The sequence below is a fragment of the Bacteroides timonensis genome, assembly GCF_000513195.1.
Taxonomy (GTDB): Bacteria; Bacteroidota; Bacteroidia; order Bacteroidales; family Bacteroidaceae; genus Bacteroides; species Bacteroides timonensis.
Genome location: NZ_CBVI010000101.1, coordinates 1 through 57,671 on the forward strand (window position 1 = coordinate 1; position 57,671 = coordinate 57,671).

The window sequence follows — 57,671 nt, forward strand, 5'->3', positions numbered from 1 at the left end:
ATGTATTTACCAAGTTCTCTTGGAACGGTAAATGAAAACAAATAGAGATACTATATAAGTTAAACCTATAAATTGAGAAAACGCCTATGGAACAGAAGCTTACCTAACAGAAGAAGTAGCCTTAGCTATTCCTAACTGACTATCCTTACCCTAAATTTTGAGAAAATTATTTTGATTAACAACAAAATCATCAATCTTTTATGAATGAAGATCGCAAAAAACGAGGATTAACGCATAGTAAACTCCTCATGGCAGTAGCTATTAGTACGCTGTTTTTAAACAGTGGAAATGTATTAGCTACTCAAGTTACCTCCGACAGCCCTTTGGAAGTGACAGAGCAACTACAAACTCAAACGATTAACGGCTTGGTTGTAGATGTTAACGGTGAACCTGTTATTGGAGCCAGTATTATAGAGAAAGGAACTACAAATGGCGGTATTACGGATATTAATGGTAAATTTACGCTGACTGTAAAACCGGGAGCTATTTTAAAGATTTCGTACATAGGCTACCAGACTCAGGAAGTGAAAGCTGCCCGGACTATGAAAATTATTCTGAAAGAGGATAGTGAATTACTGCAAGAAGTAGTAGTGGTAGGTTACGGTACGCAAAAGAAAGCTAACTTGACAGGAGCGGTAGCAACAGTTGATGTAAATAAGACATTAGACAGTCGTCCTATCGCCGATATTGGTCGTGGATTACAGGGTGCGGTAGCGGGAGTTAATATCACAATTCCAACTGGTGAAGTAGGATCAGACCCTTTGATTAAAATTCGTGGCCAGGTTGGTTCTATTTCAGGAAACAATACCCCACTCATCTTATTGGACAATGTGGAGATTCCAAGTATTCAGATGGTGAATCCTAATGATGTTCAATCCATTTCTGTTTTGAAAGATGCTGCTTCATCTTCTATTTACGGTTCAAAAGCTGCATTTGGCGTAATCCTAATAACCACAAAATCAGGAGCACAAAGCGATAAATTTGAAGTAAGCTACTCGAACAACTTCTCTTGGCAAGACCCTGCTAAGAAAATCGAGATTGGCGGTATAGAAGCCTTACAATATACACTGGATGCGCAAACAAACAGAAGAGAACCAATGCCGGCCGGTGGTTTCTGGCGTATTAGTCCTGAAAGTTTAGAAAAGGCTATTGAATGGCAAAACCTATACGGTGGAAAAGTAAAATGGAATGATCCGGTAGTATATGGCCGCGACTGGTTCTATGACGGAAAAGATAAATACGGATACAGACTTTATGACGGTGCTAAGGCCATGATTAAAAATTGGACACCGACAATGACCCATAACCTGTCTGTTAATGGCAAGAGTGGTAAGACCAGCTACAATATCGGGTTAGGCTATCTGGATCAGAGTGGTATGTCGAAAACGGCTAAGAAAGATGACTTTAAACGATACAATGCCTCAGTTAGTGTCACTTCAGAAATCAATAAGTATATTACTGTAAGAGCAAGCTCAATCTATTCAGATCGTAACAAACGCTATCCGGGAATTGGAAATACAACTGCCGACCCATGGTTATATCTTTATCGTTGGAGTCCGCTAATGCCTATGGGAGTGACTGAAAATGGCAATCCGTTGAAGGAACCAAGTTACGAAATGGCAGCTGCAAATACAGATAATCTACAAAATAAATACTACAACATTAATTTAGGTTTTACATTGAATTTAACCAAGAATTGGGATGTTAAGTTTGACTATACGTATGACAGGCAAACTACTGAAACTAATTCATCCGTCATGCAATATGAAGCCGGAGAAATGTGGTACGCTCCCACTGCCTGGATAGAGAATGGCAGTCAGGTGTATGTTAACGAACAAGGAGAAAGAGTAGATTCCGACGGTATGCCGGCATATCGCTTCCCTGTGAACAAATATTACAACAGTTCCGGTCCAAGCACCAGTCAGGTAGGCAATAACAGCAAATCTATTGACAACAATACTTTTAATATTTATACTACTTACAACTTGTTGTTGGGGCCGGAAAAGCAACATGCTTTCAAGGTTATGGCAGGTATGAACAGGGTTACCAATAAATGGAGTTCATATAAAGGATGGAAAACAAATCTAATTGATTTGACAAATCCACAATTTCCATTGGCATCCGGAGATCAGTTTATTGAAGGAAACCGCAACTGGGAAGCACAGTTAGGCTTTTTCGGTCGTCTCAATTATTCTTTTGAAGACAGATATTTCATTGAAGCTAATATACGCCGGGATGGTTCATCTAAGTTCCCCGAGCATCTGCGTTGGAAGTGGTTCCCCTCTTTCTCTGCAGGTTGGGTATTTACCAATGAAAAATTTATGGCACCTATTAATAATATCTTAAGTTTCGGTAAATTTAGAGCTTCGTGGGGTAGTATTGGTGACCAATCCGTTTCAAACACTCTGTATAAATCCATATTGTCAGATGGTCAATCATCATGGCTGGATGGAAGTGGAAATAAAATACCTATGTTCGGTACTCCCTCGTTGGTCGACAGCGATATCAGCTGGCAGCAAATCGAGACACTGGACTTCGGTATTGATCTCAGATTCTTCAATAACAAGTTCGGAGTAACTTTCGACTGGTATCAACGCGATACGAAAAATATGATTATCCCCGGTGAAAGTCTGCCGGTAACCCTTGGTGCCGCTGCTCCCAGTGGTAACTATGGTAGTTTGAGAACTAAAGGATGGGAATTGTCTGCTGACTTCAATCATCGTTTTGCCAACGGATTAGGCATTAATGTAACGGCTTCTATATCTGACGCTTCAACTTTTATTACAAGAGGAGCCGACTACTTGACTCCGTGGGAAGATCGAAGTTTAGGAACTACCTACTCAACCGGAAGACGTTATGGTGATATTTATGGTTTTGTAACCGACAGGTTATTCCAAAAAGAAGACTTTGTATATGGAGCAGACGGCCAGATTGAAAAGATTATCGTTATTTATAACGGAACAGCTCGTACCACCTATAAGCAATCTTCAGAGTATCCGGTTTATCAGGTGCATTATGAAGATGGAAATAAGCTGATATTCTCTCCTGGTGATACCAAATTTGTAGATCTTGACGGTGATGGTTACATCACTCCGGGAACCAGTACAAATGGCAATCCGGGTGACCAGACTGTTATCGGTAATACTACTCCTCGTTATGAATACAGTTTCAGATTGGGCGCCGACTATAAAGGTTTTGACTTCTCCATCTACTTCCAAGGGATTGGAAAACGTAAAATCTGGGGTAATGGCCAGTTGGCAATCCCGGGATATAACGCCAAGGAAGGCGCATTGCCTAAAACTTTTACAACAGACTATTGGACAGAAGAACGCACCAACGCTTTCTATCCCAGAGCATGGAACTTAGGTGGCAGCAATACTGGATTTGCCATGCAAAAACAATCCCGCTATTTACTGGATATGTCTTATTTAAGAATCAAGAATATTACATTGGGATACACCGTCCCGACAAATATCTTATCAAAGATATACATCAGCAAAGCAAGAGTCTATATGTCACTGGAGAACTTTTTTACATTTGACAACCTGAGAGGATTACCTATTGATCCGGAAGCCATATCAGGATATTCTATGTTCTCCACTAGCTATAACCTTGGACGTACAGGTACCGGTACACCGGTATTCAAAAGCTTGTCATGTGGTGTTCAATTAACCTTCTAAAATAGAATTATCATGAAATTAAAAATATTTATAATTTTGGCCGGTTTCGTTTTATTGTTTACGAACTGTAATGATGTGCTCGACCGCCCGTCATTGACTACGGCTGAGGATGATGCATATTGGACCAACGAAGATAGAGTACGTCTATATGCTAACGCTTTTTATACAAACTTCTTTGTAGGGTATGGATTAAAGTATACAACGACTTATGCTCCTAACGTCAATTATACGTTTAATGACGATGCAGTGAGGATGTCCACTCAAACACAATTCGGTCGTACGGTTCCTACATCTAAAGGAAGTACAAGTCTGGACATGATGTGGCAAAGTGAATTTACCGGTCCTACATGGAATTTTGCCTGGGTTAGAAAAGCAAATGTTATGATTGATCGCATCACTAATCTAATGCCGGAAATACTGACAAACGAACAATACAACCATTGGACGGGTGTCGGACGCTTCTTCAGAGCATTGGAATATGCTCGTCTGGTAAATGTTTTCGGTGATGTTCCTTATTACGATACAGAAGTGCAGAATACGGATAAGGATGGTTTATACAAAGATCGCACTCCGAGAAACGAAGTTATGGATGCAGTTTATAATGATTTTGAGTATGCATTACAGAATGTTCGTTTAAATGATGGAGGGCAATATGTTAATCGTTATGTTGTAGCTGCCATGGTTTCAAGATGGGCTTTATTTGAAGCAAGCTGGCAGAAATATTATTACAAGAATAACGAACGGGCTAAGAAGTTCTTCGACCAAGCTGTTGCTGCTGCGGAAATGGTTATGAATAGTGGTAAATATGGTATTGTTGAAGATTTCCGCAAATTATTCGGTTCCACAGACTTAACTAACAGTAAGGATTGTATCTTATATCGAAAATATGATGCAGGTCAAAACGTAACGCATTCCATCGCATCGACTTGTAATATGAATGACCCTACTGATGTTGGTCCGAACCTGGATTTGATTAAAGCGTTCATTTGCACAGATGGTAAAGATTGGCAGACTTCCTCTTTGGAAAATGTAGATGATTTCACTCTTAGCAATCTGATTAAAACAAGAGATTCTCGGTTTGAAGCCAGCTTCTATACCAAACCTACTCCAAGAGCCAAGAGTAGCTATTTATATGTAACGAAATTTATTCCACGAAGCGGACTGAGCTATATTGAAAGCGGTGGCTCTCCGGCTGCGGAATTCCAGAGTGAGAAAAATGTGACCGGTTATCCGGTGCTGCGCTATGCCGAAGTCCTGCTAAACTGGATTGAAGCAAAAGCTGAACTTGCAACATTGGGTGGTACAGAGGTTTCTCAATCTGATATAGATATATCTATCAATCAGATTCGCAAAAGACCAGTGGCAGAAGAAGCCAAAGCTTTAGGAGTAACTATGACAGCTGAAATGAAGCTGGATGCGCTCCCCCAAGATCCTCATAGAGATCCTACCGTACCGGCACTACTTTGGGAAATCAGACGGGAAAGAAGAATGGAATTTGCTTTTGAGTTCTCACGTATCATTGACCTGAGACGTTGGAAAAAACTGGAATACATGGACACCGACAAGAATGAAGATTTACTGATTGGTACTTGGGTTAATTTCAACAATGAGGTAAAAAGCGAGTTGAAGGATGAGAATAAAGGAAAACTCAGAGTAATGGCCAAGGACGGAAGCTTTACGACATACGATGGAACTAATGCTGCCAAGATGAATGGTTTTTTCTATCCTACACAGAATCAGGGTAGACTGCCGTTCCTGAGTGTTCCTAATGTTAATCCGTATCTTTCTCCTATTGGTACGAATCAAATTTCGGACTATAAGAATAAGGGATATACCTTGACTCAAACAGAAGGTTGGCCAACCGGCATCAACTGACAATATGGATCAGTGAAATCATGGAAATTATTTAAAACTAAAACATGAGATTATGCATAAATTAATAAGAAATATAGGATTTTTTGCTGTATTGCTGGGGCTTGGCTTGGTATCCTGCGATGAGGATTATCCGAAAAGCCATATAGCACCTTATGACACCGAACTTCTTTCCATTAAAATAACCAATGCAGGTGCAGATGGCAATACGGTTGTAGAAGGAACCATTGATGAAGACAACAAAATTATCAATTTCCCTCGTTTGGATATGACAACAAATTTCTCTGCTCTGAATTTAGATGCAAAACTTTCTGAAGGGGCAACTCTTCAAAACTCTGTATTGGACTTCTCTATGGATGAAGAAACAGCTTCTAAAACTTTGGTTCTTCGGATAGTAAATCAAAAGAGGTATAAAGAATATTTTATAAGAGTAAGGAAAAGAATTCCAGTATTCGGAGCTGATTTTGAAAAGCCGACTGTATATGACTTTTCCGGAGATAATATTTATCCTGATTATGGAAGCCAGTTAACAAGGTGCGCTTCTTATGATGGTGAACATGTATTGATTGTCAGTAGAAAAACTGCTCCTCATCTTCTTAAAGTATCTGACTTGAAGAAAGGAGAAACTAAACCGATGATGCTGGACCTTACAGGTGTAACAGGTGGTACTTTCTCTTATAATATGGGAGCATTGGCAAATGGACATGTATATATTGCATCCTTATCAGGTTCTCAAGCATCACCATTAAAGATTTATTATTGGGATACACCTACTTCTAAACCTGAAGTAATTGCTGATATCAAAGTATCGGATATTCCTGGAGCTGGTAACAGGCATGGAGATAATATATCAGTCAACATTGATAAAAATGGCAATGGATTTATCTTCTTTGGAGATAATGCATCTACTAAATTTTTGAGACTGACTGTAAGCAATCATAAAGCAATAGGCGAACCGAAAGTTCTGACTTCAAGTGCCGATGCTACTATGGTTACCAATGTATATAGGATAGAAGATACAGACCAGTATGTATGGGCAGGAGTAAGATTACCTGTTACATTGGTTGATGAATCTCTTGGAAGCAAATATGCTATGAACAAATCGAACTTAGAAACAGAAGCGGTTGCCCCCAGAATATTTACTTTTAATGAGGAACGTTATCTGATAGTTTGCAGTGCCGGACAAGGAAGTGCATCCAAAGCAACCCCTTCTTTAGTTGTTTACAATCTGACTAAGGGAAGTACAGTAGCTGAAGCAATGCAGAAGTTTGATGAAGGAGATAATCATAATCCTGATTATAAATTCATCTTGGGTGGAAGCGGCAACGGAGCTGCTCTTGCACAAACTGATTATCGTATAGAGAAAGATGAAAATGGAAAAGATGCTAAGCTCTGCATTTTCGGCTCGCGTACAGATTCAGGATTTGTAATCTGTGAATTCCCTATCAAACAGGAGGAAGAAGATTAATGATTGTCTTCGTTTTTTAATTAAATAAATTATAGTATTAACATAGGAGCCGTCTAATGAGTGAAAATTAGACGGCTTCATTATTCTGAATTTAAGAATGAAATATTTGAAATATCTAACCTTGATTATTTTCATCGTATTTGTCGCATCTTGTAGTAAAGAGAATGACGATGATATTATACCACCACCAGAAGAAAATACGCCTTCAATCTTACCTAAGAAGGAGTTGCGGGGAGTGTGGGTAACTACTGCCTGGGGTATCGACTGGCCGATGGAAGAGTACAATGCTGGTGCTCAAAAGCAGAAGTATATCAATTATCTGGATTTATTGGTTGAGAATAAAATGAATGCGATATTCTTCCAGATTCGGGGAATGGCAGATGCATTTTATGATTCGCAATACGAGTCTTGGAGTAAGTATATTACAGGAACTGCCGGGACAAAACCATCTTATGATGTCTTGGGATTTCTGGTTGAAGAAGCCCATAAACGAAATATCCAATTCCATGCTTGGCTAAATCCTTATCGTATTTCTACCCGAGCAAATAAAAATTCCTCATTCCCTCAGTTGGATCCTAAAATACCGGCAAAGCTGACTAAGGATTATGAGAAAATTCGGATTTACAATCCGGCTTTACCCGAAGTACAGACTCGTATCACACAGATCGTTAAGGAGATCATTACTAAGTATGATGTCGATGGTATCCATATGGATGATTATTTTTATCCATCGCTAGAAACATCAGAAAAGATGAATGATGATGCAGAATACGACCAATATGGAAAGAGCCAATTTAATAACATTGATGATTTCAGACGAAACAATGTGAATGTAGTGATACAGAATATTCAAAAGACTATTATTGAGACTCGCCCTGACGTTATCTTTTCAATCAGTCCTGCTGCCAATATGGATAGTAATTATAATACTCTATTTGCAGATGTAAAAAAGTGGTCAAAAGAAGGTTGGATAGATGTCATTATTCCGCAACTATATTTTGCTACGGGTACAGATGTGAATAGTTTTAATCAAAGATTAGATTTGTGGTCGCAATATATTTACGAGAATCATTTTTTAGTAGGCTATGGCATTTATAAATTCGGAGATCCAGCATACGGCAGTATATTCCAGTCATCTGATGATCTGAAAAAACAATTCGATTTTGCAAATACAAAATCTAAAGTTAAAGGAAGTGTATTGTACAGCGTTAAATATATGGTAGAGAACAAAGTCGGGATTATGAACGTAATCAGGAATGTATATAAAACTCCTGTTTTACTTCCCTATTTAGGTAGATCTGTGACAGAAAAGCCCAATACTCCTACCAATATCCAAATAAATGGGAGTAATATATCATGGAATGGAGTGCAGGATGCTTATTACGCAATATATAAAGACAATGGAATCAACCAAATTGCCAGTTTAGTGGGAATCACTAAAGAAACTACATTTAAGTTGAATGAAAGAGGAACTTATTTTGTTACAGCACTTAATAAGAAAAATGCAGAAAGTGATTTATCGGAATCAGTGACTTATTAAAATATGCTCATCCACAAAATGTTGAGTAAAAAAATATATAGTAGAAAGAGTAGGAGAAACAAAAGTAGTTTTCTCCTACTCGATTATTAATTTCAATAATATTACTTCGTCATATCTTCCAATGAGAATCCTTTTTGACTCAAATTGTATTTTGTAAATTCTTTAGGCAGACGAGCCACTTTTTCAGCTAAGAGTGTATAACTTATTTTATTCGGATTACGCTTTACCTCAGCAACAACACCCCTCTTCTCGAAATCATTCAGTGCAATCAGGTCAATCTCATTTTCTCCTTTAGTATCCCAATAATTACCCACTTGAGTGACATTCATAGTTTCTGCAACTCTTTCCCGGAAATACTTTTCCAACATCCATCCACTATATTGTACGTAATGGCTTTTGATATATTCGTTTAGCTGGCCGTACTTTTCCAGTTCGATGGCGGACTGATGAGGATAAATAAAGCGGAACCAGAAATTAAGAAAGTTATCGGACATAAACCAGCGAAGATTTCTGGTTCCCGGTTTAGCTAAAAGAGGAAGCTGTCTCTGAATGAGTGAATAATCTTCGCTGAGGTTTTTCAAATAAGGACCGCTATTCTTTCCAATGATACTGTCTATTTCACTTTGGCGTGTACACCCAGAGGCAACCAGTTGTAAAATAGAAAAATAAGTACTGTAGTCGCGTCCAAATTCTTGAATCAGCATATCCTTACCTTCTGTCAGAAGCGGAGAATCCGATTGCGTCACAAAATCTATCATTGAATCCTTGGTGAAAGCACCGGCATCTATTAGCAAGCTTACGTATTTAGCCACTCCACCGGTCAATGTGTATAGGCATAACAAGTCTTCCGGCGTAAATGCGGGATTGTACTCCTGCATAATTTCAATAAGCACGGAAGTTTTAAATGGCTTCAATATAAACTTAGAAGTTAAACGCCCGAACAATGGCTCTTTACGGTCTTCAAAGATGTGCTTCATTAAAGAATAAATAGAGCCACAGACTATAAAATTAATTTTAGCCTGAGGGGAATATTTGTCCCAAAGGTTTTGTATATCGCTGAAAATGGATGGATTGACACGCTCGAAATCTTGAAACTCATCGATGATAAGAGTGAAGTGTTCTCTGGCAGCATGTTGCATCAGCAATTCAAACAGTTCAATAAAACGGGTTGGAGTGCCATAAATAGGAACTGACAATTTATCCGTTATTTCTTTTTTAAAGGTATCACATAGTAAAGCTTCATTGGTGCGCGAGACAAACAAATAAATGTACCGCTTCCCTTCAAGAGCTTTACGCAACAAGGTGGTCTTTCCTACACGTCGACGGCCCATAATGACTGTAAAGCAGGCAGATGAAAGCGACTTTTCTTCTGTCCGCCGGATTAATCTTATCTCTTCTTCTCGATTGTAGAATCTCATAATCTATATTATAACATTGCCGATTAAATCTTACCTAATTAAATGGCTATTAATTTAATGGCTATTTAATTATGCAAAGATAAGGATTAAGGGATAATGAGCAAATGATTATGAGATGAAAGATATAATCTTTCTTGTCCAATCTGCTAAATATAAAGGGATATTAATCAGTGTCCCGTCTTGCTTCAGATTGTTTAATGAATAACGCAACTTGCATACCGGATGATAGGTTGCATCATAAACAGATAAGCTTTTACCTCCCAAACGGGTTTGAGCTTTTACTTCAACAGGGATAATGTCACTATCGGATTGAATGATAAAATCGACTTCCGCTTTTCCTAAAGAAGTCCAATAGCGTGGAAGGATGTCATATTGAGGCGCTAAACTTTGCAAAACGTAGTTTTCGGCAACAGCACCTTTAAATTCCGTATAAGTCTCATTTCCTAAAAAGATAGCCTCCGGCGGAAGACCGGACAATTCGCGTAATAATCCGATATCAGATAAATAAACTTTAAATGCCGACAAATCATCGTAAGCTTTTAAAGGAAGAAAGGGCTTGGTGGTACAAAACACCCGATAAATCAAACCTGCGCTCTCCAACCAGAGCAGAGCGTCTTCATAATCACGGGCACGAGCGCCGGGTTTGACCATTTTATAAACAAACTTCCGGTTCTCTTTGGCTAACTGGCTTGGGATAGAATTCCATATATGGATAATACGGGGAATATCCTTGTTTTCAGCATGCTTTGAAAAATCTAAAATATAGGCGTTAAGTATTGCCTGTTGCTCCTTTTTGACTTTTTCCATGCCTTTGTTTTCAAGGAAACTGTTGATGACGGCAGGCATGCCACCTATTACCAAATACTGCTGGTACAACTCACTAAGGCGGTCTGTAATAAATTGAGGTAAAGCTGATATCTCGGACAATTCTTCCACGTAATTATATAGTTTCTCATTGGCTGTTTTCAGAAACTCTTTGAATGTGAGGGGATATAGATCGAGAAAATCAACTTTGCCTACCGGAAATGATTCCCCTTTAGTCAAAGCTACGCCTAATAATGAACCGGCAGCTACTACAACATATTCGGGTGAATCTTCATAAAAGTACTTTAATGAGTTTAAGGCAGAATTACATTCTTGAATTTCATCGAAAATGAGCAATGTCTCATTGGGTAAGATAGGGTAATCGGTCAGTAAGGACAATTGCGAGATAATCCGCGAAGGCTCTTTGGTCATTTCAAAGATTTCATGGATAGAATGATCCTTATCAAAATTGAATTTGACGGTGTATTTGAATTCTGTTCGTCCAAAATATTCAAGAATCCATGTCTTGCCAGTTTGACGAGCCCCTTTTAAAATAAGAGGTTTTCTCCCTGGATTGCGTTTCCACGTTTTCAATTCTTCGATTATATTACGATATAATTCCATAATAACTACTTTTATGTTCTGATTATTGGCAAAATACCACAAAACAGGTTCCGTTTATTGGCAAATATACCACAAATCGGAATATGGGCAAATAATAAAGAGCTAAATAACATTTCTAATAAGAAAAACACAAAGAATAATTTGGCATTAGCTAATTAAATGGGCTTTAATTAAATGATCCTCTATTTAATACAAAAACAAGACATAAAAGATAAGTATATCGGACATGCAGCATCTATATATCGGACGTGTCGCATCTATATATCGGATGCGCAGTATCTATATATCCAACGTCACCGATACATAGATGCTAAAAGAACAGGATGAAAGAGGTCAAATCGGACTTGCCTGAAATTACATTGCTTGTTGTGAATGAGAACAAGTAATGTAATCATCCACAACATTACTTGTTCCAGACCACAACATTACTTGTTTTCAGCAGAAAGCAGTGAACTATTTCTTCTTGCAGGCTTTCAGTTCTCTTCAAACGCTCTGTTCATCGGCATTCCGGCTGAAAGATGCCTGAAACAGTCATAAGGCTGGAAATTTCAGCCGTAACGCCGATGAACAAGGAATTTGCTGAGACCTGAAAGAACTGAAAGAGTATTTTCAGATTAAATAGTGGGTATAGGATGATACTTCATTTAATTCATAACCCGAAAGAAAAAAATAATTCTACCAACAGGTGTTATTATATTCTTTTTACCATAAAAAACTCAGCAATGTTCTCTTGGAACTTAGCCAACATATAATTAAAATAAGAGAGATAAAATATAAGTTAAACCTAAAAACAAAAAAGAGCCTATGGAACAAGAACTCACCTGACAGCAGAAATAGCCTCAAAGCTATTCTCTATTACCTATTCTTACTCTTTCAGAGAAGACTATTTTAGTTAACAACAAAATCATCAACTTTTTATGAATGAAGATCGCAAAAGAAAAGGATTCGCAAACTGCAAACTCCTCTCAGTAGTAACTATAAGTGTACTGTTCGTAGATATTGGTAATGTGCAGCTGCCCAACAGCCTCTGGTAATTCTTTGAGTATAAAAGAATAACGACTTCAAATTCAAGTCAAGTTACAAATACTCAAAGAAGGCCAATCATATATGATGATATAATTCTGGACTATTAACCATTATTGCTTATTAAATCTATGTTAATGCAAAAACTTTTAATTCTATCAGTAACCGGTCTGATGCTTATGTGTAGCGGTTACATCCCTGGAATGAGTGTAAGTGCACAAAATACCACTTCGTCTAGTACACAGAACTCAAGAAAGATTTCCGGAGTAGTGACAGACACCCAAGGTGAACCGATTATCGGAGCGACTGTACTTGTAAAAGGAACAGGCATCGGTACAGCAACAGATATCGACGGCAAGTTCTCTCTGGATATTCCGTCGAATGGAAAAACCTTGGTAGTATCTTTCATTGGATTCGACGCACAGGAAATTCCTGTTACAAATAATGCTACGTACAAAATACAGTTAAGCGGAACAGACTATGCTCTGGACGAGGTAGTGGTGACGGCTTTAGGTATGAAGCGTGAAAAGAAGGCGCTCGGCTATTCAGTGCAAGACGTAAAAGGAGACGCTCTTATTGAAAACCGGACTGCAAACATTGCCACATCACTGAATGGTAAGATTGCCGGTATGAATATTTCTTCAACTTCTATTCCCGGTGGTTCAAACCGTATCGTCATCCGTGGTAACAACTCTATATCCGGTAATAATATGCCGTTGGTAGTAGTGGATGGAGTGCCGTTCGACAACTCTCAAGGCGTTGACGACGTAAATACAAACTCTTGGGGTGCAGGTTATTCGGATACCGGTGACGGACTATCTATGCTGAATCCTGATGACGTTGAATCAATTTCTGTACTGAAGGGTCCTTCGGCTACAGCCCTTTATGGTTCACGCGGTGGTAATGGTGTGATCCTGGTTACAACTAAACAAGGACAGGGCGGCAGAACTAAAGTGTCATACAACAGTAACTTTACTTTTGAAAATGTAATGATTCAACCGGAATTCCAGAATGAATACGGTCAGGGTACAGATGGAGCATTTGTGGCTACCTCACGTAACTCCTGGGGTCCCAAAATGGGTACGGTTGTTACAGACTGGACAGGACAGACCCGTCCTTTGGAAGCGAAAAACAACGATTTTTCCGACTTCATGGACACCGGTACATCGTGGACCAATTCTCTTGACATCACAAGTTCCGCTGGTAAGATGAACTATCGTGTAGGCATGTCAAATACAATGCGTAAGGGTGTTATCCCGAAGAATGAGTTAAACAAAACAAACTTTTCTATTCGCGCAGGCGGCGAAATCATCAAGAACCTAACTCTCGATGCTAAATTGAACTATACTTATCAGAAAGGTCAGGGACGTCCTGAATTCTCTGCTTCAGGTTTCAACCCGATATTCGCTCTTATTTATACTCCGCGCAGCATCAACCTGCACGAGATGAAAGATGTTTTTGATAAAGACGGAAAGATTATCGACTGGTATCCCAGTATGCTTACGGTGGTAAATAACCCGTATGCACTGACTTCTCTCAGCGGTAACAAGGACGTAACCAATCGTATCAATGGTTTCGCTTCATTGACATACGAGGTTAGCAGCTGGCTGAAAGCTATGGTTCGCTTCGGCGGTGACACTTATGGCAAGAAGACCGAAAAGTGGATACGCCATGACTTGATTTCAAGTGCAGGTTATAAGGATGGTCGTTTCTCAACCGGTCAATACAATATGGCTGAATACAATGCAGATTTCCTGGTTACAGCACAAAAGGATAAGATTGCAGACTCCAAAATCTCCGGAATGCTTTCTGTTGGTGGTAACCTGATGAACCGCCAGTACAATAGTTTCTATGCCACAGCCGAAGGTTTGAACATTCCTGAACTGTATACCATTCAGAATGGTCAATCCAAGACTACTTCGACTTCCAAATCAGAAAAAGAAGTTCAATCCCTCTATGCACTGGGACAATTGTCATGGGATAACTACCTGTTCCTCGATATAACTGTACGTAATGACTGGTCTTCCACATTACCGAAGGATAACCGCTCATTCTTCTATCCCTCATTCTCTCTGGGTTGGGTAGTGACGGATATGTTGACCAAGTTCAAAGTAGATGTTCCCAGCTGGCTTTCTTTCGCTAAAGTACGCGCATCTTATGCTGAAGCAGGAAATGACACCGATCCATATCAGCTGTTGTCTGTATTATCTACAGTTTCTAACATGGCAGGTGGTCAGATGGGCGTAGCAGAACCTTCTACGAAAGCAAACTCTAACCTTAAACCGGAGATTATCAAATCTACCGAGTTCGGTGCTGATATCCGCTTCTTCGATAACCGTTTAGGATTCGACGTTACATACTACAACAAACGTGCATATAACCAGATCATATCCATGCCTTCATCCATCACTTCGGGATATAGCGCCAAATATATCAATGCAGGACGTGTGGACAACTGGGGATGGGAACTTCAGATGAATGCCACGCCGATTCGCACACGCGACTGGAACTGGAATCTTTGGGTTAACTTCGCCAAAAATTCTTCTGAAGTCGTAGAACTTTACGAAGGAGTGGAATCCATTACATTAGCTCGCCCGATGGGACAAAACTGTTATGTCATGGCTAAAACAGGTGAACCTTACGGACAGATTTACACGAATGGTTTCAAATATGACGAAAAAGGAAACCGCCTTGTGGGTGATGACGGCAAATACATAGTAGATCCTACCCTCCGTGTTTCCGGTAATATGAACCCGGATTGGACAGCAGGCATCGGTTCTTCATTAAGATGGAAAAATTTCTCTTTCGGATTCCTGATTGATGTCCGCTATGGTGGCGATGTATATCTGCAATCTATGATGCGTCTGCAATCTAATGGCCAGACCAAAGAAACTGTTGCCGGACGCGAAGAATTCTATTCAACCGGTAAGGGATTGATTTCTCAGGGTGTTAATGTAAACACAGGAGCTCCCAATACCGTTGAACTGAATCCTACCGCTTATTGGGGACAGTTCTATGGCAACATCGGAAACTACGTTTATGATGCTACCAACGTACGCCTTCGCGAACTTAATTTCTCTTGGATATTGCCGGACAAATGGTTCAACAAGACAATCATCAGTGGTATTAAAGTCAGTGCTGTAGCCAACAACGTATGCTTCCTGTACAATAACCTTCCGGGATTCGACCCTGAATGTACATACTCTACTGGCAACGGACAGGGTGTAGAAACCGCTGCTCTACCGTCTACCCGTTCATTTGGTTTCAATCTTAATGTTACATTCTAAAAATGAAGATAAAATGAATAAGTTATTTAAATCCATTATAAGCATTATTGGTCTTTCAATGGCCTTCGCGGGCTGTGTAGGCGATTTTGACGATATGAATACCGATCCCAACAACCCGACACCAGGTTCAGTAGATCCTAAGTTCCAACTGATATTCATACAGGGACGTGGTATTCCGTATGCCAATCAGTGGCAACAGATAGACCAGCTGATGATCAGTACTTTCTGTGAATATTCGGCTAACGACGGACTCTCGGCTTCCGACTATAACATAGACGCACGCTATGTGGACAACATTTGGGAGTTGACTTACACCGTGCTTACCAATGCCAATTCATTAATCCGGGCCAATGAGAGCAACCCTGTTCACAATAATGTCGTTCAGATGGCACGTATCTGGAAAGCGTATGCTATGTTGCGTTTAACGAATTGTATGGGAGATGTACCTTACTCTGAAGCTGCCAACGACATTGATCAGCCTAAGTATGACACTCAGAAGGACATATATTATACCATATTCGAAGAATTGAAAGATGCCGTAAGTAAACTGGATGAGTCGGCTGCCAATAATGTCGGTTCTTATGACCTTATTTATGGTGGTGACGCCACCAAATGGAAGAAATTCGCCAACTCTATCCGCCTACGCATGGCTGTCCGTATCTCCGACGTAGATGCCGCCAAGTCTAAAACAGAAGCCGCAGCTGCCATTTCAGCAGGTGTATTCAGCAGTGACGCTGATGCCGCCTTCCTGACGCAAGGAGAAGATAAATTTGCCCAGAACCCTATTTATTATCATAAAGGTTCTTCGGTGTTGCATATGTCAACGGCTTACAAACGTCTTGTAGAAGGTATCGGTGGACAAGCATGGCCTACCGCAGCCGACCGCGAAGCCAATAAGAATATCACCGAAGTTATTCTTACTGCCAAGAATGCTCCTGCTGTTGTCGATCCTCGCGCTCCGATCCACTTTGAACCCGCAGGTATCATCGAAAGCCCTGCAACTCCAAGCATGAACGGCAATTGGGACGGCACAGATCCAGGACACGTAGCTTCGGGTGTAGGTGCTGCAATGGACAATGGACAGTTTGTCAGCGACTTCTCTAAAATCGGTCCCTGGTATTATGAAACCATTGACAGAAAGTACCCTTTGTTCAAGTACAGCGAACTGTGCTTCCTAAAAGCTATTGCCATCGAACTTGGCCTTGCAAGTGGAGATGCCAAAACAGAATATGAAGCTGGCGTACGTTCAAGTATGACAGAACTGGGAGTTCCGGAAAGCAAAATCGCAAATTATCTGGCTTCAACTTCTCCAAACTATTATGGAACCACAGCCAAGTATGACGATGTTACAGGAACTAACAATACACCTATGGATAAGATTCTTACCCAGAAATACATTGCTCAGTTCCAGGAATGTTCTTTTGAAACTTGGGCAGATCATCGCCAGTTTCACAAACCTACGCTTATGCCATTCGCAAGCGTAAGTTCAAGCGTCTTCAACATGAATCCTTCTGATCAGGCTAATAATACTCCAAACGCTTATATCAAGCGTATCTATTATCCTTCTTCGGAATATACCGTTAACGAAGCTAACGTGAAAGAAGCCGAAAAGCGCATGGGTGGAAGCAACAGCATACAAAATAACCTATGGTGGGATGTTAACTAAAAACTGATTCTTACGAAATGCGTAGTTGAGTAATTCAGCTACGCATTTTGTTATACATATAACCTCTCATCTGAAACAATATGAAAAATATTCTTCTCTTAATTCTTATATGTTGTCTTTCTCTGTCCAATCGGGCACAAGAACAGATGAATCTTTCATCGAAAATATCCGGTAAAGCAATCAAATTACCCGGATTTGTAACCAGTCCTCATTTTGAGGAACAAGTTATCAGCTTTATCCATACTCCAGGAATCAAAGTTCATATAAATGCTCCCGCAGAAACTAAATTCGGAAAGGATAAACCCACAAAACTTGTACTATATGCACTACCGAATGGCAACAGTACAGATTGGACCATCGGGAAAATGCCGGCAGAAGGTGATGACTGGCATTATCATATACAACACATAGGAGCTCAAACACGGTATATCAGAGCTACTGATCCGGAATGTAACTTTATTACGGTTTACCTGGAAGCAGACACCAAAAGCTGGGGAAGTTGGAGAAAAGCTGAACCTACACGGGATCAAAAGATCAAAGAAACAGTAGAGTATATTCTTTCTCTTTTTTCCAAGTATAATCCACATATCGAACTGAACAGCCACAGTGGAGGAGGAAACTTCATTTTCGGTTTTATGGATGCAGTTTCTGAAATTCCGGATTATGTGAAAAGAATCTCTTTCATTGACAGCAATTATAACTGGGATAATGAACGTTACGGAGATAAATTACAAAAATGGCTGGAAGCTTCTCCCGACAATCGCTTATTTGTAGCTTGTTATGATGATGCTAATGCTCTGCTGGATGGAAAGCCATTTGTCTCAAAAACAGGAGGGACCTGGCACAGAACCTATTTAATGCAACGATATTTGAAAAAGAAAATGAAACGTCTGTCATGGAATAAAACCGAAAATGATAGTATTATTTATTTCACGGCTGACAACCGTCGGATTCAGTTTCATTCCCGAAAGAATCCGGAGCAAAAGATTTACCATACAATACTGGTAGAGCGAAATGGCTATATCCAGTCAGTATTCTCCGGCACGAAATACGAGGGAATGGGATATCAGTTCATGGGTAGAAAGGTTTATGACATGTATCGGCAAGATTCAGGGTCCTGGTAGAAGGCAAACTATATTTCTTGAGAGCCTTACTACAGGACCCCGTACTATACAAATTGTCAGTGATGAATCAGTTCCAATGGTAATTACAAATTATATTCCTGATTAATCCTGCTGACCACTTGCAACTTTCCATCCTTCAGCAAAGAACGTGCATTAAAGAAATTCACGCCGTCTGCTCCTGCTTCGATAGATAGTTTTGCAGCTGTATATAGCTCTTCAGCCGTAATATCGGGAACAAATAAACCGGATACATACTTATTCTTATGGAAAGTTTCGCGCAAACCGTTTTCTATGCTAAACGGTATCCATTCAAGGCTTTCCGAATAAAACGACTGATAATTCATCGGGCATACAATATCTATTTTCCAGGTAGGCCAGTCCTGATAAACTGTCATGCGGGCACGAGTGGGATAAGGAAAAACAGCCGCCGAAACCAATTTACCTTCAGAATGGGTCGCTTCTACAATCTCATTCACCAAAGAAGTGACCTCATTCAAACGAAACTGCAACCATTCCGGACTCATCCACGGAGCCTGCAAATCTAACGGAGAGTAACCGAACAGTTTCTTAAACTTTTCTATTGCTACCGGATGATAGCCAAAATCATATTCAGCGCGATAGGTATCTTGCTGAATCTTAAACTTGTATTGTTGTAGGCGTCGTCCCAGTACAGCATCATTATAACGAATAAAATCCAGATGCACAGAAGTCAGTCCTTCCAAAGCTGCATAAGAAGCCGCTTTATCTTTCATATACTGTCGGGCCTCAGGCACAGAAGGACTCAGCCATTTATAATGCTTTACATAAGGGTCATATTCATGACTGTTATAACCTATCCGGTTTACATCAAACCATTCGGGATGCGCCAACGCCGCAGAATCCCCGGGAGCATTCACAGTAAACATCCACGCATGCACTTTTGCACCCTGATAGGACTTGGCAGCCTCAATATAACGCGCCACTTCTTCCGGTGAGCCACACATATAATAATTCTTGATACCGGCCTCATCGAAAGGCTTCATCCAGAGAATCAGAGACTCCACCGTGGCACTTTTATCCACATCGTCCCAGACTCCCAAAGCAACCTTTTGTTCCTGGTTTTGAACTTTCTTTTTTTTACCGGCTGATAATGGCTGAACAGCCAAACTGAAAATGCACGCAAATGCTGCACATAAATAAGTAAATTTCATGATGATGATTTTTTTGGTTCACAGCAAAGATAATATATCTTCTATATAAATAAGGTGAATATCTGATTATTTGCAAATTATTAATTATAATGCTAAAAATAATAAAATAAGTGTTTTTGATATTAAAATAAAATCTATCTTTGTTGCTACGAATATCCCCCTTAACAATAATACTATTATGAAGAAACTTCTGCTACTGATCTTTTTATTGTGTAGTACCTTCTGGTGTCAGGCACAAACAGACCGGGTTATTTTGGGTGACGAACAAACTTCCGAGTATTTTCCCATCCTAAAGGATAAACGGATTGCCATTTTCTCTAATCATACAGGAATGATAGGGGATAAACATCTATTGGATGTCCTTTTAGAAAACAAGTTCAATGTAGTTGCCATTTTCTCACCGGAACACGGATTCCGTGGAAATGCAGATGCAGGCGAGCACGTATCCAGTTCAGTAGACTCTAAAACAGGGGTGCCAATTCTGTCTCTTTATGAAGGGAAGGATAAAAAGCCAAGTAGGGCTTCAATGCAGAAATTTGATATTCTGATAGTAGATATACAGGACGTAGGATTACGTTTTTACACCTATTACATAACGATGTGCCGGCTAATGGATGTCTGTGCGGAATATAACAAGAAAGTTTTGTTATTAGACCGTCCTAATCCGAATGGGCATTATGTAGATGGACCGATTCTGGATATGAAATATAAATCAGGTGTGGGATGGTTGCCGATTCCTATTGTACACGGAATGACATTAGGGGAACTTGCATTAATGATTAATGGAGAAGGTTGGTTGCCTGGTTCACGCAAATGTGATCTGGCAGTGATCAAATGCAAGAATTATACACATCAGACTAAATATCAGCTGCCAATTCCCCCATCTCCTAACTTACCGAACATGAAGTCGATATATCTGTATCCGGCTACATGCTTTTTTGAGGCAACTCCCGTCAGCTTGGGTAGAGGAACTTCACTCCCATTTCAGGTTTATGGACATCCAAATATGACCGGATATAGCTACAGTTTCACCCCAAGAAGTATTCCCGGAGCTAAGAATCCGCCGCAGCTGAATAAACTGTGCCATGGAGTAGACCTAAGCAATATGAGTGATGAAGAAATTTGGAAACGAGGTGTAGATTTATCTTATGTCATCGATGCATATCGTAATCTGAATCTGGATGATCATTTCTTCCGTCCATTCTTTGAATTGCTGGTAGGAAGGGATTATGTACGGAAAATGATAAAAGAAGGAAAAAGTGCCGATGAAATTAAAGCTATGTGGAAAGATGACGTTGAGAAATTCAAGGTGCAACGTAAACCATATCTGCTTTACGAAGAATAAATTCATGTACTATTACAAATCATAAATCAACCCTATGAGCCCGATATCTGTAATCATTACTATTGCCGCTTATTTCGTGATCTTGTTCACTATATCTTATATAGCCGGCAGAAAAGCCGACAATGAAGGCTTCTTTGTTGGTAACCGTAAATCGGCCTGGTATGTTGTGGCATTTGCCATGATTGGGTCCAGCATCTCCGGAGTGACGTATGTATCAGTACCGGGTATGGTGGCTGCCAGTAGTTTCGGCTACCTGCAAATGGTATTGGGATTTGTTGCGGGACAGTTCATCATAGCATTCGTATTGACGCCACTGTTCTACCGGATGAACCTGGTATCCATCTATGAATATCTGGAAAATCGTTTTGGTATGTCTTCCTATCGGACAGGCGCATGGTTCTTCTTCATCTCTAAGATGCTGGGAGCCGCGGTACGTTTGTTCCTCGTATGTCTGACACTTCAACTGCTGGTATTCGAACCGTTTGGATTACCATTTATTTTGAATGTGGCCATTACCGTAGCATTAGTATGGCTCTATACGTTCCGGGGTGGAGTAAAATCTCTAATCTGGACAGATTCACTCAAAACATTCTGCCTGGTGGTATCCGTAGTTCTCTGCATCAGTTATATTGCTTCCGATCTCAATCTGTCGCTGAGCAGTATGATCAGTACAATAGTCAATAGTGACATGTCACGCATCTTCTTCTTTGACGATGTAAACAGTAAACAATATTTCTTCAAACAATTCTTTGCCGGGGCATTCACTATGATTGCCATGACAGGACTGGATCAGGACATGATGCAACGTAACCTCAGCTGCAAGAACTTCAAAGATTCACAGAAAAATATGATTACGAGTGTTATATCACAGTTCTTCGTAATTCTGTTGTTCCTGATGCTGGGAGTATTACTTTACATCTTCGCTGGTAACCAGGGCATTCAGGTAGAAAAGAGCGATGAACTCTTCCCATTGATAGCCACCGGTAACTACTTTCCTGCAATTGTAGGTATCTTGTTTATTATCGGACTTATTTCTTCGGCTTATTCCGCTGCCGGCTCAGCGCTGACAGCTTTAACAACTTCCTTTACAGTGGATATCCTCGGGACAAAAGGCAGGACGGAAGAAGAAATCGTAAAGATACGCAAGCGGGTACATATTGGTATGGCTGTAATTATGGGTATCACGATATTCGTATTCAACCTATTGAATAACACAAGTGTAATCGATGCCGTATATATACTCGCAAGTTACACATACGGCCCCATTCTCGGATTATTCGCATTCGGTATATTCATGAAACAACAGGTTCGCGACAAATATATCCCATTGGTAGCCATCCTCTCCCCTATCCTTTGCTTCATCCTGCAAAAGAATTCGGAAGCCTGGTTCAATGGATATCAGTTCAGCTACGAACTGCTGATATTCAACGCTCTGTTCACGTTTATCGGACTTTGCCTGTTGATCAGAAAAGATAAGAACTAATAATTAACTTAATACATCATCCATGAATGTAAGACTTCATTTTTTGTTCACTTTGCTCACCGCCTCCCTGATCCCCCAGACGGGAGGCGCGCAAGAGCTTCCGACGGATGTCCGCCAGGAAATCGGTAAGTTTCTGGACGCAACCGCACGGAAAGAAGTTTCCGTAGGGCGCATCCGGATTGACTCTGTCGCCATTGAAGAAAATACGTTGCAATTATTCGCTAACATGAACTGTGCATATATTCCTTTCCGAGAAGATAATGTGACAGAGATTTATCAAGGTGTGCAGGCACTGCTTCCGACAGAGTTTTCAAAATACAACCTGCAAATCCGCACAAATAAGCGTAGCATTGAAGAATTAATCCCCCAAGCACTACGCAGCAAAAAGGACAAAAAAGCCAAAACATTCAATCCTGCCGGAACAAAACCTTTAGTAACGGCCCTTTCTACCCCCTATACCCCTACAAATGGCCTAAAGAACCGTCACATTGCCTTGTGGCAGAGTCACGGCTTCTATTATGAGCCCAAACTGACACGTTGGGAATGGCAACGCGCCCGCATCTTCCAGACGGTGGAGGATTTATATACGCAAAGTTATGTACTGCCTTTCCTGGTTCCCATGTTGGAGAATGCAGGAGCTAATGTGCTGATGCCCCGTGAACGGGATAGCCAAATAGCAGAAGTTGTCGTAGACAATGACGGTTGCCTTCACTCCCGTTCCGTTTATACAGAAAAGATAGGCGATAAGAACTGGATGCAAGGTACCGGTGAAGGTTTCGCCCATCTGCGCGATCAATATATCAATTTTGAGAACCCATTCCGTGAAGGAACCTTCCGCACTGTTGAGACGGTGAAAGGTAAGAAGGAGAAAGAAAGTACTGCCGAATGGATTCCTGAACTCCCGTCAACCGGACAGTACGCCGTTTATGTATCCTATAAATCATTGCCAAACAGTACGGATGATGCCCTTTACACCGTTTATCACAAAGGAGGGGTATCCCAATTCAAAGTGAACCAACAGATGGGTGGCGGCACCTGGATTTATCTGGGTACATTTGGTTTTGATGCCGGAAAAAGCGATGCCGGAAAAGTTGTTTTAAGCAATCGTTCTGAGAAAGCCGGACGTATCGTTACCGCTGATGCCGTAAAAATCGGAGGTGGTATGGGAAATATGGCCCGCCGTATCTCTGATGCAGGTGCCACAGAGAATATTAAAAGTTCTCAAGCTACAGGAGCTACGAGCTACGAGCTACAAGCTACAAGTGCTATGCAGCATGACGGCGCAGCCAACTCGTCACTCGTAGCTCGTAGCTCGTCACTATATGAGATAAGCGGTTATCCCCGTTTCTGCGAGGCAGCACGCTACTGGCTTCAATGGGCAGGTATTCCGGACAGTGTTTATTCCGACAGCCAGGGTAAGAATGACTATACGGATGATTACAAATGTCGTGGTATCTGGGTGAATTACCTTGCCGGTGGTTCTGCGGTTAACCCGACAGAACAAGGACTGAATATCCCGGTAGATATGGCTTTCGCCTTCCATTCAGATGCAGGAACTACGCTAAACGATTCCATCATCGGAACACTGGGTATCTACTATACCAACGTCTACAATGAAGAATATGCCAACGGAGCATCCCGCTATCTGGCACACGACATGACAGACCTGATTCAGTCAAATATCGTACGGGATATCCGCAGTCTATACGAACCGGATTGGACACGCCGCGGTATGTGGAACCAATCCTACTACGAAGCACGCGTTCCCCGTGTACCCACTATGTTGCTGGAATTACTTTCTCACCAGAACTTTGCAGACATGCGTTATGGTTTAGATCCACGCTTCCGTTTTACGGTAAGCCGTGCAATCTATAAAGGTATGCTGCAATTCATTTGCTCGCAATACCACATGGACTATATCGTTCAGCCGTTGCCTGTCGACAATATGGCATTGAAAATGATAGGCGAGAATGAAATAGAACTGACCTGGCAACCCGTAGCCGACCCACTGGAGCCAACGGCAAATGCTGAGAAATACATTGTTTATACTCGCATCGGAGATGGCGATTTCGACAATGGCGTGTTGGTAGATAAGAATGCCTATCGCACCGCCCTCCCTGCCGGCATGGTATGCAGTTATAAAGTAACCGCCGTGAACAAGGGTGGAGAAAGTTTCCCGTCCGAAATACTCTCTGCAGGACGCGCTTTCAACGAGAAAGGAACAGTACTCGTAGTAAACGGCTTCGACCGCATCAGTGCTCCGGCAGATTTTGTCGCACCTGTTCCCGGAGATACTTTACTTGCCGGTTTCTTAGATGATCTGGACCACGGCGTACCTTATCTGAAAGATATCAGCTACATTGGTAAGATGAAAGAATACCGCCGTTCCATTCCATGGATGGACGACGATGCTTCCGGCTTCGGCGACAGCTATGGCAATTACGAAGATAAAGTAATCGCCGGAAACACATTCGATTATCCCTCTATTCATGGAGCCGCCATTTTGAAAGCCGGATATTCTTTCATATCTTGCAGCGATGAAAGTGTGGAAAATAAAACAATGAACCTGAACGACTATAAGTATGTAGACCTGATATTAGGTAAAGAATGTCAGACCAAAATGGGACGTGGCGGCGTGAAGCCGTTAGAGTTCAAAACATTCAGCCAACCTATGCAGGAAGCTATCACCGCATATTGCGGACAAGGCGGAAACATCTTCGTCTCGGGCGCTTATGTAGGAACCGACCTTTGGGACAATCGTCTTGCCCCGGCTCAGGAGTCCGATAAGAAATTTGCAACAGAAGTCCTGAAATATAAGTGGCGCGTGGGGCAGGCAGCTACAGAGGGTAAGGTGAAATGTGTAGCTTCACCGTTCCCCGCCCTTTCAGGCAACTATACATACCATAATGAACTGAATGCAGACAGCTATGTAGTAGAATCACCGGATGCCATCGAACCTGCAACGAAAGATGCATACACCATAATGCGCTATTCGGAAAACAACCTGAGCGCCGGAGTAGCTTACAAAGGCGACTACAAGACTTGCATACTGGGCTTTCCGTTCGAAGCATTGCGCACCTCTTCTGAAAGAGAAGCGTTAATGCGCACCATCCTGACATTTTTTAATTAAACCAATCATCATCTATGAAGCGAAGACTTTTAATAATGTTCCTGTTGGGGTGTCTGCTACCGTTCGCGGTACAGGCACAACATGACACATTCCGTTTTGCGCAAATAACGGATATCCATTTCAGCCCCAACAACCCCAACCCGACGGAAGACTTACTACGTTCCGTCGCGCAAATAAATGCGACAGACAGTATCGACTTTGTTTTAGTTACGGGCGACATCACCGAAGAGGGCGACCGTGCCACTATGCTGAAAGTTAAAGAGACATTGGATTTACTGAAAGCGAAGTATTACGTGATCCTCGGTAACCATGAAACCAAATGGAGCGACTCCGGTTGTACTGCCTTCGGTGAGATTTTCGGCGGCGAACGCTTTGAATTCGAGCATAAAGGCATCCTGTTTCTGGGTTTCAACTCCGGCCCGTTGATGCGTATGGCTTACGGACATGTCGTTCCGCAGGACATCCGTTGGATGACGGAAGAAATGGATAAGTTTGGAAAAGACAAACCGGTTATACTCGTCACACACTATCCGTTACTGGACGGAGATGTTGATAACTGGTATGAAGTAACAGATGCAGTGCGCCCCTATAACATTCGTTTGTTCATCGGCGGTCACTATCACCGTAACCGGGATTTGCGTTATGATGGCATTCCGGGTATTTTGATGCGCAGCAACCTGCGTGATAAAGATGGAAAACCGGGATATGGCATCTATGATATAACGAAAGATTCGATCCTCGTCTACACTCAACGCATCAGCGAACCGAAAAAGCAATGGGCTGCTTTCTCGCTGACTCAGCCCTATTATGATCGTAATGGAAAAGCAGAGAAATACCCCGACTTTTCAGTCAACACAGAATACCCGAATGTGAAAGAACAGTGGATAGTGCAAACCGGTGCAGGTATCTATTGTTCGCCTGCAATAGAAAAAGACAAAGTGTTCGTCGGAGACGATATGGGGTACCTGACTTGCTATGCCTTGAAGAATGGAAAGAAACTGTGGAATTTCCAGTCCGGTAAGCGCATTGTAGGCACTCCGGCTGCGGCAGATGGTATAGTAGTATTCGGTTCTGCCGACCGTAACATCTACGGCCTGAACAGTAAAGACGGAAAACTGCTATGGACTGTAAAAGCAAAAGACCCGGTACTGGGTGCGGTAACCGTTGAAAATGGAATTGCCTACATTGGTGCCAGCGATTCTACTTTCCGTGCTATTGATATCCATACAGGTAAAGTGATCTGGGCATATACCGGTGTGAAAGGATACATTGAAACCAAACCACTGGTAACAGCCGACAAAGTGATCTTCGGTGCCTGGGACAATACCCTCTATGCATTGAATAAGGCAGACGGCAAGGAATTATGGAAGTGGACAGGCGGTTTAACGCGCATGCACTTCTCACCCGCAGCCGTATGGCCGGTAGCCGCAGAAGGCAAAGTATTTATCACTGACCCGCAACGTGCCATGACGGCTATCAATATAGAAAACGGAGAAACTGTGTGGCGCACTTTCCAGTCTATGGTACGTGAAACGATTGGCCTGTCGGAAGATGGAACGCGTGTATTCAGCAAGACCATGAACGACAGTATTGTCTGCTATGCCACACAGGGAGATCAACCCCGCGAATTATGGGTAAGCAACGTCGGCTTCGGATACGAACATGCACCCTCCATGCAAGTGGAAAAGGGAGGCGTAATGTTCGGCAGTACCAAGGAAGGACTGATCTTTGCTTTGGAAGCCCAAACCGGTAAAGTCTTGTGGAAACATAAGATAGGTAACTCACTGATCAGTACCGTAGTGCCGCTGAACGGGCGACAGGTATTGTTCACAGCTACCAGTGGCGAAGTGGGACTGCTACGAATTAAGAATTAAAGAATTAATAATTAAAAGCAATATAGGACATTATGAATAAAATCAATTGTTTCGTTCCTTTTTCAGGAGCTGCACAAGCGGAAAAGACAGTAAAAGGCCTGCAAGAAACCGGCTTAGTGAATAACATTTATCTGCTCGCCCTACCGGACGTTACAGAAAACCTGCCCGGATGCAGTACCCTGCACATGCAATCCATCCAGTCCAGTGCGGCCATAAGAGACATAGCCGGACATAGCAATGCAGAATATACGCTGATCTATACAAAATATACAACGCTCGAACTGGGTTTATTCGCCCTGGATCGTATGATACACATTGCTGAAGACAGCGGTGCAGGCATGGTATATGCTGACCGCTACCAGGTAAAGGAAGGCAAGCAAACCAATGCCCCGGTGATCGATTATCAATTCGGCTCATTGCGCGATGATTTCGACTTCGGTTCCGTACTGTTATTCCGTACGGATGCATTCAAGGAGGCCGCTGCCCGCATGAATGAAGACGAATATAAATTTGCCGGGCTTTATGACCTTCGCCTGAAAGTAAGCCAGAACGAAAGTCTGGTACACATCAATGAGTATCTGTACAGCGAAATCGAAGACGATACCCGCAAGAGCGGTGAGAAGATATTCGATTACGTGGATCCCAGAAACCGTGACCGCCAAATTGAAATGGAACAGGCTTGTACCGAGCATCTGAAAGAAATCGGCGGCTATCTGGTACCCGAATTCAAACAGATAGAATTCTCAGCAGGCAACTTCGAGTACGAAGCTTCGGTTATCATCCCCGTACGCAATCGTATCCGTACCATCCGCGATGCCATCCATTCGGTATTGAAGCAGAAGACCGACTTTAAGTTCAACCTGATTATCATCGACAACCACTCTACGGACGGGACCACAGAAGCTATTGACGAATTCAAGAACGACGAACGCCTCATCCACATCATCCCCGAACGCAATGACCTGGGCATTGGCGGTTGCTGGAATATGGGGGTGCATCATCCCAAGTGCGGTAAATTCGCTGTACAACTGGACAGCGATGATGTATACAAGGATGAAAACACACTGACTATCATGGTTCGCGCTTTCTATGAACAGAATTGTGCCATGGTGGTGGGTACCTATATGATGACGGACTTCAATATGAACATGATTGCTCCGGGTATTATCGACCACAAAGAATGGACACCCGAGAACGGACGCAACAACGCACTCCGCATCAACGGTCTGGGCGCTCCGCGTGCTTTCTATACTCCGGTACTGCGTGAAGTGAAAGTTCCGAACACCAGCTATGGTGAAGACTATGCACTGGGATTGAACTTCTCCCGCCAATACCAGATCGGCCGTGTGTATGACGTAGTTTACCTGTGCCGCCGCTGGGAAGACAACTCGGATGCTTCACTGGATATCGTGAAAATGAATGGTCATAATCTGTATAAAGACCGCATCCGTACCTGGGAGCTCCAGGCACGTGTGGCAATGAACCAAAAGAGGTGATAATCGCGCGCGTCGCGTCAACCTCCTGACGGGACTCGCTACAGCCTCCTGACAAAGTGCGCTACAGCCACCTGTAGCGAATCGCTCACAACTGTTCATTTATAATATAGATAATACAACCTTATGAATCAGACTATAAACGACCTCCTGACCAGCCAACTTGCCTCCTGGGAAACGGCACGTAATAACTATGCCGCCCTCAGCGGTGTGCAGGTGAAGGAACTGGATGTAAACGGCATTCCTTATAAGGTACAGTTCAATCCTGCACGTATCGTTTCTTCGGGAGCTAAAGTAGATGCCCAGTCCATCAAGGAACGCAAATGCTTCCTCTGCCCGGCCAATTTACCGCCGGTGCAGAAAGGGATTCCGTTCGAAGGACATTATTATATCCTGGTCAATCCGTTCCCCATCTTTCCCCGCCACCTGACGATACCGGAAGTGGCACACGTGAACCAACGCATAGCTGTCCGTTTCAAGGATATGCTGGCATTGGCACAGACGTTAACGGATTACACGATATTCTATAATGGTCCCAAGTGCGGTGCCTCCGCCCCCGACCATGCTCACTTCCAGGCAGGCAACAAAGGTTTCATGCCTATTGAAAAGGACTGGCGCGGACAGGTAGCAGGCAAAGTGGCAGATTACGGTGAAGCTACCCTCTGGTACTTGAATGACGCTCCCCGTGCAACATTGGTCATCGAAGCAGCCAATAAGAAACATGCTGCCGCCCTGTTCGATATCATTTACCACTCACTGGATATCAAACCGGGAGATGACGAACCGATGATGAATGTATTGGCATGGTATGAAGATGAGAAATGGATCGTATGCGTATTTCCACGTGAGAAGCACCGTCCGGCTTGCTATACAGCCGAAGGAGATGCCAATTTATTGAGTAGTCCTGCATCCGTAGACCTCGGCGGAGTGTTTATCACACCGGTCGAAAAAGACTTTCTCAAGATCACAGCCGAAGATATAGCCCAGATCCTGAGTGAGGTATCGCTTTCTGCCGAAGACTTCCATCGGGTGCGTCAGCGTATTAAAGAGAAGATATAGTTAATGATACTATTTGAGCTCTCCTTCTCTTGGGAATCTGAGATAGTAATGCAATATAACACTTAAATAAGTATGAAAGAGCCCAAAGTACACGTAGGCATATTGTTCGAGCCGCAAATAGAGTTTATCCTGCTGAATCCGTACCACATCAACGGTATGGAAATCAGTGGTAAGCAGGTTGTGACCTACAACGAAGGCAGGATACTGTGGAACGGACGCCTTTATGACGAGCTTCTATTTGAACCTGTAAACGAAGCCACCGACGCTTTCGAACTGCTCGATGTCACCATCGGCATCAACTTCCACTGGGAGCGTAAAGAAGACCAACGCTTCCTGGGTTCCCTGAAGATTATTGTGGAGAACAAGAAGCTGACAGGTATCAATGTTATTCACGTAGAAGATTACCTGACCAGCGTAATCTCCAGTGAGATGAGCGCAACGGCTTCATTAGAGCTGTTGGAGGCACATGCCGTGATTTCACGAAGCTGGCTTTTGGCTCAGATTCATAAGAACAAGGAGATTACGGAAAGCCAGGCAGAATATTCCGCTTTCACCCAGACAGATGAAGAGTTAATCCGTTGGTACGACCGTGAAGACCACACCCGTTTCGACGTCTGTGCAGACGATCATTGCCAGCGTTACCAAGGCATTACCCGTGCCTCCACTGAAATCGTAAAGCAAGCCATCGCTGCCACCCGCGGACAAGTATTGATATCTGACGGTAAGATATGCGATGCCCGCTTCTCCAAATGCTGCGGCGGTGCATTCGAAGAATTCCAGTATTGCTGGGAAGATACGCCCCATCCGTATCTCCGGAAACAACGCGACTTCCGCATCTTCAATCCCAAAACCTGCGACCTCAGCTTTGAAGCTACCCGACCTGGTGGAGGATTACCCGACCTGACGGATGAACAGGAAGCGGAAACATGGATTCGTACCTCTCCACCGGCCTTCTGCAACACCACAAATAAGAGAATCCTTTCGCAGGTGCTGAACAATTACGACCAGGAAACCACCGACTTCTATCGCTGGAAAGTAGTTTACACCCAGGAAGAGCTTTCCGCACTGATCCTGAAACGTTCCGGCATCGATTACGGGCAAATCATTGATCTTGTTCCTATCGCCCGTGGAACTTCAGGTCGCCTCTGGAAACTGAAAATCGTAGGAACCAAGAAGACGCTCACCATCGGTAAAGAGCTGGAAATACGCCGCACGCTGTCCACCTCCCACCTGTACAGCTCCGCATTCATAGTAGATAAGGAAGACGTCTCTCCCGAAGGCATCCCCGCCCGTTTCATCCTTACCGGAGCAGGCTGGGGGCACGGTGTAGGACTATGCCAGATCGGTGCCGCCGTTATGGGCGAACAAGGCTATAAGTATGACGCGATACTGCTGCACTATTACATAGGTGCAAGTATCGAGAAGCTATATGAATAAACAGAAATAAGAAAATACCATGAAACAATCTACCAAGAAAACCAGTCCGTGGGCATGGATACCTACCCTGTACTTTGCACAAGGTTTGCCCTACGTAGCCGTGATGACCATTTCCGTCATCATGTACAAGCGTTTGGGAATATCCAACACGGATATCGCTCTCTACACCGGTTGGCTCTACCTGCCATGGGTAATTAAGCCTTTCTGGAGTCCATTTGTCGACTTGATCAAGACTAAACGGTGGTGGACCGTCGTCATGCAATACATCCTTGCCTTTGCATTGGCAGGCATTGCATTTTCCATCCCCACTCCCTTCTTTTTCCAGTTGACACTGGCAGTATTCTGGATAGTGGGCTTCACCTCCGCAACTCATGACATTGCGGCGGATGGATTCTATATGCACGCCCTGACGGAACATGAACAATCGCTCTATGTGGGCATCCGAAGCACATTTTACCGTATTGCCACGGTAGCCGGACAAGGCTTGCTGGTCATCATTGCGGGATTGATTGAAACCGGAACCGGTCTCGAACCCGCCATGTTGCAAGTTCAAGTCTCACCCGCTTACACTAACACCCTGACCTTGCCCGACTTTGAGGATACGAATATCGACACACAAAAAGAAGCCTATTTCGTATATACCTCTCCGATAGTACAAGCGGGTGTCACCGCTGCCGCCGATAATGATTCGGTAGATATAAAGACACAGATTGCCGAATTGGAAAAGGCTGTCAAAGCATCCAACATAGCCAATCACTTCGTTCCGGCCGAGGAAGCCAAAGAAGGCGATGCCACCGTAAAAGCGGAGAAAAAGGAGAGCACTTTCACCGCATGGGTACGTGAAACTTTCGGCGAGAAGCGCGAAGTAGCCGAAGGTGCTGTTGATAACGTTGCCATAGTAGGCGTACGCCTGTCCAAGCAGCCATCTGCCGATGAAACCAAGATATTGAATGTCACCTTCAAAGACGGTGACCAAAGTATCAAACTGGAACAGAACAGCCTTTCCACCCGGTTCGAGTTCACTGCCGAGAATTGGGACAAGCCCGCCTACCTACTGTTCAGAATAGATCATAAGATTAAGAACGAGACTTCCGCTACCTTCGAAGGTGCATCCGGTAACATTCCGTTTGCCTGGTTGATAGTATTCATCGTACTGTCCGGATTCTTCTTCGCGGTGAGTATTTACCACAACTGGATATTGCCGAAACCCGCATCCGACCGTCCGTCGAAAGACGTTACCGCCCAGAATCTGATGAAGGAATTCTTCGATACTTTCAAGAGCTTCTTCACCAAACCGCAGGCAGGAGTCGCTATCCTCTTTATGTTGCTCTATCGTCTACCGGAAGCACAGCTCGTGAAGCTGATCAATCCTTTCCTTCTGGACCCAATAGACAAAGGCGGACTGGGACTGACTACCGGACAAGTTGGTTTCGTCTATGGTACTATCGGTATCATCGGACTGACAATTGGCGGTATCATTGGCGGTCTTGTTGCTGCACGGGGCGGATTGAAGAAGTGGTTATGGCCAATGGCATGGAGCATGTCCCTTACCTGTCTGACATTCATTTATCTGAGTTATGCACAGGATCACTCGTTGCTGACAGTCAACATCTGTATCTTCATCGAACAGTTCGGCTATGGTTTCGGCTTCACAGCTTATATGCTGTATCTGATTTATTTCTCGGAAGGCGAGCACAAAACTGCCCATTACGCCATCTGCACCGGATTCATGGCACTGGGAATGATGTTGCCCGGAATGGCTGCCGGATGGTTACAGGAAACCATCGGTTACCGCCACTTCTTCGTATGGACCATTATCTGTTGCGCCGCTACCATCGGAGTATGTGCATTCATCAAGATAGATCCGAGCTTCGGAAGGAAAAAAGAAGAGTGATAACAAGTGATAAGTGGTAAGCAAGAAATCATAAATTATAAATCATGAAGAAGTATATTCTCCTCTGTGTCCTCTGCGTCCTCTGTGGTGCATCGCAGGCACAAAAGATTCGGATAAAGACAGGCATCGAAGTCCTGAAAGACCAGAACTTCAAGTGTCTGGAAGGCAAACGCGTAGGTCTGATTACCAACCCTACCGGAGTGGATAATCAGATGAAATCCACCATCGACATTCTGCATGAAGCACCGAACGTGAATCTGGTCGCTCTCTTCGGCCCGGAGCACGGGGTTCGTGGTGACGTGCATGCCGGCGACCACGTGACGGACATCCGCGATGCCACCACCGGACTGCCCGTATATTCCCTTTACGGCAAAACCCGCAAGGCTACGCCGGAGATGCTGAAAGACATTGACGCATTAGTCTACGATATCCAGGACATCGGTTGCCGTTCATTCACCTATATCAGTACAATGGGGCTGGCTATGGAAGCAGCGGCCGAAAACGGTAAAGAATTTATCGTATTGGACCGCCCCAACCCGGTAGGCGGACTCAAGATAGAAGGCAATCTGGTAGAAGATGATTGCATTTCCTTTGTCAGTCAGTTCAAGATTCCGTACCTTTACGGGCTGACTTGCGGCGAGCTGGCATTGATGCTGAACGGAGAACGGATGATGGCGGCACCGTGCAACCTGCACGTTGTGAAGATGAAAGGCTGGAAACGCAAGATGGACTATGCACAGACGGGGTTACAATGGGTACCCTCTTCTCCGCATATCCCTCATCCGCACTCGGCCGTGTTCTATCCGGTAAGCGGCATTCTGGGTGAACTGGGATACATGTCCATCGGAGTAGGCTATACGATACCGTTCCAAATGTTTGCCGCACAGTGGGTAGAAGCGGAAAAACTGGCGGAACGTCTGAACGCATTGAACGTGCCGGGTGTTAAGTTCAGGCCGATGTATCTGAAACCCTTCTACTCCGTAGGTAAGGGCGAATTGCTGCAAGGCGTACAGGTACACATCATGGATGTGCAGAAAGCCCCGCTGAGCGACATCCAATTCCTGGTGATGCAGGAAATCGCAGCGCTCTATCCCGACCGTGCCGTATTTGAGCATGCCGACAAGGGACGTTTCCGCATGTTCGACATGGTAAGCGGCTCGGAAGAGATACGCAAGCGGTTCTCACAGCGCAACCGGTGGGAAGATGTGCGCGACTATTGGTATAAGGATGCTGACGACTTCCGCCGGTTGTCGAAGAAGTACTACCTGTACAAGTAGGGAACAGTAAACGCTTCTTACACCCGAAGAGGCCATAAAGACATACGTATGTCACCCCTCATGAGATACGTATGTCAGGAGGTATGAGGTACTGTAGGTCATGGGTCATGAGATACGTATGTCATGAGTGGTGAGATACGTATCTCACCACAGGTGACATCGGGGCGACATCAGAGCAGCCCCACAGCACACCCTGGCAGGGGTACAGGCAAAAGAGGGAAAGAATGATAAGGAAAAGAAAGGCGAAAACACTATGGTAAAAAGTAGCTACACTTCGTTTTTGCGGGAAATAAGGGGACTTATTCCGCAAGATAGGATATACACCGACGAACTGCGCCGGTTAGCATGGGGAACAGATGCGGGTTTCTACCGTCTGATCCCACAAATCGTGATTCGTTCCAACAGCGAAGAGGAAATCTCCGACCTGTTGAGACTTGCCGACCGTTACAGCCTGCCAGTAACGTTTCGTGCCGCAGGAACCAGTTTGTCGGGACAAGCCATTAGTGACTCTATCCTGATCGTAGCCGGAAAGCACTGGGAGAAGTACAGCATTTCTCCCGATCATGAACAGATCACCCTGCAACCAGGCATCATCGGCCAGCGGGTCAACGAGATTCTCGCACCCTACGGACGTAAGTTTGCTCCGGACCCGGCAAGCGTGAAATCGGCCATGGTAGGCGGCATCGTGATGAACAACGCCTCGGGCATGAATTGCGGCACACATGCCAATAGTGACAAAGTGCTTCTCTCCGCCCGCATCGTATTGGCGGATGGCACCGTGCTGGATACGGGGGACGACATTTCACGTGCCGCCTTCGAAGCCACCCACCCCGATTTCCTTAACCGCATCTGCGAACTGCGCGACCGGATACGTGCCAACGAAGAACTCGCCGCACGCATCCGCTACAAATATTCCATCAAGAACGTAACCGGACTGAATCTCCTGCCATTCGTCCGCTTCGACGACCCGTTCGATATTATTGCCCATCTGATGGTAGGCTCGGAAGGCACGCTTGCGTTCCTTTCCCAGATTACCATGCGCACCGAGTACGACTATCCGCACAAGGCAAGCGCCATGCTCTACTTTACCAGTATCAAGGATGCTTGCCGGGCGGTGGTGGCGATGAAGGAGCTTAAAAATGAAGAATTCTTCATTCCTCATTCTTCATTCATTGTGAAGGGTGCCGAGTTACTGGACTACAAGAGTCTTTCTTCCGTAGACGACCCCATATATATAAGGTATAAGCAAGAAGTCTCCGATCCCTCCGGCCTCACCGCCGTGCTGACCGAGACCAAAGCCCGCACCCGCGAGGAACTGGAACAGAATATCTCAGTGATCGAAGAGTGTCTGAAACCTTTCAGCACCTACATCCCCGTACACTTCACCGACCGGCCGGAAGAATATTCCAAGTATTGGGCCATCCGCTCAGGCATATTCCCATCCGTAGGCGGTACACGCCAACCCGGCACTACCTGCCTCATCGAGGACGTAGCCTTCCACATCGAAGACCTGCCCGAAGCCACCGCCGACCTGCAACAGCTCATCGCCCGCCACGGCTACGATGATGCCTGCATCTACGGTCATGCTCTGGAAGGTAACTACCACTTTATCCTGAATCAATCCTTCAGTACCGACACCGAAGTAAAGCGCTACGAGGACCTGATGAATGACGTAAAGACTCTGGTAGTCGATAAATACGACGGTTCGCTGAAAGCCGAACATGGCACCGGACGCAACATGGCCCCCTTCGTGAAATATGAATGGGGAGAGGCAGCTTTTGAAGCCATGAAGGCAGTCAAGCAGTTGTTCGACCCGAAAGGGCTGCTCAATCCGGGAGTTATCTTCAATGATGACCCGCAATGCCACATCAAAAACTTCAAACCGTTGCCGTTGTTACGAGCTACAAGCTACGAGCTACAAGCTACGAGTACCATGCAGAATGATAGCGCAGCACTGGTAGCTCGTCGCTCGTCGCTCGTAGCTCTTTCAACTGACAAGTGCATCGAGTGTGGCTTCTGCGAAGTGAACTGCCTGTCGTGCGGCTTTACCCTTTCTTCGCGCCAGCGCATTGTACTGCAACGGGAAATATCACGTCTGAAACAAAGCGGTACAGACCTGGAACGTCTGTCTCTACTCGAAAAACAATACCGCTACCCGGGCAATCAAACTTGCGCAGGAGACGGACTATGCTCCATGTCCTGCCCGATGAATATCAATACAGGCGACCTGACCCATATCATCCGCCAGGAAGCACTGCCGAAAGGCAGCCTCGGATATAAAGCAGGAGATTTCGTAGCCAATCACTTCGCTGGTGTTAAGAGTAGTCTGCGCCCCGTTTTATCATTAGCCAATTTCGGACACTCCGTATTGGGAACCAAAGCCATGAGCAGCATTACGAAAGGAATGCACAATGTATTGGGCGTGCCTTTGTGGACGCCTGCCATGCCAAAATCCTATAGGATGAGGAATGAAGAATTAATTCCTCATTCTTCATTAAACAAAGTCGTTTATTTCCCCAGCTGCATCAACCAAACCATGGGCCTCCCGAAGCACTCCCCCGTGGAACAACCTTTGGTAAACAAGATGATCTCCCTCTTGCAAAAAGGCGGTTACGAAGTCATCTTCCCAAAGGAGATGGATAAGCTCTGCTGCGGCACCATCTGGGAAAGTAAAGGTATGCTCGACATTGCCGATCGCAAAGCCGCCGAACTCGAAGCCGCCCTTTGGGAAGCCAGCGAGCAAGGCAAATTCCCTATCCTCTGCGATCAGAGCCCCTGCCTGCACCGCATGCGCGAAACCATTCAAAAGATGAAGCTCTACGAACCTGCAGAATTCATCTACACCTTCCTGCGGGACAAACTGGTCTTCACGCAGACCGACCGCCCCGTAGCAGTACACATCACCTGCTCCATGCGCCGAATGGGGCTGGCAGATACGATTGTCTCCCTGGCAAAACTTTGTTCCACGCATGTCTTCGTACCCGAAGAAGTAGGCTGCTGTGGTTTTGCCGGCGACCGTGGATTCACCTATCCCGAACTGAATTCCTATGCCTTGCGCAAACTCCGTCCGCAGATAGAAGCATCCGGCATCACCATCGGCTACTCCAACAGTCGTACCTGCGAAATAGGACTGACTACCAACTCTGGTATCCCCTATGTCTCTATCGCCTATCTCGTAGACCAATGCACGAAGAGCGTGAAAGCTGAAGCAACTGATAACTTATAACTAATAACTTAACACACTTATTACAATGAACAGTCAGACTAAGACAAACAAGCGCATTCTTGCCCTCGACATCCTTCGCGGTGTCACCATTGCGGGCATGATTATGGTGAACAACCCCGGCACTTGGGGACATATATATGCCCCCCTGCGCCACGCTGAGTGGAATGGCCTCACCCCCACCGACCTCGTCTTCCCCTTCTTCATGTTCATCATGGGTATCTCTACCTATATCTCCCTGAAGAAGTACAACTTCGAGTTCAGTCATGCAGCCGCCCTGAAGATATTGAAGCGTACCATTATCATCTTCCTGATCGGACTTGCCATCGGCTGGTTCTCCAGATTCTGTTACTACTGGGCAGGCTCCCATGAAGGTCTCAGCTTCGGGGAACAACTCTGGGCATCCGTCTGGACTTTCGACCGCATCCGTATCCTGGGTGTCATGCAGCGTCTGGCCCTTTGCTACGGCGCTACCGCTATCATTGCGCTGACCATGAAACACCGTCATATCCCTTATCTCATTGCCACATTGCTGGTAGGCTACTTCATCCTGCTGATGTGTGGCAACGGATTTGCTTACAACGAAACCAATATCCTCTCCATAGTGGACCGTGCCATCCTCACCCCCGCACACATGTACAAGGACAACGGCATTGATCCCGAAGGTCTTTTAAGCACCATCCCCTCCATTGCCCACGTATTGCTGGGCTTCTGCGTGGGTCGCATGATGCTGGACAGCAATAAAGCCGAGAGCCGCGAAGCGTTACTAAACTCTCACCTGATCAAATTATTCCTGGTTGGTGCCATTCTTACTTTTGCAGGCTTCCTGCTGAGCTACGGTTGTCCTATCAACAAGAAAATCTGGTCTCCCACCTTCGTTCTCACCACTTGCGGACTGGCCTCCAGTTTCTTGGCACTGCTCATCTGGATCATCGACGTAAAAGGATACAAGAAATGGTGTACTTTCTTCGAGGCTTTCGGTGTCAACCCCCTGTTCATGTACGTTCTGGGTGGAGTACTAAGTATCCTGTTCGGCAGCATCAGCTTCCCTTGGGGTGATGGCAGCATCAGCATACACGGATTCTTATACAAGATCGTTCTTATGCCGATATTCGGTGAGACAGGCGGTTCACTGGCCTACGCACTGCTCTTTGTAGCCATCAACTGGTGCATCGGCTATCAATTGTATAAACGGAAGATATATATCAAGATATAGGAGGTAAAGGAGATACAGGAGATAACTCCTCTAACTCCTTAAAACAACAAGTAAATAATTAAACTTAAAACGATATGATATTAATAGCAGACAGTGGCTCTACAAAAACCGATTGGTGTGTTGTAGAGAAAGGTAAACTCATCCAGCAGATTTCTACGAAAGGTACCAACCCTTTCTTTCAGTCGGAAGAGGAGATCAGTAATGAAATTGCGACAGCGCTGCTGCCCCAGTTAACGACCCATGCCTTCAACGCTGTGTACTTTTATGGTGCCGGCTGTGGCTTCCCCGACAAAATTGCCATGGTACACCGTGCCATTATCCAGCATCTCCAGGTTTCGGGCGACGAAGTGGAAGTAAATACGGACATGCTTGCCGCCGCTCGCGGACTTTGCGGACACGAACCGGGCATAGCCTGCATCATGGGCACAGGTTCCAACTCGTGTTACTACGACGGCAAACACATTGGTGCCAACGTCTCTCCCCTGGGTTTCATTCTTGGCGACGAAGGTAGCGGTGCTTGCCTGGGTAAGTTGCTGGTAGGTGATATTCTGAAAAATCAGATGACTCCGGAACTGAAAGAGAAGTTCCTCAAGCAGTTCAATCTGGAACCGGCAGACATCATCGACCGTGTATACCGTAAACCTTTCCCGAACCGCTTCCTGGCAAGCCTGTCTCCATTCCTCGCTCAGAATCTGGACGAGCCTTGCGTGCGCACGCTGGTGCTAAACAGTTTCAAGGCTTTCCTGAAAAGGAACGTCATGCAATACGATTATCAGCATAGCAAGGTACATTTCATCGGCTCCGTAGCATTCCATTATAAGGAGGTACTTGCCGAGGCCGCACAGGAAATGGGCGTTCAAATAGGCACCATCCTCCAGAGCCCCATGGAAGGCCTGATTAGCTACCATAGCTAATCACCCCAGCCCCCCATAAATCATAAATTATAAATCATAAATCTCATCATCATCATGGCATTCGTAAAGATATCAGAGCAACCTTCGCTCTACAACGACTTGGAAAAGAAATCTGTCCGCGAAATATTGGAGGACATCAACACAGAAGACCAGAAAGTGGCATTGGCTGTTCAAAAAGCCATCCCACAGATCGAGAAACTGGTGACACAAATCGTTCCGCGCATGAAGCAAGGCGGACGCATCTTTTATATGGGAGCAGGCACCAGCGGTCGCCTGGGTGTGCTGGATGCATCAGAAATTCCTCCAACATTCGGTATGCCTCCTACGCTCGTCATCGGACTGATAGCAGGCGGTGATACAGCCTTGCGTAATCCGGTGGAAAATGCGGAGGACGATATGCGTCGCGGTTGGGAAGAGTTAGTTGAACGTAACATTACGGATAAAGATACCGTCATCGGCATTGCCGCTTCCGGCACGACTCCCTACGTTATCGGTGCCATGCAGAAAGCACGTGAGCACGGCATTCTTACAGGCTGCATCACCAGCAACCCCGACTCTCCGATGGCAGCCGAAGCAGATGTTCCCATCGAAATGATTGTAGGACCGGAGTATGTAACAGGAAGCTCACGCATGAAATCGGGTACGGGACAGAAAATGATACTGAACATGATTACCACTTCTGTCATGATACAACTGGGCCGCGTGAAAGGTAATAAGATGGTGAACATGCAGCTGAGTAACCAGAAATTGGTAGACCGTGGCACCCGCATGATCGTAGAAGAACTGGGATTGGACTATGGAAAGGCAAAGGCACTGTTGCTAATGCATGGTTCAGTGAAAAAGGCAGTAGATGCTTATAGGGGGGTAACATTATGAAACTCCTCCCTTCCTTTTTCTTCTTTGTGTTGCTTGCCCTGCAAGCCAATGCACAATCCTTGCAACGTGTTGCCCCCGAACAAGTCGGCATGGATTCCCGTCATTTGTTGTACGCTGACGAAGCGATAGAAACCGCCATCGCCAATAAAGACATTCCCGGTGCCGTACTCGCTGTAGTACGCAACGGGAAGATGGCCTACCTCAAAGCATACGGCAACAAGCGTGTGTACCCTAACACCGAGCCTATGACTGTAAACACCATTTTCGATATGGCTTCATGCAGTAAATCCATGTCCACTGCCATCTGTACCCATATCCTGGCAGAACGTGGTAAGCTCCGCCTCCTGGATCCCGTCAGCCTCTATATATCTGAATTTAAGTCCTGGGTGAGCAAAGACGGAAAAGATAAGAAAATCATCCGCATCGCCGACCTGTTGACACATACTTCCGGTCTCCCCCCTTATGCCCCAACCAGTGAATTGGAAAAACAATATGGCTCCCCCAGCCCCGACGGAATGATAGAGTACATAGCCAACTGCCGCCGCGACTTCAAGCCGCAGACCGACTTCCAATACAGTTGCCTTAACTACATCACCCTGCAACGCATCATCGAAACCGTCAGCGGACAATCCTTACGTGACTTCGCCCGCGAAAATCTATTTGATGTATTAGGTATGACCCATACCGACTATCTCCCCTGCAAGCGCGACAAGGATGGGAAATGGATCAATACAGCAGATGCCCATTGGACAACCTCTACCGAAGGTGACTGGCATAGCCTCATCGCTCCTACCGAGAAGCAATCCGACGGCAGTGTCCTCTGCGGACAAGTACACGATCCACTCGCCCGTGTCATGAATGGCGGTATTTCCGGCAATGCCGGCGTATTCTCTTGTGCCGAAGACATAGCTGTCCTCTGCGCCGCCCTGCAAAACGGCGGAGAATGGAACGGACACCGCATCCTCAGCCCATTGGGAGTAAAAGCTATGCGTACCGTCCCCCGTGCCACTGCTACATTAGGACGCACTTTAGGATGGGATAATTTCACCGCCTACGCTTCCAATAACGGAGATTATTTTGGTCCGAATACCTACGGGCACACCGGATACACCGGTACTTCCATCATCATAGATCCGGACAACGATACTTCCGTCATCCTGCTCGTCAATGCCGTGCATCCCGAAGACGGTCATAGCATGGTTCGTCTGCGCTCTCTGATAGCCAATGTTGTTGCAGCTTCTATCTATCCCACCCCACGTATTTATACGGATCATTATTATAAGCGCTTCCTCCAATTCATAGATGAACCTGCCATTACCTCCAAAGACATCGTCATGGTGGGCAACAGCCTTACAGAAGGTGGCGGCAACTGGAACACCCGCCTCAACAAGAAAAACATCCGTAACCGTGGTATCATCGGTGACGAAGTTATGGGTATTTACGACCGCCTGCACCAGATACTTCCGGGACACCCAGAGAAACTATTCCTCCTTGCCGGGGTCAACGACATCTCACACGACCTCACTGCGGACAGCATCGTCAGTATGATACGCATGACCGTAGAGCGCATTCAGCGTGAATCTCCTGATACGAAACTCTACCTGCAAAGTCTCCTGCCTTTCGATGAGAGCTTCGGACGTTACAAAAAGCTAACCGGGAAAACCGACATGGTTCCCGAAATCAATGCACAACTGGAAGTTTTAGCTAAAGATCACAAGATTACATTCATCAACCTCTTCCCGTTATTTACAGAGAAAGGTACGAATGTGCTTCGCAAAGAATTGACCAGTGACGGCTTACACCTGAATGAAGAAGGATATAAAATTTGGGTGAAAGCGTTGAAAAAGAAAATGTAGATTCCTCCTCTATAAACACAAGAGGCTGCCCTTAATGAGCAGCCTCTCTATTTATTTTAAAAGAACGTCTACTTTACTGCTTCTAACAGCATATCAAATGTCAAAGTTGAATAACCAAGAATTGAACTATATCCGCTTTCTCCATATCCACATTGGTAAGGGATATACAACATCCAGCGTTCTTTCGTATGCATATATTGCAATACCGTAGTCCATCCTGAAACGACACCTGTCACACTAAAAGAAGATGGAGAATCGAAGTCCGTGGGCACCTTGGCACCCTCACCTTCAGAAAGCAGTACACCTCGGTCTATTGCGCTGTAACCAACAAAATTACCATCGAATCTATCCCCTAATATTATTGTACCATAATAGTATGTCGTAACTGACTGCGTATAAAGGGGACGCTCCCCATCGGGATTGTCCGACGAGATTTTCTTACAGTAAATATACAAGGAATTCTCTGTCGTACTCTTGTAGTTATCCTTAATAGCAAATAATTCACCTACAGGAATCTTACTAAGCTTAACAGAGTCACCGTTATCACCTTCATATTTCGCCCCTTCTATGATTCTATCAGCCCGACCACCTATGATCAGATTCAATGAATCAATATAAGCTTCATTCCGTTCTCGCCAGTTATCATACCTACCTACTTCCTCTACTTCTTCACAAGAAGTAAATACACCTGCCAAGAGTAACAGGAAAGGTAGAAATATTAAGAGTCTTTTATTCATTCTATTAATTTATTGTATTACTTATTGCAACCCCTTCAGCAATGAAGTGATGCTAACACGGTCTGCAATGATGTTATTCAGTTCAGCAATAGCCACGCGCTCCTGTTGCATCGTATCACGATTACGCAGTGTCACGCAGTTATCTTCCAGAGTTTGGTGGTCAACAGTCACGCAGTACGGAGTGCCAATGGCATCCTGACGACGGTAACGTTTACCGATACTATCTTTCTCATCATACTGGCAGTGGAAGTGGAACTTCAATGAGTCGATGATCTCACGAGCCTTTTCAGGCAGACCGTCTTTCTTCACCAACGGCATTACAGCCAACTTCACAGGAGCAAGTGCGGCAGGCAATCTCAGTACTACACGGCTTTCTCCACTCTCCAGTTGTTCTTCGCAATAAGAAGCAGACATAATACTGAGGAACATACGGTCCACACCAATAGAAGTTTCCACAACAAACGGAGTATAACTTTCATTCGTTTCGGGATCGAAGTACTTAATATTCTTACCTGAGAACTTCTCATGCTGAGACAAGTCAAAATTCGTACGGCTATGGATACCTTCCACTTCCTTGAAGCCAAACGGCATTAAGAACTCGATATCTGTAGCTGCATTCGCATAATGAGCCAACTTATCATGATCATGATAACGATAGTGGTCATCACCGAATCCCAATGCCTTATGCCATTTTAAACGAATTTCTTTCCATTTCTTGAACCATTCCAGCTCAGTACCCGGCTTCACGAAGAACTGCATTTCCATCTGTTCGAACTCCCGCATGCGGAAAATGAACTGACGGGCAACAATCTCGTTACGGAATGCCTTACCAATCTGTGCAATACCGAAAGGTATCTTCATGCGACCGGTCTTCTGTACATTCAGGTAATTCACAAAGATACCCTGGGCTGTTTCAGGACGCAGGTAAATCTTCATGGCACCATCCGAAGTAGAACCCATCTCTGTAGAGAACATCAGGTTGAACTGACGAACTTCTGTCCAGTTCTTTGTACCGCTGATGGGGCAAACGATTTCTTCATCCAGAATAATCTGGCGAAGCTCGTCAAGGTTATTATCATTCAGCGCCTTTGCAAAACGTTCGTGCAATGCGTCGCGTTTAGCCTGGTGTTCCAATACGCGACCATTTGTGCTACGGAACTGCGCTTCATCAAAAGCCTCTCCGAAACGCTTGGCAGCTTTGGCAACTTCTTTATTGATTTTATCGTCGTACTTTGCAAGTTGGTCTTCAATCAGCACATCAGCACGATAACGTTTCTTGGAATCACGGTTGTCAATCAAAGGGTCATTGAATGCGTCTACGTGTCCGGAAGCCTTCCAGATGGTGGGGTGCATAAAGATAGCGGAGTCGATGCCGACAATGTTTTCGTGCAGCAACACCATGCTCTGCCACCAGTATTGTTTAATGTTGTTTTTCAGTTCCACACCCATCTGACCGTAGTCATACACTGCTCCCAATCCGTCGTAGATGTCGCTGGAGGGGAATACGAAACCGTATTCCTTACAGTGTGATACGAGTTTCTTAAAAACGTCTTCTTGTGCCATTTTTTTGTTATATCTATTAATTTTAATCCTGTTCTTTATTAGAAAGCGCCACAAAGATAGGGATTTATATCATAAGTCGGGCAAGTGGGGTATTAATTTATCTTATCGTTGCACATTGTTACCCCTGATCCATTTTAAAGAAACGCATGGCTTCGCGCAATCCTCCCACTTGAATTTCATCAAAGTAGAGATTCCTTTTACCTGTTTCGTCTATCAAGAGGTCAGGTAATTCAAAATCCTTGATATCAAAACAAAACAGTTTTGAAGGTAGTTTATTTATTGCGAATAGTCAGATGATTATCTAAGAGTAATACTTATACAAGTATTAAGTAAGTTTACACATAGTAAAAAAAGAATAAAAAGTCATTCTATCATTATGCGATTCCCAACAAGTGTATACGCGGTCTTTCAGTTCAATCTAAATGCATTGCCCGTAAGGCTCGTGCTATTTATTAGTTTGACGATATTGATAGTTGTCTTTATGCAGCCAAATTGGCTATCTCCACGTCCGGTACAATAAACGTCATGATTCAAATTCTTATACTCTTCAAGCACTCTTTGTACCGGGAGGTTATTCTGATAAACAGTAGTGGTAGAGATCGCATTTTTCACTTGATTTTCTACAAGTTTGCTTATGAAATTTTTAGGTTCATCCGAACCGTGGTGAGGTATTTTTATAAAAAATACATTCTGCAGAAAATCTTCTTTAATGAATTTCACACTTTGGTTTGCAAGATCGCCACAGAACAAAAAATCCATGCCATTAAATCTCAGCGCATAAACAATTGACAAATCATTCATGACGAATTTAGTATGGTTTGCACTCCTGCGCCACTCCACTGCTCCAAATGGAGCAAGAAAATTAAAACTGCAATGAATGCTTCTGAAGCTTCTGGTTTCCACAAACTTCATTTTATATAAACTTCGGCTTTCCCCATCACTCAGACTGACAGGAATAATATTATACTTGCAGCCACTGTTGTAATTCCGATGTAAGTACTGAAAGGCACATGCCGCATCAGGGCAAATTGCAAATTTGTCTTCCCGGTCAAAAGCACTAGGCATGTAAATAAGAGCATTATGATTCGGATCGTACATTTCCAGAACATCAGGTATCCCAATAGAATGGTCCTGATCAGGATGAGTCCATATAAAAACATCAACAGAAGGATTGCCATACGTTGCCAGAATGGCATTGATGTGGTTATAATTTTGAGATACGTTTTTATAGCAATCCGTCAATGAGGTGAACAACACCTCCTGTTTATCACATATTATGGTTAAGATAGCTTCTCCCTCTTGCGGATAACCTATTGTATAGAAATGTATCTGAAGAGATTTAAAATCTTTAATGGAAAACTCTATCTCCTTCACTGTTAACTCACTTTTTATTATACGCTTTTGTGACAACGGAATACGACTTATTTAATGAAGCTGTAACCTTAACGCTTCTTGAAATACCGGAAATTACAGAATTCATTTCCGCAATCGGTTCAAATTTTACAGGCGAAGTTGCAACAACTCTTTTTTTGTCTTTACCTGTGACAAACACTTTACTCATATACAATAATTTAATGCAAACCAATAAATTTAGAAGTGAAGCAGCGCGTCACCTCCTTATGAGAATTATCCAGCATCTGAGAAAAGATACCATTAAAATCTATATCCTTTATAGAATTAGCAGCGCACGTAGCATATGAAGTAACATTTACATCATATATGAGATTTCGGGTCTCCTTATCATATCCTTTACGAATTTCTCTAACTAAATAAACACTCAAAGCCTCATATTCATGCTGATCTGCATATCTTCCATTAACAAGATTGTCACGCTCTATCAAAGGGAACGCTTCCTTATCAAAAACCTTCCACAATTGTCCGTCATCTGTCTGTGCATGATAAGAAGTTATGAATGATATCTTTTGAGGGGTTAATTTTGATGAAAATTCTCTCAGTTGATTGAAGATATCACAAACTCCGACCAGATAATCTCCACCACCATCATATCCACTATAATCTAAATAAAGAAATATATAATAATGGCTGATATATAATTCACAATCAATATTACTTATCTTGAAATCGAAGTATTTATAAATCTTCTTAGAAATTATCTCTTCAATAGAATTGTCTAATGTGTTAGCAACAGAATCAATATCAATCTTTTGTTTCTCCTCTTCTGTTATAAGTCGCTCCTGAAAACAAGGAAATCCAAGAATCTCACCAATGTTTTCTACGAACTCATTTTTAAATGAAGGTACGCTAAAAAAGTCCATCCGAAAAGATATGGACTCATTTAAGCTATTGACATTTTTTGTATACTCTTTTATCTTACACATTTCCTGATCCTACTATCTATTTTAGAACAAAGTTATCTGTTTTTTATTGAATAACAAATTAAACTTAGTTTTTATCAGGGCAACCGCATCAAATTTTCAATATTTTCTTCAGATATTCTATATCCAATGCCGCTTTATATAGCCTCTTCTTTAAACTTAACTTGTCTTTCTGCTCTGAGATGATATGCAAAGCCATTTTTCCTAGTACCGTTACCCCGTGTGGTTGGGGAGACGCCACGTTGCTTTTTACCGTCTATGACTATTTGTTTCTCCGATAGTTCAGATAAGATGGATTGTCCATACGAACGAAGGCAGTGTTCAAGTTCATCCGGACAAATACTCTTAAAAACACGTTCAAAGGTGTCTCCAGAAGAGACGCCATTGGCTAAAGACAACACCGTACCCGAGACGTATCTGAGCCGTACTTGCTCCGTACGTTCTTCGGTCAGAAGTACCTCTGAGCGAAGAAACCACGGACTTGGTACGGAGCAAGTGCATTCCGGGTACGGTACGGGTACCTTTTGCTCCTGTGATCGGCAGTGCATAGCTCAGCACATTGCGCGCATTCATTTCCGCTTTGCATTGCGCATCATAGGTTTCATCAAGAAAGTGTATTCAAACGGAACATTCGGATTGATTCCCTTCCACATCTTTTCCATCGCTTGTATAGCATCCTGTGGGCTACCAACGATCCAGATGAAAATAGGATTATGGTCATCACGTGACAGATTCAAAAAGCGGAAATCCGCAATGGCTCCATCATCATCCAGATTACGGACACCCGCCCCATTCCCCATGCGTAAGGGCAAGTCATATTGCTTCATGGCAACATCTGCAATAGCAGGGTTCTTCCTCAGCACATCGCGCAGTGATTTATAATCGGCACCAAACGTTCCCCAACCATTCACATAAAACACATTTTTATTATCAAACCCAAGATCCTACGATAAAAGGGTATCGATTTGTCTGTAACGTTTATAAATAACTTGTTCTCATTCACAACAAGCAATGCAATTTCAGACAAGTCTGATTTCGCAAGTAGAATATGTAAGAGGTATGTGAAAAATCAAGTAATATATATATATAAATACCCTTTTTATAGAAGGAGAGTTTGTCGCTGATTATCAAGATACTACAAAGTATCAATTTCTTGTCAACAAGAAATTAGGAGTTTGTTGACAAGAAGTTAACTTCCTGTCGACAAACTCCTAACTTCTTGTAAAAGGAGAAATAGCGGATTTTTCGGTTTCCTTACACTACCTGATTGATAAGACAAATATGTTATATGTAACTTGCACGTTACTTGATGAGAATAATCATTGCTTAATGAGCTGTATTTGCACAGCGGGTTGTCCGGCACAAGCTCCACAGGGAGGTATTCTATTTCTTCCACTTCCTGACCGGGCTCCAGCGGCAGCCGTGCGTTGAGCAGGCTCTTCACAAGGTCGGGGTGTTCACCGAAGACGCGCTTGAACGTCAAGTCAGCTTTGGGGTCTAAGTATCTCATGCGATTATGGTTCTATGGGTTAACAAGTTCTTTGTGCACAATCTTAATGCAAAAATATCAAAACCTTTTTCTGAGATTTTCCCACATAATCCATCAAAAAGTCATTATATCCAGTTTTAAGAACAAATAACCTATTTTTTATCCCTTTTTCAAGCAACAAATGTCACATATTAGTCCTAAAATCAATAAAAAGTAAATACATTTCAAATTTCGTAACGGAAAACCATTACTTTGTCCAGCTTTTTAAATTTTTTACTACTAATTTAAAGAATATTTCGCAAAAGGGGTTTCTGTTATAAAATAAATATATAAGTTTGTAGAGTCAACAACAGAAAACATACGATGGAAACGCCATTTACGAAAAGTACCGATAAAATCTTATTTGAGAGAGATATCCAAGATATCCTCCCAGAACGGAGAGCTCATGCAGGTAAAGAAGAGGAGACTCACGTTTCCTGCAGAATGAAAGAAATATATGAGAACATTTTATACTGCATAGAGAATAAAATGATTTACTTGGACACAACGATTAATTTAAGTAAATTCAGTCTTTTATTGTGTACTAACACGACTTATCTTTCAAAAGTAATAAACATATTCTTTAAATGTAATTTAAAAACCTTATTAAATAAGTATCGCATAGAATATGCCAAAGAATTGCTGAAGATGGAGCATTGTGACCTCAAAACCCTACCCAAAAGATGCGGTTTTGCTTCCAGAAGTTCTTTTTATGCCGCTTTCATGAAGTACGAGCATATAGCACCAACGGACTTCAGAGCACACCACATGAGTATAGAAATCAGAAAGAAAATAGATATGGAAATAGATAATTTATTAACCATTTAGTAATTAATTAATTAATTTTTTTGTTATTATGAAAAAGTGGACTTACTTAGTCGCTGCCGGCATGTTGCTTGGAGCGACGCCGGTATTTACCGGATGTATTGACAATGATGAGCCGGAAGGGATCACCGTATTGCGTGGTGCAAAGGCTGAACTGCTGAAGGCTAAATCAGCTGTAGAAGCTGCAAAAGTAGCACAAGTACAGGCTGATGCAGCTTTAACCCAAGCACAAGCTAAAGTACAGGAGGCAGAAGCAATTAAAATACAAGCAGAAGCCAAGAAAATTGAGGCGGAAGCTAAGATTGCTGAAGCAGAAGCTGCATTATTAAATGCCCAGACTGAATCTGAGAAAGCCAGACTACAGGGCATTATTGAAGAAAACCAAAGACTGCAGAAAGAATGGGAAGAAAATGCAGCAGTACGCGCTGCAGAAGCTGAAGCTGCTATTCAAGAAGCTGAATACAAAGCTTTGCAAGCTAAAGCTAAATATCAACAAGCATTGGTATCTTTGCAGAGTGCGCAACAAAGAGTTTTGCAGCCCTATATCACAGCATTGAATACTGCAACAGGAGATTATTTTGATGCTTTAGATGATTTACGCATAGCACAGCGTAATCTAAATAAACAAGCAGCAACAGTAGAAGAGAATGAGGCTTCCAAAGAACTCTTAACAAGAAGCTTAACGAAAGACGTAAGCCTCAAAGAAAGCGCTTTAAAGGGTTATCAAGATGCTCAAGCTGTAGCAGAAGAAGAATTGGCTACTGCTAAAAAAGATTTAAAGCAATCTGATTTAATCACTAAACGTGAAGAAGTGACAGCTAAGGCTCAAACCGTTTTGAAAGAAATGTCTGACTTAAATGTAGAAGCAGCAGAGAAAATTGCCGGATTTTTTACAGGCGGCCGTTTTGAAGCTCTTAAGTCATTATTAAAGGAATATAACGATGCAGTGGTAGCTCCTCAAACAATTGCAGCTGTTGAATTCGATTTTGGTGACGGTGCAGGATATCCGACATACTGGCAAAGAGGAAAAATGTCTTTACCCGAAGCTGAATACTCTTCTGTAAAAACAGATAGCTATATCAATCAGCAGGCTACTTTGAGCTACCTATTGAACCTATTCACAAGCTGGACCCGTGATGAAAACGACAACGCTTGGACGCAAGAAAGAATTGTGAAATTAGAGGGAGAACTCGCCGAATTGGAGAAAGATATTAAAAGTGCAAAGGATGCTTGGCAGGAAGCTGTGAATGCTTATAATACTAATAAGTATAACACAAGCGACATGACTAAGATTTCCGGTTATGACAAGGTTGTATCAGAAATTACTGCTTTCAACAAAGCTGCTGATGAAGCAAATAAGGCAAACGCTGAGCAAGTAAGACTGGAGCGCAAACAGGTAACTGATCAGAAGACAAAGACAGATGCTCTGAATAAGAATACAGAGGTTGCGGATGCTGCAAAACTCAAGGCTATGGATGATCATAGGGCAGCAATGGACAAAATAAACGAAACCGTTACCACTAAGAAAGCTAAATTAAAAACGACTTTAGATAAGGCAACGGAGGCTACTAAGGCAGCGAAAGAAGCTTATGATAAAATTGACTCCAAAAAAGAAGCAGAAAAAGCAGCTGCTTTGGCAGTTTGGCAGGCTGCAGAGAAAGAGCAAACAGCTGCCCAAACAGCATACGATGCATATAACTATAACGCAGAATTAACCCTTATAAACAAAGCTTATGATGATGCAGTTGAAGCTGCAACTGCCCAGAAGAAAAAAGCCGATGATGCTGCCAAGGATGCTTACAATAAGCTATGGGGGAATACCGGTACAGATGCAGCACTTCTGAAAACTGCCGTAGCAAATGTTACAGCCAAAGAGAAAGCTCTGGAAACAGCCAGAAAGAATTTGGTTACTGCTTCTAACGCTTACAACAACAAGCTCACTGAATATACGCAATATACTCAGGCTACACCGATTGACGTTACAATAATCAATACTTTAGCTAACGGTACCTACAACGATAAAGACGGTTATAGTGTAAGAAAGACTGACCTTACTTCAACCAAGTTGATTGTTCTTGACAAAGAAGCATTGATATATGTAGTGAAGGTTCGTTCTGAAGCATTGTTTGGAACAGCTATTTATGGTAGAAATGAATACGGTGATTTTGATGCACGTTTAAAGGATTTGAAAGACGATGAAATCCTGAAACTCATCAACACAGCTATGGATGAATTTGCAGAAGAGTATGGCTTTGCTAATTTAAACGTTTACATGAACCAGTGTAATTCTTATGGTCTCGCCGGTGATCGTTTAGCAGTGAAAGAAATGATTCGCATCGCTAAATCTTGGTTGAACAACGGCAAGCTAATTCAAGGTAAGATTGACCAAGCCCAGAAAGCTCTCAATGACTTAACAAGTGCATTTGATGCAAACGAAAAAGCTATTGAAGCTAAATTGGATGCATTTGAAGTAGCCCACGAGACGCTGCTTACCGATATTGCCACTGCAACAGAGCCTATCGAAAAGAAGGCTGAAGAGCTCAAACCGCTTTATATCATTTACAGTGCAATTCAAGAGTCTATTGAAGGCTATGAATTGGCAGGTGAGACAATGTGGACTGAAGAAACTATCAAAGAGTTCATCGCTGAATTAGAACTCAAAGTAGAGACCTGCAAAGTTACTGTCTACGATGCAGACACAGCTCTTATGTGGGCTAAAGACAGACTTGCGAAGTGGAACAGCGATGACCTCACTCGTTTGGAAATCATGCAGAATGCTGTAGAAGAAGCACAAGCATTGGTTGACCGCAAGAAAAAAGAACTTGATAACGCCCAGGAAGCTTTGGACGCAATGTTAGCAAGCCTGTCCGTAGAATAATCTCTAATAAGAACTACTTTAAATAAAGTAAGATGATTAAGAAACTTTGCACAATCTTATTGTTAGCCGCCTTTGTTGCGCCCACTTGGGCGCAACAAACCGGCGGTAGCAAGGAGGGTGTAGTGTTTGCTCCCCGTAAAGGTCAGTGGCAGGTGTCATTGGTACTGGGTAACAGTGGTCAGTTCTATAACGAAAATACCAGTTACCTCTTGCCCAAGTACACCAACAATTCAGGCTCAATAGGACTTCCGAATGGAGGTACCGATAACTCGGGCAACCTGAATCGCTATCTGAACATCAGCGGACTCAATGATAATAGCTTAGTAAATATTGCCGGCTTGCAAGCCAAATACTTCATCTCCGATTGTTGGGATATCAACCTTTCGTTTGGTATGAACATCAGCATTACTCCCAAGAAAGATTACATAGAGGGCGACAATTCAGTGCCCGACGTAATCATTCCGGATCAGAAGTATGTAAACGCGCAAATGACCAATAATTGGTATATGTCGGTAGGTACAAACCGCTATTTCAAAACGGGCAATCCACGCATCCATCCTTACTTAGGAGTCGTAGCCGGCTTCCAGATGGCACGTATTGAGACTACAGAACCCTTTACAGGCAAGACGTATAGCGACGGTGAAGATGATGAAGACACAGCACTTCCCGAACAAGTATACGTAGCTGCCGGAAAAGCCGGACAAATGTTCGGCATCAAAGGCGCCGCTGTAGCCGGAATTGAATACAGTGTTGTCAAAGGTCTGCTGTTTGGTTTGGAATTCCAACCAATAGCTTACCGCTACGACGTGATCCAAATCTGTCCGAAAGGTTTTGATAAGTACAGCATCAGCCATCATAACATTAAGTTATTTGAGATGCCTATTGTAAAACTTGGTTTCAGATTCTAACAAAAACATCGTTAAGACAACAGAATTAACGTATGTAATGCAGGGAAGGCGGTTCCGCTAACACTATTAGCTGAACCGCCTTTATGCTAAAATACAGTTGACACAATGAGAAAAAAATATTTTGCTTTTACTTCTTGCCGTCACAACAATAGGGCTGACAGCTTGTTCCGGCACCTCAGAAAGACCTGGTTGCCGCATTAAAGGAGAAATTTCTTTTGAAGAATATAGTATGGTTTATCTGATAAATTCCTCCGGAAACCGGATAGACAGTTGTGAAATCAAAAATGGACGCTTTTATCTTGAAGAAGTAAACAACATCACCCAACCATACGTAGCCACAATACACATGCAGGCAGAGCAAGACCCTATGGATATGCTTGATATGCCCGTCGCTATAGAAAATGGCACTGTAAGAGTTGAATTAGCAGAATATATCAAATTGTCCGGTACCCCACTGAACAATCAGATAAAAGGATTCCTCGACGCTCTGCAAAACTGCAAAGACGGAACCTTTGTAAAACAAGACATTACTTCTGAAGAAATAGTAGAAGTGTTTTCACAATTCTACAAGCAACAGATCCTGTCGAACAAAGACAATGCAGTGGGACGCTACATTTATGAAAACTATGGTTCACACCTTAGTGCCACAGACAGCGAACAGGTAAAAGCACAAATGGGTAACTAAAAAACAGTTTACTATGAAACTCAAATTTATCATTACCGCCATGGCACTGACGGCTGCTTGTATAAGTGTCCATGCACAGGAAAAGAAAACAAATCCGAATCCCTGGTTCATTCAGGGACAAATGGGTGCCTCCTACTCCACCGGAGACACCGCTTTCGGAAAACTGATAGCGCCTACCGGAGCCATAGCCGTCGGCAAATACTTCTCACCCGTATGGGGAGCCCGGCTCGCGATCAGCGGCTGGCGCGGACGCGCGGGTTCGGAAGTCAGCAAGCAAGCTCATGGCTTCTATTACGGCGCGGCCACCGTGGACGGATTGATGAACCTCAGCCAACTCATCAAGAAATATCCGGAACGACTGTTCGACCTCAGCCTTATCGCCGGCGTAGGCTTCAACCGTACTTACAGCCACAGCGTCAGCAGCTTTATGGGACGCCTCGGCCTGCAGGGAGCCATTCGCCTGAACGATGCGCTGGACTTCAACATCGAAGCCTTGGCCAACGGCGTATCCGACCGCTGGAACGGACGCGATGATCACTCGTTCGACACCTACTTCACCCTGTCACTGGGACTTACCTACAAATTCAGAACAGGATACAAATGCGTCACCTGTATCTCCGAAGAATATCCGGAAGTTCTTTACACGGAAGAAGAAGTAAATCAGCTCGTCAATGAGCAACGGGCACAAGTGACGGAAGAAGTGAAAGCAGTGATAGCGCAAAAGACCGATACGGTGATTATAGAGCCCGACTGTCCGCCCGCCAAAGTAGTGAAAGGCATCAAAAGCCATGTCGCTTTCGGATTGGGCAGAACAAACGTCGACTCTAATCAGGAAATGAACGTGCTTGCCATTGCCGACTATATGAATCAGTTCCCCGATTCAAAGGCCACCGTCACAGGATATGCCGACAACGGAACGGGAAACCGTGAAATCAACCTCCGCCTTGCCAAGCAACGTGCGGAAAGCGTAGCTAAGCAACTGACAGAAAAGTACGGCATCAGCCGCGACCGCCTCAGCGTATCAAGCATGCAGGACAGTGAGCAGCCGTTCCAGACCAATGACTGGAACCGTGTCGTCATCATAATAGCCGACTAACCAGTATATGTTTTAGAAGAGACAATCATTTCATCTCAATGATTATCTTTGTTTGCTTTCCAAGAAGGGTGCTGCGAAACAGTATATATTTGCGGCACCCTTGTTTTTAGTGTCTACTTTTCCAGGCTGGTACAACTACGGATTATCAAAAGGCGAAAGTCATGCCACTACACTCCTAAACGAACCAGTCAAACAAACGGCAGCATCTGCAAATCAGAGTCCGATAATTTAAAAAACCTTCATTTGCAGGTTTTCCCGAGAAATTTAGTAATTTTGCGTTCGACTGAAAAATTCAGTGATTATTCAGAATAGATATTCCCGGAACAGATATGAGCGAAGACTTTGAAGCACCAAAAGACGACTTGGAAAACGGACTCCCGGAAGGGAGCGAAGGACATTCGGATTATAAACCCGCTGACGCGAAAGACGTAAAAGCAAAATACCAACTTAGCGGTATGTACCAGAACTGGTTTCTGGATTATGCTTCATACGTTATCCTGGAGCGTGCCGTGCCCCACATAAATGATGGTTTGAAGCCTGTGCAGAGACGCATTCTGCACTCCATGAGGCGTTTGGAAGATGGACGTTACAATAAAGTAGCGAACATCGTAGGACATACCATGCAGTTTCACCCACATGGTGACGCTTCTATCGGGGATGCGCTGGTGCAATTAGGGCAGAAAGATTTGCTTGTAGACTGTCAAGGAAACTGGGGTAATATACTCACCGGTGACGGTGCTGCTGCTCCCCGTTACATTGAAGCACGCCTGTCGAAATTCGCCCTCGATGTAGTGTTCAATCCCAAAACTACCGAATGGAAACTTTCCTATGACGGACGAAACAAAGAACCGGTAACCCTGCCTGTTAAATTTCCTTTGCTGCTGGCACAAGGAGTAGAGGGTATTGCGGTAGGTCTTTCATCCAAAATACTTCCCCATAACTTCAATGAACTTTGCGATGCATCCATCCACTATCTGCATGAAGAGGAATTCAAACTGTATCCGGATTTCCAGACAGGCGGCAGCATCGATGTTTCTAAATACAATGACGGAGAACGTGGCGGTGCGGTACGCATACGCGCTAAAATTGAAAAGATTGATAATAAGACACTTGCTATCAAAGAAATTCCTTACGGGAAAACGGTAGCCAGTGTTTGCGACTCCATAGTAAAGGCAAGCGAAAAAGGAAAAATCAAGATAAAGAAGGTAGAAGATCTGACATCCGGCAACGTAGAAATATTAGTTCACCTTGCACCCGGCGTTTCTTCGGACAAAACAATAGATGCTCTGTATGCTTTCACTGATTGCGAAGTTAGTATTTCGCCCAACTGTTGCGTCATCGACGATCAGAAACCCCACTTCCTCACCGTAAGCAATATACTGAAAAAATCAGTAGACAATACCTTGTCATTACTGCGCCAGGAGTTGGAAATACGCAAAGACGAAATACTGGAAAGTCTGCATTTTGCCTCACTGGAAAAGATCTTCATTGAAGAACGCATTTATAAAGACAAGGAATTTGAGCAGGCCAAAAATATGGATGCCGCTTGCGAACACATCGACGAACGTCTGACACCTTATTATCCACAATTCGTACGCGAAGTAACCAAGGAAGATATCCTCAAATTGATGGAAATAAAGATGGGGCGCATCCTCAAGTTCAACTCCGACAAAGCGGAAGAACTCATTGCCCGCATGAAGGCGGACATAGAGGAAATAGACCATCATCTGGCTAATATCGTGGAATATACGGTAGATTGGTATTTGATGCTGAAAAACAAATATGGCAAGAATTTCCCGCGCCGTACAGAATTGCGTAACTTCGATACCATCGAGGCAAGCAAGGTAGTGGAAGCCAACGAAAAATTATACATCAATCGCGAAGAAGGCTTCATCGGCACAGGTCTGAAGAAAGATGAATTCCTCTCAAACTGTTCCAGCCTCGATGATGTCATTATCTTCTTCCGCGACGGGCGATATATAGTTACTCCTGTTTCTGATAAGAAATTTGTGGGTAAAAATATTCTTTATGCCAATGTATTCAAGAAAAACGATAAGCGTACCATCTACAATGTGGTTTACCGTGACGGAAAAGAGGGTACACATTACATCAAGCGTTTTGCAGTGACAAGCATTATCCGTGATCGCGAATATGATGTGACGCAAGGCACACCCGATTCACGCATCATGTACTTCACTGCCAACCCCAACGGTGAAGCGGAAGTCATCAAAGTAACCCTGAAACCCAATCCACGGGTACGACGCATTATCTTCGAAGAAGACTTTAGTGCCGTCGGCATTAAGGGACGCCAGGCAAGAGGCAACATTCTAACCAAGCTTCCG

36 protein-coding genes and 3 pseudogenes (1 of these 39 running past the window's edge) are annotated in these 57,671 nt (G+C 43.7%); 27 read left to right on the plus strand and 12 right to left on the minus strand.

Going from position 1 to position 57,671, the window contains the following annotated elements:
* The first annotated feature begins 200 nt into the window (after positions 1 to 200).
* The 4 genes from BN161_RS18860 to BN161_RS18875 all read left to right on the plus strand — a co-directional run bounded on the left by BN161_RS18860 (position 201) and on the right by BN161_RS18875 (position 8,560).
* Positions 201 to 3,680, plus strand: a complete 3,480-nt coding sequence (locus BN161_RS18860) for a SusC/RagA family TonB-linked outer membrane protein (RefSeq protein ID WP_044269312.1) — start codon at positions 201 to 203, stop codon at positions 3,678 to 3,680.
* Between the two features lie 12 nt (positions 3,681 to 3,692).
* A complete protein-coding gene (locus BN161_RS18865) occupies positions 3,693 to 5,555 on the plus strand; it encodes a RagB/SusD family nutrient uptake outer membrane protein (RefSeq protein ID WP_044269313.1) in 1,863 nt (620 codons plus the stop codon).
* 52 nt (positions 5,556 to 5,607) lie between these two features.
* Positions 5,608 to 7,020 (plus strand): DUF4623 domain-containing protein, encoded by a 1,413-nt coding sequence (locus BN161_RS18870; RefSeq protein ID WP_044269315.1) that lies wholly within the window; start codon positions 5,608 to 5,610, stop codon positions 7,018 to 7,020.
* Between the two features lie 97 nt (positions 7,021 to 7,117).
* On the plus strand, positions 7,118 to 8,560 hold the full coding sequence (locus BN161_RS18875) for a glycoside hydrolase family 10 protein (RefSeq protein ID WP_044269317.1): 1,443 nt from the start codon (positions 7,118 to 7,120) through the stop codon (positions 8,558 to 8,560).
* Positions 8,561 to 8,661: 101 nt separating this feature from the next.
* On the opposite strand, the gene BN161_RS18880 is transcribed toward BN161_RS18875, so the two are convergent.
* Positions 8,662 to 9,978, minus strand: coding sequence for an ATP-binding protein (locus BN161_RS18880; RefSeq protein ID WP_044269318.1), 1,317 nt, complete (start codon positions 9,976 to 9,978; stop codon positions 8,662 to 8,664).
* A 108-nt stretch (positions 9,979 to 10,086) separates the two neighbouring features.
* Positions 10,087 to 11,406 (minus strand): ATP-binding protein, encoded by a 1,320-nt coding sequence (locus BN161_RS18885; RefSeq protein ID WP_044269321.1) that lies wholly within the window; start codon positions 11,404 to 11,406, stop codon positions 10,087 to 10,089.
* Positions 11,407 to 12,566: 1,160 nt separating this feature from the next.
* Between BN161_RS18885 and BN161_RS18890 the strand changes: the two genes are divergently transcribed.
* The 3 genes from BN161_RS18890 to BN161_RS18900 all read left to right on the plus strand — a co-directional run bounded on the left by BN161_RS18890 (position 12,567) and on the right by BN161_RS18900 (position 18,506).
* The gene (locus tag BN161_RS18890) at positions 12,567 to 15,716 is read left to right on the plus strand and encodes a SusC/RagA family TonB-linked outer membrane protein (RefSeq protein WP_044269322.1); all 3,150 of its coding nucleotides are present in this window, start codon (positions 12,567 to 12,569) and stop codon (positions 15,714 to 15,716) included.
* A gap of 13 nt (positions 15,717 to 15,729) precedes the next feature.
* Positions 15,730 to 17,382: a SusD/RagB family nutrient-binding outer membrane lipoprotein gene (locus BN161_RS18895; protein WP_044269324.1), complete on the plus strand. Its 1,653-nt coding sequence runs from the start codon at positions 15,730 to 15,732 to the stop codon at positions 17,380 to 17,382.
* Between the two features lie 80 nt (positions 17,383 to 17,462).
* Positions 17,463 to 18,506: a hypothetical protein gene (locus BN161_RS18900; RefSeq protein WP_044269326.1), complete on the plus strand. Its 1,044-nt coding sequence runs from the start codon at positions 17,463 to 17,465 to the stop codon at positions 18,504 to 18,506.
* Positions 18,507 to 18,589: 83 nt separating this feature from the next.
* Here BN161_RS18900 and BN161_RS18905 read toward each other — a convergent pair whose 3' ends face one another.
* Positions 18,590 to 19,696, minus strand: a complete 1,107-nt coding sequence (locus tag BN161_RS18905) for a family 10 glycosylhydrolase (protein ID WP_044269328.1) — start codon at positions 19,694 to 19,696, stop codon at positions 18,590 to 18,592.
* 178 nt (positions 19,697 to 19,874) lie between these two features.
* Between BN161_RS18905 and BN161_RS18910 the strand changes: the two genes are divergently transcribed.
* The 14 genes and pseudogenes from BN161_RS18910 to BN161_RS18975 all read left to right on the plus strand — a co-directional run bounded on the left by BN161_RS18910 (position 19,875) and on the right by BN161_RS18975 (position 42,773).
* Positions 19,875 to 21,041 carry an exo-beta-N-acetylmuramidase NamZ family protein gene (locus BN161_RS18910; RefSeq protein WP_044269368.1) on the plus strand — a complete coding sequence of 389 codons (1,167 nt, stop codon included), beginning with the start codon at positions 19,875 to 19,877 and terminating at the stop codon, positions 21,039 to 21,041.
* Between the two features lie 34 nt (positions 21,042 to 21,075).
* Entirely contained in the window at positions 21,076 to 22,524 is a 1,449-nt protein-coding gene (locus BN161_RS18915; protein ID WP_044269330.1) for a sodium:solute symporter, read from the plus strand.
* A 22-nt stretch (positions 22,525 to 22,546) separates the two neighbouring features.
* Positions 22,547 to 25,654: a golvesin C-terminal-like domain-containing protein gene (locus tag BN161_RS18920; protein WP_044269332.1), complete on the plus strand. Its 3,108-nt coding sequence runs from the start codon at positions 22,547 to 22,549 to the stop codon at positions 25,652 to 25,654.
* Positions 25,655 to 25,668: 14 nt separating this feature from the next.
* On the plus strand, positions 25,669 to 27,528 hold the full coding sequence (locus BN161_RS18925; protein WP_044269335.1) for an outer membrane protein assembly factor BamB family protein: 1,860 nt from the start codon (positions 25,669 to 25,671) through the stop codon (positions 27,526 to 27,528).
* Positions 27,529 to 27,560: 32 nt separating this feature from the next.
* Positions 27,561 to 29,024, plus strand: a complete 1,464-nt coding sequence (locus BN161_RS18930; protein WP_044269336.1) for a glycosyltransferase family 2 protein — start codon at positions 27,561 to 27,563, stop codon at positions 29,022 to 29,024.
* 123 nt (positions 29,025 to 29,147) lie between these two features.
* Positions 29,148 to 30,080, plus strand: coding sequence for a DUF4922 domain-containing protein (locus BN161_RS18935; RefSeq protein ID WP_044269337.1), 933 nt, complete (start codon positions 29,148 to 29,150; stop codon positions 30,078 to 30,080).
* 72 nt (positions 30,081 to 30,152) lie between these two features.
* Positions 30,153 to 31,517 (plus strand): SpoIID/LytB domain-containing protein, encoded by a 1,365-nt coding sequence (locus tag BN161_RS18940; RefSeq protein WP_044269339.1) that lies wholly within the window; start codon positions 30,153 to 30,155, stop codon positions 31,515 to 31,517.
* Positions 31,518 to 31,536: 19 nt separating this feature from the next.
* Positions 31,537 to 32,043 (plus strand): annotated as a pseudogene (locus tag BN161_RS31160) (MFS transporter); the annotation flags it as partial.
* A gap of 1,412 nt (positions 32,044 to 33,455) precedes the next feature.
* Complete coding sequence (locus BN161_RS18950; protein ID WP_044269343.1) at positions 33,456 to 34,688, plus strand: exo-beta-N-acetylmuramidase NamZ family protein; 1,233 nt, start codon at positions 33,456 to 33,458, stop codon at positions 34,686 to 34,688.
* Positions 34,689 to 34,941: 253 nt separating this feature from the next.
* Positions 34,942 to 37,914 (plus strand): FAD-binding and (Fe-S)-binding domain-containing protein, encoded by a 2,973-nt coding sequence (locus BN161_RS18955; protein WP_044269344.1) that lies wholly within the window; start codon positions 34,942 to 34,944, stop codon positions 37,912 to 37,914.
* Between the two features lie 25 nt (positions 37,915 to 37,939).
* Positions 37,940 to 39,127 (plus strand): acyltransferase family protein, encoded by a 1,188-nt coding sequence (locus BN161_RS18960; protein ID WP_044269345.1) that lies wholly within the window; start codon positions 37,940 to 37,942, stop codon positions 39,125 to 39,127.
* Between the two features lie 74 nt (positions 39,128 to 39,201).
* Entirely contained in the window at positions 39,202 to 40,041 is an 840-nt protein-coding gene (locus BN161_RS18965; protein WP_044269346.1) for an ATPase, read from the plus strand.
* A gap of 54 nt (positions 40,042 to 40,095) precedes the next feature.
* The gene (murQ, locus tag BN161_RS18970; RefSeq protein ID WP_021968228.1) at positions 40,096 to 40,917 is read left to right on the plus strand and encodes an N-acetylmuramic acid 6-phosphate etherase; all 822 of its coding nucleotides are present in this window, start codon (positions 40,096 to 40,098) and stop codon (positions 40,915 to 40,917) included.
* Positions 40,914 to 42,773, plus strand: coding sequence for a serine hydrolase (locus tag BN161_RS18975; protein WP_044269349.1), 1,860 nt, complete (start codon positions 40,914 to 40,916; stop codon positions 42,771 to 42,773). Before murQ ends, BN161_RS18975 begins: the two co-directional genes overlap by 4 nt.
* Before the next feature lie 68 nt (positions 42,774 to 42,841).
* On the opposite strand, the gene BN161_RS18980 is transcribed toward BN161_RS18975, so the two are convergent.
* The 9 genes and pseudogenes from BN161_RS18980 to BN161_RS31165 all read right to left on the minus strand — a co-directional run.
* Complete coding sequence (locus tag BN161_RS18980) at positions 42,842 to 43,510, minus strand: FKBP-type peptidyl-prolyl cis-trans isomerase (RefSeq protein WP_044269351.1); 669 nt, start codon at positions 43,508 to 43,510, stop codon at positions 42,842 to 42,844.
* Positions 43,511 to 43,531: 21 nt separating this feature from the next.
* Entirely contained in the window at positions 43,532 to 45,073 is a 1,542-nt protein-coding gene (locus BN161_RS18985; protein WP_007210731.1) for a glycine--tRNA ligase, read from the minus strand.
* A gap of 408 nt (positions 45,074 to 45,481) precedes the next feature.
* Complete coding sequence (locus BN161_RS18990) at positions 45,482 to 46,447, minus strand: ComEC/Rec2 family competence protein (RefSeq protein ID WP_044269353.1); 966 nt, start codon at positions 46,445 to 46,447, stop codon at positions 45,482 to 45,484.
* A 7-nt stretch (positions 46,448 to 46,454) separates the two neighbouring features.
* Entirely contained in the window at positions 46,455 to 46,634 is a 180-nt protein-coding gene (locus tag BN161_RS29535) for a hypothetical protein (RefSeq protein ID WP_125910873.1), read from the minus strand.
* 10 nt (positions 46,635 to 46,644) lie between these two features.
* Positions 46,645 to 47,412 carry a hypothetical protein gene (locus tag BN161_RS18995; protein WP_125910874.1) on the minus strand — a complete coding sequence of 256 codons (768 nt, stop codon included), beginning with the start codon at positions 47,410 to 47,412 and terminating at the stop codon, positions 46,645 to 46,647.
* An 88-nt stretch (positions 47,413 to 47,500) separates the two neighbouring features.
* A pseudogene (locus BN161_RS31080) lies at positions 47,501 to 47,617 on the minus strand (ISAs1 family transposase); the annotation flags it as partial.
* 149 nt (positions 47,618 to 47,766) lie between these two features.
* Positions 47,767 to 47,982, minus strand: coding sequence for a hypothetical protein (locus BN161_RS29540; RefSeq protein ID WP_044269357.1), 216 nt, complete (start codon positions 47,980 to 47,982; stop codon positions 47,767 to 47,769).
* Positions 47,979 to 48,329: a hypothetical protein gene (locus BN161_RS19005; protein ID WP_044269359.1), complete on the minus strand. Its 351-nt coding sequence runs from the start codon at positions 48,327 to 48,329 to the stop codon at positions 47,979 to 47,981. Before BN161_RS19005 ends, BN161_RS29540 begins: the two co-directional genes overlap by 4 nt.
* A gap of 413 nt (positions 48,330 to 48,742) precedes the next feature.
* Positions 48,743 to 48,919, minus strand: a pseudogene (locus BN161_RS31165) (Rpn family recombination-promoting nuclease/putative transposase); the annotation flags it as partial.
* Positions 48,920 to 49,261: 342 nt separating this feature from the next.
* Here BN161_RS31165 and BN161_RS19010 point away from each other — a divergent pair.
* The 6 genes from BN161_RS19010 to BN161_RS19035 form a co-directional block, all read left to right on the plus strand.
* A complete protein-coding gene (locus BN161_RS19010) occupies positions 49,262 to 49,765 on the plus strand; it encodes a helix-turn-helix domain-containing protein (RefSeq protein ID WP_052356333.1) in 504 nt (167 codons plus the stop codon).
* 28 nt (positions 49,766 to 49,793) lie between these two features.
* Complete coding sequence (locus BN161_RS19015; RefSeq protein WP_125910875.1) at positions 49,794 to 52,640, plus strand: coiled-coil domain-containing protein; 2,847 nt, start codon at positions 49,794 to 49,796, stop codon at positions 52,638 to 52,640.
* A gap of 32 nt (positions 52,641 to 52,672) precedes the next feature.
* The gene (locus tag BN161_RS19020) at positions 52,673 to 53,548 is read left to right on the plus strand and encodes a BT1926 family outer membrane beta-barrel protein (protein WP_044269361.1); all 876 of its coding nucleotides are present in this window, start codon (positions 52,673 to 52,675) and stop codon (positions 53,546 to 53,548) included.
* Between the two features lie 121 nt (positions 53,549 to 53,669).
* On the plus strand, positions 53,670 to 54,233 hold the full coding sequence (locus tag BN161_RS19025) for a DUF4369 domain-containing protein (protein ID WP_044269362.1): 564 nt from the start codon (positions 53,670 to 53,672) through the stop codon (positions 54,231 to 54,233).
* 13 nt (positions 54,234 to 54,246) lie between these two features.
* Positions 54,247 to 55,329, plus strand: coding sequence for an OmpA family protein (locus BN161_RS19030; protein WP_044269363.1), 1,083 nt, complete (start codon positions 54,247 to 54,249; stop codon positions 55,327 to 55,329).
* 329 nt (positions 55,330 to 55,658) lie between these two features.
* Positions 55,659 to 57,671, plus strand: the 5' portion of a protein-coding gene (locus tag BN161_RS19035) for a DNA gyrase/topoisomerase IV subunit A (RefSeq protein ID WP_044269364.1). The gene runs 666 nt beyond the window's last position; the window shows 2,013 of its 2,679 coding nt (coding positions 1–2,013); it begins with the start codon at positions 55,659 to 55,661; its stop codon lies beyond the right edge, outside the window.

Bases quoted from the DNA above. Each gene is read 5' to 3' on its own strand.
- BN161_RS18860 (WP_044269312.1), top strand. From the start codon at position 201: ATGAATGAAGATCGCAAAAAACGAGGATTAACGCATAGTAAACTCCTC.
- BN161_RS18865 (WP_044269313.1), top strand. From the start codon at position 3,693: ATGAAATTAAAAATATTTATAATTTTGGCCGGTTTCGTTTTATTGTTT.
- BN161_RS18870 (WP_044269315.1), top strand. From the start codon at position 5,608: ATGCATAAATTAATAAGAAATATAGGATTTTTTGCTGTATTGCTGGGG.
- BN161_RS18875 (WP_044269317.1), top strand. From the start codon at position 7,118: ATGAAATATTTGAAATATCTAACCTTGATTATTTTCATCGTATTTGTC.
- BN161_RS18880 (WP_044269318.1), bottom strand. From the start codon at position 9,978: ATGAGATTCTACAATCGAGAAGAAGAGATAAGATTAATCCGGCGGACA.
- BN161_RS18885 (WP_044269321.1), bottom strand. From the start codon at position 11,406: ATGGAATTATATCGTAATATAATCGAAGAATTGAAAACGTGGAAACGC.
- BN161_RS18890 (WP_044269322.1), top strand. From the start codon at position 12,567: ATGCAAAAACTTTTAATTCTATCAGTAACCGGTCTGATGCTTATGTGT.
- BN161_RS18895 (WP_044269324.1), top strand. From the start codon at position 15,730: ATGAATAAGTTATTTAAATCCATTATAAGCATTATTGGTCTTTCAATG.
- BN161_RS18900 (WP_044269326.1), top strand. From the start codon at position 17,463: ATGAAAAATATTCTTCTCTTAATTCTTATATGTTGTCTTTCTCTGTCC.
- BN161_RS18905 (WP_044269328.1), bottom strand. From the start codon at position 19,696: ATGAAATTTACTTATTTATGTGCAGCATTTGCGTGCATTTTCAGTTTG.
- BN161_RS18910 (WP_044269368.1), top strand. From the start codon at position 19,875: ATGAAGAAACTTCTGCTACTGATCTTTTTATTGTGTAGTACCTTCTGG.
- BN161_RS18915 (WP_044269330.1), top strand. From the start codon at position 21,076: ATGAGCCCGATATCTGTAATCATTACTATTGCCGCTTATTTCGTGATC.
- BN161_RS18920 (WP_044269332.1), top strand. From the start codon at position 22,547: ATGAATGTAAGACTTCATTTTTTGTTCACTTTGCTCACCGCCTCCCTG.
- BN161_RS18925 (WP_044269335.1), top strand. From the start codon at position 25,669: ATGAAGCGAAGACTTTTAATAATGTTCCTGTTGGGGTGTCTGCTACCG.
- BN161_RS18930 (WP_044269336.1), top strand. From the start codon at position 27,561: ATGAATAAAATCAATTGTTTCGTTCCTTTTTCAGGAGCTGCACAAGCG.
- BN161_RS18935 (WP_044269337.1), top strand. From the start codon at position 29,148: ATGAATCAGACTATAAACGACCTCCTGACCAGCCAACTTGCCTCCTGG.
- BN161_RS18940 (WP_044269339.1), top strand. From the start codon at position 30,153: ATGAAAGAGCCCAAAGTACACGTAGGCATATTGTTCGAGCCGCAAATA.
- BN161_RS18950 (WP_044269343.1), top strand. From the start codon at position 33,456: ATGAAGAAGTATATTCTCCTCTGTGTCCTCTGCGTCCTCTGTGGTGCA.
- BN161_RS18955 (WP_044269344.1), top strand. From the start codon at position 34,942: ATGGTAAAAAGTAGCTACACTTCGTTTTTGCGGGAAATAAGGGGACTT.
- BN161_RS18960 (WP_044269345.1), top strand. From the start codon at position 37,940: ATGAACAGTCAGACTAAGACAAACAAGCGCATTCTTGCCCTCGACATC.
- BN161_RS18965 (WP_044269346.1), top strand. From the start codon at position 39,202: ATGATATTAATAGCAGACAGTGGCTCTACAAAAACCGATTGGTGTGTT.
- murQ (WP_021968228.1), top strand. From the start codon at position 40,096: ATGGCATTCGTAAAGATATCAGAGCAACCTTCGCTCTACAACGACTTG.
- BN161_RS18975 (WP_044269349.1), top strand. From the start codon at position 40,914: ATGAAACTCCTCCCTTCCTTTTTCTTCTTTGTGTTGCTTGCCCTGCAA.
- BN161_RS18980 (WP_044269351.1), bottom strand. From the start codon at position 43,510: ATGAATAAAAGACTCTTAATATTTCTACCTTTCCTGTTACTCTTGGCA.
- BN161_RS18985 (WP_007210731.1), bottom strand. From the start codon at position 45,073: ATGGCACAAGAAGACGTTTTTAAGAAACTCGTATCACACTGTAAGGAA.
- BN161_RS29535 (WP_125910873.1), bottom strand. From the start codon at position 46,634: ATGAGTAAAGTGTTTGTCACAGGTAAAGACAAAAAAAGAGTTGTTGCA.
- BN161_RS18995 (WP_125910874.1), bottom strand. From the start codon at position 47,412: ATGTGTAAGATAAAAGAGTATACAAAAAATGTCAATAGCTTAAATGAG.
- BN161_RS29540 (WP_044269357.1), bottom strand. From the start codon at position 47,982: ATGAATGCGCGCAATGTGCTGAGCTATGCACTGCCGATCACAGGAGCA.
- BN161_RS19010 (WP_052356333.1), top strand. From the start codon at position 49,262: ATGGAAACGCCATTTACGAAAAGTACCGATAAAATCTTATTTGAGAGA.
- BN161_RS19015 (WP_125910875.1), top strand. From the start codon at position 49,794: ATGAAAAAGTGGACTTACTTAGTCGCTGCCGGCATGTTGCTTGGAGCG.
- BN161_RS19020 (WP_044269361.1), top strand. From the start codon at position 52,673: ATGATTAAGAAACTTTGCACAATCTTATTGTTAGCCGCCTTTGTTGCG.
- BN161_RS19030 (WP_044269363.1), top strand. From the start codon at position 54,247: ATGAAACTCAAATTTATCATTACCGCCATGGCACTGACGGCTGCTTGT.